Below are 41,030 nucleotides of genomic sequence, written 5' to 3' on the forward strand. Positions count from 1 at the left end.
ACCGCTATCGCAGGCAAGCCAGCTCCCACATTTTTCGATCTGCGGTGCTCAGCGCAGCTCGAGCAGGCCTTGGACCAAGGGTTCCAGGTCCAGTTGGTTAACCTGCTTGACCTGTTCGATCATCGCCTCAGGCCAGCACTGCATCCCCAGGCACGCACCGAGCATCGCGCCGAGAATCGCGGCGATGGTGTCGGTGTCGCCGCCGAGGCTGGCGGCCATGCACAGGGCTTCGATGGCGTTCATTTCACCCACCGCGACTTGCTGCGCGAGGGCAAACGACACGACCACCGATTCCTGGGACGCAACGGAGGTGCCGATCAATTCGTAAAGCAGGTCGGTAAACAGCGCCTTGTCGCCGCTGTCGACACTCAAGGTGCGCGCCCAACTGATGCGGGTGGCGATGCGCCCGCCGGCAATCCAGTGGCCGTGGTTTTCCGCCTGCTGGGCGATCTGCGTGCCGATGTTCAGCGCTTCGCCCAGATCGACGCCGTTGATCCCGGCGGAAACCACCGCCGCCACCGCCGCCGCGCTGGAGATGCCCAGGTTGGTGTTATGGGTGACCTGGCACGCCTGGATCACCGCCTGGATAAACTGCGCCGGGTCGTTGACGTCCGCCGCGATGCCCACCGGGGTGATACGCATGGCGGCGCCGTTGGTGGTGCCGTAGCGCCCGGACTCTTCCGGGGTATGGCCCGCCAGGATCATGTCGATCGCCCGTTTGGTCGAGGGGCCCAGCAAATCCTGGGAACCCTTGGCGCGCATCACCGCTTCCCAGTCGATCAAACGTTGGGCGAGTTCGGTGGGTTCAATCCTGCCCTGCCCGTCCACCAGCAACTGGCCGACGAGGATCGCCTGTTCGGTGTCATCGGTGATCGAGCCCTTGGGCATGTTCGGCGCGATCGGCTGATCGGCGTCGGCATCTTCCAGGCCGGTGATCGCGCCGAAACGCGCCTTGACCTGCTCGCGGCTCAGGGACTGGGTGGGCATGCCCAACGCATCGCCCAGGGCCAGGCCGTAGAAGGCGCCGAGGGCGCGGGTGGTGGCGGTCATGTCGGTGTTCCAAATTGAAGGTGCAAGCGGAAATGCAGAGGGTCGAGCAAGCTTTCGACGGACTCCATGAAGCGGTCCTGGCGGTCGTAGGTGGTGCGCAGGGCCTTGAGGAACACCGTGCCCACCGGGCGCCCCAGAAGCTGGGCGTCTTCTTCGTTCAGAGGCTCGGCACCGATCCATTGGTTGCCGGTGGCGCCGACATAGCCATAGGCCGCCAGGGTGATGGTCAGGGAATTATCGATCAGGCCGACTTGCGGCAGGCTTTCGAGGCCACCCGAGGCCGGCATCAGCGAGCGCTCCAGGGACACGAACGTGCCGTCGGCAGCGCGACGGCGGCGGTCGAGGGCGATGAATTGGTCGCTGCCGTGACGGCTGAGCAGGTCCGGGCGGGTGACCGCTTCCAGGCGCAGGATTTCGGAGGTCACCACCGCGCCGGTGTCGGCCAGGGCTTGGGCCCAGCCGCTGCGCTGGTCGAGCACCATGCCGTCGAAGGTGACGATGGAGCCGACACCGCTTTGGGTGGCGATGTAACTGCGGCGCTTGAGTTCGGCCAGGGCTTCACGCAGGGTGCCGCGGCTGACGGAAAACTCTTCGGCCAGTTGGTGCTCGCCCGGCAGCAGCACACCGTCAGCCATCACTCCACCCTCGATACGGCGGATCAGCTCGTCGACGACGCGTTTTTTCTTATCAAATCGGACATGTCTAATCATGTACAAATTGATAACCGAAAGCGCCCGGCTACAGCAAGCGAATTATTTCAGGGAGAGCGAGAAATCAGCCTCAGGGCTCCAGGCCGATGGGGAAAAATACCCCGCCGCTCCAGACGCCAAGCCAGTTCTTACCGTTGATCGGACGGGTCACCGCCAGCTCCACCAGCTGGTAGAACGCATTGCGGTGAACCAGGGCTTCGAGGTTGGTGCGCACCCGCAGGTATGGCGAGGGTTCCTGGGTATCCGGGTCGATCACCACCCGCAGCGGATGCTCGATACCGGCCTCGACCTGCTCATCCACGTTGGTGGTAAAGCGCAGGACCTGGCTTTCGCCCTGCCCTTCGACTTCCAGGGTCACGGCGACGAAGGGCGCGTCATCGACCTTGATCCCGACCTTTTCCACCGGGGTGATCAGGAAATAATCATCGCCATCGCGGCGAATGATATTGGAGAACAGCTTGACCATCGGCTTGCGGCCAATCGGCGTGCCCATGTAGAACCAGGTGCCGTCGCGGGCGATGCGCATGTCGATATCGCCGCAAAACGCCGGGTTCCACAGATGCACCGGCGCGGGCCCCTTGCCCTTGGGCAATTGCGCCAACAACTCATTGGCCTTGGCCGAATCGGTCATGCTGCTCTCCTTGTGTCTTACTGATCGCTCATGCCCAACAGGCTGCGCGCGTAGTGCGCCAGGGGCTTGCCGATCAGATCATCAGGCTTGTTGTCGTGGAACGTCAGTAAACCGCCACGGCTGTGAATGCGCACAGTATCAATCAAATACTGGGTGCTGGTCTCGATCAACATGACCTGAATGGTGCCGGTGTCGATGCCCAGGCGATCCACCGCCTCCTGGTCAGACCATTCATCGGCGTTACCGATCCGGTCATCCGCCTGGGCAAAGCGGCAGTACAGCAGGTAATGCGCACCGGCCGCGCGGGCTTCAGACATCGCCTGTTCCAGGCCTTCGGGTTTGCGGGCGCGGCGGACCATCGGAAAATATTCGACAAAGCCGTTGAAGGCTTCCTCGGCCACCACGTTAGGCCGCGGATAAGCACTGCCCGGCGGGGTGAAGGCGCCCTGGGCGATGAAGACGAAGGAGTCCGGCTGTATGCGGACCGAATTGACGCGGCGGGTATCGCTGTGGTCCAGCAGCCCGGCATCGCTCATCTGATAGCGCGTGCCTTCGGCCATATCACTGACGGTCATGCAGCCACCCAGCGCGAGTGACGCCAGCACCAAAACCAGACTACGCATCCTAATTCTCCAGAGGCCGGTGACGGAAAACCGGCGAATGGGCACGAGATGCAGATTTTGCGCCAGCTTGCGGGACTAGCCGCCGATGATCTTCATGATGGTGGCGCCGCCGGAGAAGGCCACTTCCTGCTTGTCACCCAAGGCCTTGACCAACAAGCGCTGCAAGGCCGGCAGGGCCTGGTGGCGGGGTTTGTCCAGCAGGTCGCCGACGTAGTGGCGGTTGCTCGACGACAGGCAGCCATGCAGCCAGCCAGTGGACGACAGGCGCAAACGCGAACAGGTCCGGCAGAACGGCACGCTTTCGTTGGCAATGACACCGAAGAAACCTTTGCCGGGCACTTCGTAGCGCACGGCAGTGGCGTCCACCGGGGCGTTGGCTTGCAGGTATTCGTACTGTTCGCCGATCAGGCTGAGCAATTGCTGAAGGCTGACGAATTGCTGCAGGAACGCGTTGGAATCGTTGGCGAGGTGGCCCATGCGCATCAATTCGATAAAGCGCAACTCGTAGCCACGCTCCAGGCAGTAGTCGAGCAGCGGCATCACCTGGTCGAGGTTCTGGCCGCGCAGCGGCACCATGTTGACCTTGATCTTGATTCCGGCGGCGCTCGCCTGGTCCATGCCATCGAGCACGGTGGCCAGGTCGCCACCGCGAGCGATGCTGCGGAAGGCGTCGGCGTCCAGGGTGTCGAGGGACACGTTGATCCGGCGAATCCCGGCGTCCACCAGCAGCGGCAGTTTGCGCGCCAGCAGTTGGCCGTTGGTGGTCAGGCTGATATCACTGAGCCCCATCTGCCCCACCGCGCCCATGAAGGCTTCCAGCTTGGGGCTGACCAACGGTTCACCGCCGGTAATCCGCAGGCGCTCGATGCCGGCGGCCTCGATCAGGTACTCGACACCCCGCGCCATCGCCTCGGCCGACAGTTCGTCCTGCGCAGCCACCAGCCGCTTGCCGTTGGGCACGCAGTAGGTACAGGCGTAATTGCAGGCTGAGGTCAGGCTGATCCGCAAATTGCGGAATCGCCTGCCTTGACGATCAACGATCATGGATCACTCCGGCAGAGGATAATTCGGGCGCACTAAAACCTGACTGAAAAATCAAGTTTTAGCAAGGTCCTTGCCTGAGTATATTCCTGGGTTACTGCGCTGGGCAGGAAATCATATCGCCATCACGCTGGCGAATGATTCAAGTGGCCGGCGTTTCGGCGTTCGGCAAATCGGTGCTGTGCTTGCGCTTATTGCCCATGCGCACGCCGATGTCCATCAGGAACTGGAAGAAACCTTCCTGGTCTTCCAGCACATTGCTCCAGAACGGCGAGTGGTACAACGCCACGGCGCCGTGCACCAACGCCCAGGCGGCGCAGTAGTGGAAATACGGTGGCACGTCTTCGAGCTTGCCTTCGCTGATACGGCCCTTGATCAGCAGGGTCAGGCGTTCGAAGTTCGAGGCACGGATCTTGTGCAGCTCCTCGACCATTTCCGGCACCTGATGGCCCTTCACCACTTTTTCTTCCAGGCGATCAAACAAGCGGTAGCGCTGCGGGTCACGCATGCGGAACTCGAAGTAGGCGCGGGACAGCGCTTCCTTGTCCTTGTCGACATCGGCCGAGTGCAGCAGCTCGTTCAGGTCGCGCTCGTAGTCGAGCATCAGGCGCAGGTAGATCTCGGCCTTGGACTTGAAGTGCTTGTAGATGGTGCCTTTGCCGATACCCACGGCATCCGCAATCATCTCGACGGTGACGCTGTCTTCACCCTGGTCGAGGAACAGCTTGAGTGCGGTGTCGAGAATTTCCTGCTCGCGGCGGCGAAACTCACGGACCTTGCGGGGTTCTTTGTGCATAAGAAAAAGGTCTGCAGAGATGGATATTGGAAGGGCGTTCGCTCCCCAAGCCGTGCTTGTCGGAACGTTTTACCCGGTGCGCGGGATTATCCCGACTGAACGGTCGTTGGGCAACGCCTATATGAACAACCTTTGCACTTAACTTACAACACGCCAACGAATGTGCCGATTCGAGTCAGAAATAAAACAGGTGATTGGCGCGTGTGCATCGCATCCAATGAGAACTCAACCGAAGCGGGCGTATTCCAAATCTGTTTAAAAAACGATCAGATGTGGCTGGACTGAATCGGATACTGATCAATACTTGAAATGTCGGCGTGGCATCTCCCCCAAGTGACGCGTCGACCTGGGTACCGACGGATTGCGTACCCTTGTTTTACTCCTAATGGTCTTAGCCCGGATTCACCCCCCAGAACCCGGGTTTTTTTTGCCTGCGATTCAGTGGCCGACGTGGGCCAGCGGGAACAGGCGCTTGAAGTTTTCGGTGGTCTGTTCGGCAAAGCGCTCGTAGGACTCGCCCCGCAGCATCGCCAGGTAATCCGCCACATCCCGTACGTATTCCGGCAGGTTGGGTTTGCCGCGATGGGGAATTGGCGCCAGGTACGGCGAATCGGTTTCCACCAGCAGGCGGTCTGCCGGGACCTGGCGCGCGACATCGCGCAGGGCATCGGCGTTGCGGAAGGTCACGATGCCCGACAAGGAAATGTAGAAACCAAGGTCCAGCGCGGCCTTGGCCATGTCCCAGTCTTCAGTGAAGCAATGCAGCACACCAGCCTGGGGCAGCGCGGCTTCGCGCAGCAGGGTCAGGGTGTCGGCACGGGCGCCACGGGTGTGGACGATCACCGGCTTGCCAGTCTGCTGGGCGGCTTGCAGGTGCAGACGGAACGACGCCTGCTGCAACTCGGCAGCTTCCGGTTCGTAGTGGTAATCCAGGCCGGTCTCACCGATGGCCACCACGCGCGGGTGATTGAGTTCACCGAGCAGCCAGTCGAGGGCCGGTGCTTCGCCGGGCTTGAGGTCCAGCGGGTGAATGCCCACCGAGCAGTCGACATCGGCATAACGATCGGCCAGGGCTTTGACGTCGGCGGCGTTTTCCGCGCTGACGCCGATGCACAGGAAGTGCCCTACCCCGCGCTGGCGCGCAGCTTCAAGGGCGGCGTCGAGGGAGCCGCCGTGCTGGGCTAGGTCGAGGCGATCAAGGTGGCAATGGGAATCTACGAGCATAGGGATCTACAACTTGAGTCACGGAAAGTGTCTGGCCAACGATACACCCGTCGGCCACTGAAATTAACGGCGGCCGAGCAAACCGACCCACTGCACCAGCAAGGCCTCAAGCAACAGCACGCGATTGAGGTTGGCCTTGCCGAGGACCTTCTGGCGTTGGGCGAGGATCCAGTCCTGGATGTTCAGCACCTTGTCCTGGGCGCTCTTCTGCGCCAGGTATTGCACGACTTTGCGCATGTCCGGCAGCCCAAGGCCGTTTTCGTCCTGGGTCAGCTGGTAGCGCAGGATCAGGCTCGACCAGTCGCAAAACCAGTCGAACAGCAGCAGCAAGGGAATGTCTTTCCAGGCGCTTTCGGCCAGTTGCGTGGCCGACACTTCCTGCTTGAGCAGTTTCTTCACCCCGTCCACCACCAGCGCACGCTGTTCACGCACGCCCTGGGCCTGGAGCTTGACCGCCGCCAGGGGCGAACCGGCCGCCAGGGTCAGCAACTCGACGCGCTCCGCCTCGCCACAGTCCGGCAACGCCTGGGCCAGCCACTGCAGGCTCATGGCTTCGCTCGGCAACGGGCAGGCCTGCTGCACGCAGCGACTGCGAATGGTCGGCAGCAGGCGGCTGGACTGGTGGCTGACCAGCAGCAGCACGGTATCGCCGGACGGTTCTTCCAGGCTCTTGAGCAAGGCATTGGCGGCGTTGATGTTCATCGACTCCACCGGTTCGATCAGCACCACCTTGCGCCCGCCCATCTGCGCGGTCTGCACCACGAAGCTGACCAGATCACGCACCTGGTCGACCTTGATCGCCTTGTCGGCCTCTTCCGGTTCCAGCAGATAGTTGTCCGGGTGGCTGCCGGCCTTGAGCAGCATGCAGGATTTACATTCGCCGCAGGCTTCCAGGCCGTTGGGCCGCTGGCACAACAAGCTGGCCATCAGCCGCTCGGCCAGGGCGCGCTTTCCGATGCCCACCGGGCCGTGGAGCAGGTAGGCGTGGGCGTGCTGGGCACGGCCCGCCAGTTGCTGCCAGAGGCTGTCCTGCCATGGATAGGCTTCAGCCACGGACACGCTCCACAAGCTTCGGCAACAGGGCGTCAATGCACTGCTGAACCTGAGTCAACGGTTGTGCGGCGTCCAACAGGTAGTAACGAGCGGGGTCGGCTTCGGCGCGCTTGAGAAACGCGCCGCGCACAGCTTCAAAAAAGACTCGGGTTTCCAGTTCGAAACGATCGAGGCGACCCCGGGCGGTGGCACGGGCCATGCCGACTTCCACCGGGAGATCGAACACCAGGGTCAGGTCGGGCCGCAAATCGCCCTGGACGAAGGTCTCCAAGGCCGCAATGCGCTCCAGGGACAAGCCACGACCGCCGCCCTGATAGGCATAGGTGGAATCGGTAAACCGGTCACAAATCACCACGGCGCCCCGGGCCAGTGCCGGGCGAATGACTTCGGCCAGGTGCTGGGCGCGGGCGGCGAACACCAGCAACAGCTCGGTGTCGGGGTTCATCTGTTCGTCGCCCGGGGTCAGCAGCACTTCACGGATACGCTCGGCCAGTGGCGTGCCGCCAGGCTCACGGGTCAGCAGCACCTCGATACCTTCGGCGCGCAGGCGCTCGGCCAGGTATTCACGATTGGTGCTCTTGCCGGCGCCTTCCGGGCCTTCCAGGGTAATAAACAAGCCAGTCACAGGCAGTCCTTAGTCAGAGTCATTGCGGGCTTTGCGGTGCGGCGTCATCGGGTGCCGGAGCCGGCTCGGCGGGCGTATCCAGCGGCGCGTCCGCAGGCTTTGCCGCCGGCGCCGGGCTGGAACGGTAATCGGCGCGACGCTTCATCTGGAACTCACGCACTGCTGCGTTATGCGCATCCAGGTTATCCGAGAAAATATGGCTGCCATCGCCTCGGGCAACGAAATACAGGCTGCTGCCCGCCACCGGGTTCAGCGCAGCATGAATCGCCTCCCGCCCGACCATGGCGATCGGCGTCGGCGGCAGGCCGGCGATCACGTAGGTGTTGTAGGGCGTGGCTTCCTTGAGGTGCGCGCGGGTCAACTTGCCGGTGTAGCGCTCGCCGAGGCCGTAGATCACCGTCGGGTCGGTTTGCAGCAGCATGCCGATCTGCATGCGCCGCACGAATACCCCGGCGATCTGGCCGCGCTCTTCCGGCACGCCGGTTTCTTTCTCCACCAGCGAGGCCATGATCAGCGCTTGATAGGGGTCGGTGTACGGCGCATCGGCCGCGCGCTTGCTCCACTCCTGGGCGAGGACATCGTCCAGACGGTTGTAGGATTTTTTCAGCAGTTCGACGTCGCTCATGCCGCGCACGAAGCGGTAGGTGTCCGGGAAGAAGCGCCCTTCAGGAAATACGCCCGGGTGGCCGAGTTTTTCCATCACCTCGCTGTCACTCAGGCCGGACAGGGTCTGCTCGATCTTTTCATGCTTGGCGAGGGCCGCGCGCACCTGGCGGAAGTTCCAGCCTTCCACCAGCGTAATGCTGTACTGCACCACTTCGCCACGCTGCCACAAGCCGATCAGGCCCTCGGCGGTGAGGCCCGGGGTCATGCGGTATTCGCCGCTGTGCAGCGGCTGGCCGTCGAGGTTGAAGCGCCAGTAGAGACGCAACCAGAACGCATCCTTGAGCACGCCGTCATTTTCCAGGCGATTGAAGGTGCCGGTGGGCGTCGCGCCAGCCGGTACGTCCAGCAATTGCTCCTGGGTCAGATTCAAGGGCTGCTCAAGGGCCGAGTTCAGCTTCCAGGCCGAAGCGCCCAGCAGCAAACCCGCCAGGACCAGACCGATCTCCAGCAACAATACAAATTTACGTCTCAAATCAAATATCCAATAGTGCGCGAACAATGCCCTGCAGTTTACGGGTGAGCGGCCCAACCGGCCAGCTCATCGCAGCACATCCGCGCACCGGCCAAATGCCATATACGCTGTTGCACACCAAGACTTCATCGGCCTGTTGCAGCTGCTCAAGGCTGATATCGGCCACGCTCGTCGGAATGCCCAACGCCTGCGCCTGGGCCAACACCTCGGCCCGCATGACGCCGGCGACGCCGCAGCGTTTCAGATCAGCGGTCAGCAACACGCCGTTACGCACCAGAAACAGGTTGCTGAAGACGCCTTCGATGACTCGACCGGACATATCCAGCATCAAACCTTCGGCGTGATCGGCATCCTGCCACTCGGCGCGGGCGAATACCTGTTCCAGGCGATTGAGGTGCTTGAGGCCGGCAAGCAACGGTTGCTCGGACAAACGCGTGGTACACGCAAACAGGCGAATGCCTGACGCTGCATGTTCCGGGGGATAAGTGGCAGGTGGACTGCCTTGCAGAATGCGCCGCGCGGGAGCGCCAGCACTGATGCCATAACCGCGCTGGCTGTCGCCACGGGTCAGGATCAACTTGAGTACACCGTCACCGAGGGCAGCGGCGTAGGCCAGCAATTCGCTGCGGATCAGGGGTTGATCCGCAACAATCGCCAACCGCCTGCAACCTTCTTCAAGGCGCTGCAGGTGGCGGTCAAGCAGCACGGGCTGCCCGGCCTTGACGGCAATGGTCTCGAACAGCCCATCACCGTATGCCAGGCCACGGTCTTTCAGGGGCACTGCGCCCGCCGGCTGACCGTCGACCCAGCTCTCCATCACTCGGCGAACCGGCGGAACACCAGGGAACCGTTGGTACCACCAAAACCGAACGAGTTGGACAGCACCACGTCGATCGGCATCTTCTGCGGCTCGTGAGGCACGAAGTTCAGGTCGCAGCCCTCATCCGGTTCATCGAGGTTGATGGTCGGCGGAGCGACCTGATCCTTGATGGCCAGCACGCTGAAGATTGCCTCGACCGCGCCCGCCGCACCCAACAGATGACCGGTCATGGACTTGGTGGAACTGACCGCCAGCTTGTAGGCATGCTCGCCGAACACCGACTTGATGGCCTCGGCTTCCGCCAGGTCGCCGGTCGGGGTCGAAGTGCCATGGGCATTGATGTACTGCACCTGGTCAACGTTGACCTTGGCATCACGCAACGCATTGGTGATGCAGCGTGCAGCACCCGCGCCGTCCGACGGAGGCGAGGTCATGTGGTACGCATCACCGCTCATGCCGAAACCAATCAGCTCGGCGTAGATGGTGGCGCCACGGGCCTTCGCGTGCTCCAGCTCTTCGAGTACCAGCGCACCGGCACCGTCGGCCAGAACAAAACCGTCGCGGCCCTTGTCCCACGGACGGCTGGCACGGGTCGGCTCGTCATTGCGGGTCGACAACGCACGGGACGCGCCGAAGCCGCCCATGCCCAAACCGCAGGCGGCCATCTCGGCACCGCCGGCGATCATCACGTCGGCCTCGTCATAGGCGATATTGCGCGCCGCCATGCCGATGCAGTGAGTGCCCGTGGTGCACGCCGTGGAAATGGCGTAGTTGGGCCCCTGGGCACCCAAGTGGATGGACAGGAAACCGGAAATCATGTTGATGATCGAGCCAGGCACGAAGAACGGTGAAATTCTGCGAGGGCCGGACTCATGCAGGGTGCGGCTGGTTTCTTCGATATTGGTCAGACCGCCAATACCCGAACCCATGGCCACGCCGATGCGCTCACGGTTGGCGTCGGTGACTTCCAGGCCGGCATTACGCACCGCCTGAAAACCGGCTGCCAGGCCGTATTGAATGAACAGGTCGAGTTTGCGGGACTCTTTGACCGAGAGATATTCCTCGACATTGAAGTCCTTTACCGAGCCGCCAAAACGGGTGGAATAGGCAGAAAGGTCCGTGTGTTCGATCAGACCAATACCACTGCGGCCAGCCAGAATGCCCTGCCAACTGCTCGGCACATCCGTACCCAGTGGCGACAACATACCCATACCGGTGACTACGACGCGTCTACGCGACACAGCACTCTCCTTTTTCTAATGACGACACTTTGCATCAGGCTTAAAGGAAAAAACCGCACGCCATAGGGCAGTGCGGTTTTTCCATCACAGCAAGCGACGATTACAAACTATTACGCCTGGTGGCTAGTAACGTAGTCGATAGCAGCTTGAACGGTAGTGATTTTTTCAGCTTCTTCGTCCGGGATTTCGGTCTCGAATTCCTCTTCCAGAGCCATCACCAGCTCAACGGTGTCAAGGGAGTCGGCACCCAGGTCTTCAACGAAGGAAGCGCTGTTGGTCACTTCTTCTTCTTTAACGCCCAGTTGCTCGGCAACGATTTTCTTGACGCGCTCTTCGATGGTGCTCATACCTTGTTTTCACTCCTAATGGACAAATTCAGGCAGCTGGCCAGTGGGTAAGTGTATAGAAAGACTTTTCAGCTTTTCAACTGAAAGCTTCACCCTCGTACCCTATTGGCCATCTGCCTATAAATAGATTGCAGCTTTATAACGGATTTTAGACAGCTCGTATGACATTTTTTTGAAGCGATCCGTCACAATTTAACTCATGTACATCCCGCCGTTCACCGGGATTGTAGCCCCAGTCACGTATGCCGCACCGTCGGATGCCAGGAAAGCGACCACATTCGCGATCTCTTGAGCCTGGCCCAGACGGCCCAGCGGAATCTGCGTCAGCAACGCTTCACGCTGCGCTTCAGGCAATTCGCGGGTCATATCGGTGTCGATGAACCCTGGGGCCACCGAGTTGACCGTAATCGACCGCGAGCCTACTTCACGCGCCAATGCACGGCTGAAACCTTCCAGACCGGCCTTGGCGGCTGCGTAGTTTACTTGGCCTGCGTTGCCCATGGCACCCACAACAGAGCCAATATTGATAATTCGACCCCAACGAGCCTTGGTCATGCCGCGCAAAACACCCTTGGACAGGCGAAACAGACTGTTCAGGTTGGTATCAACGACGTCATGCCACTCGTCGTCTTTCATACGCATCATCAGGTTATCGCGGGTAATACCGGCATTGTTCACCAGAATAGCCGGTGCACCGAATTGCGCCGTGATTTCAGCCAATACGGCCGCCACGGACTCATCGCTGGTCACGTTAAGCTCAAGACCGGTGCCCTGGACGCCGTTTTCCTTCAGCGTCGCGGCAATACGTTCAGCGCCGGCGGCGGAGGTTGCGGTACCGATGACCACAGCGCCCAGACGGCCCAGTTCCAGGGCGATCGCCTGGCCAATGCCACGGCTTGCGCCGGTGACCAGTGCAACTTTACCTTGCAGACTCATGCAGGCTTCTCCTAGGTTCGGAAATTAACGTCAGGCCAGGGCTGCGCGAGCGGCAGCGAAGGCATCCGGGGTATTGAGGTTGGAAGTCGACACGCCCTCGGCGCAACGCTTGTTCAGGCCGGCGAGGACTTTGCCCGGGCCGCACTCTACCAATTGGGTGGCGCCGTTGGCGGCCAGGGTCTGCACCGACTCAACCCAGCGAACCGGCTTGTACAGCTGTTCCAGCAGATCGCGCTTGAGGGTTTCCAGGTCAGAGGCCACGGCGGCACTGACGTTCTGCACCAACGGAATCTGCGGCGCCTGCCAGTTGATCGCAGCGATCGACTCGGCGAAACGCTCGGCAGCCGGGCGCATCAGTTCGCAGTGGGACGGCACGCTGACCGGCAACGGCAACGCACGCTTGGCGCCACGAGCCTTGCAGCCTTCGATGGCGCGCTCTACCGCCGCCTTGGCGCCGGCGATCACCACCTGGCCAGGGGAGTTGAAGTTCACGGCGCTGACCACTTCGCCCTGGGCCGCTTCGGCGCAGGCGGCAATCACGTCAGCATCTTCCAGGCCGAGAATGGCAGCCATGCCGCCCTGCCCGGCAGGAACCGCTTCCTGCATCAACTGGCCACGACGCTCCACCAGCTTGACCGCTTCACCGAGGGTCAGGCTGCCGGCAGCCACCAGGGCGCTGTATTCGCCCAGGCTATGACCGGCAACGTAGGCCGGACGTGCACCACCTTCAGCCAGCCACAGGCGCCACAGGGCGATGGAGGCGGTGAGGATGGCGGGTTGGGTCTTGTCGGTTTGATTGAGCAGCTCTTCCGGCCCTTGCTGGGTCAGTGCCCACAGGTCGTAACCCAAGGCATCGGAGGCTTCCTTGAAAGTGTCCAGGACCAACTGATGTTCCGCGCCCAGCTCGGCCAACATGCCGAGGGACTGCGAACCCTGCCCTGGAAAGACGAATGCGAGGGATGTAGACATGTAACAAGCCCCTAATGATCTGGTCGTCGGAAATTGGCGCCCCACACGTGGGAGCGCAAGAAACTGACAGATTGGATGGTCAATTGAACTGGCCGGTCACATTTAAGCATTTCCGGCCCGATTCGCCTAAGGCAACAGATCCTCAAGGCGGCCGTGCAAGCGTTGCGGCAGGTTTTCCTGGATCTCGATCAAGGCGCGCTGGATGGCACTTTGAAAACCCTGCACCCCCGCCGAACCATGACTTTTCACCACGATGCCCTGCAACCCGAGGAAACTCGCACCATTGTGCCGCGCCGGAGCCAGGTCAGCCTGCAAGCGCCGCATCAAGGGCAGCGCCAGGGCGCCCACCAGGCGTGACGCCAGGTTGCGCTTGAACAAGGCCTCAATGCGCGCAGCAATCATCGTCGCCAGGCCCTCGCTGGACTTGAGCAGGATATTGCCGACAAAACCGTCGCACACCACCACGTCGGCTTCGCCGCGGTATAGACCGTCACCCTCGACAAAGCCGATGTAGTTCAAGCCTCGCGCGCTTTGCAACAGCGTCGCCGCCAGCTTGACCTGCTGGTTGCCCTTGATGTCTTCGGTGCCGATATTCAGCAGCGCCACCCGAGGCCGGGCCACGCCCAGCGCTTCGGCCGCCACCGAGCCCATCAGGGCAAAGTGCAGCAGATGCTCGGCACTGCAATCGACGTTCGCCCCCAGGTCCAGCAACTGGCAATAGCCCTGCTGGGTCGGAATAGCCGCAACCATCGCCGGCCGGTCAATGCCCGGCAGGGTTTTCAGCACATGCCGGGACAACGCCATCAACGCCCCGGTATTGCCGGCACTGACACAGGCCTGGGCCTTGCCGTCGCGTACCAGCTCAAGCGCCACCCGCATCGAAGAATCAGGCTTGCCGCGCAAGGCCTGCGCAGGCTTTTCATCCATGGTGATGGTTTCGCTGGCCGGTGTAATAGTCAGCCGCGCGCGATCCACCGCCGGATGGCTGGCAATCAGTTCTTCAAGTAAGGAGGGTTGACCGACGAGGGTCAGGTGCAGCGAGGGCGTGGCAGACAGGCAAGCAATGCAGGCCTGAACAATGCTGCGGGGACCGAAGTCCCCGCCCATTGCGTCAATCGCGATGACTTGAGCAGACAAGTGATTACTCGTCAGCGCCCTTGTCGATCACTTTACGGCCACGGTATACGCCTTCTGGCGATACGTGGTGACGCAGGTGAACTTCACCGGTGGTTTTTTCTACAGACAGAGTGCTTGCCGTCAGGGCGTCGTGCGAACGACGCATGTCACGGGCAGAGCGGGATTTTTTGTTCTGCTGAACAGCCATAATTGATTAACTCCTAAACGTTTGGGTCACGCTTTAACTGCGCCAATACACTGAACGGGTTGGACCGCGTTACCTCGTCCTCGCTCGGTTCGGGCTCATCGAGACCCGCCGGCTGCTGGCATTCTTCCGGATGATGAGCAGGCACAATGGGCAAGGCGAGCAAAAGCTCCTCCTCGATCAGTGACTGCAGATCCAAAGGATCTTCGCCCAGTTCCAGCACGTCATAACCTTTCGGCAACGACTGGGTATTCGCACCCTCTTTCACCACAGCATAACTGCATTCGCTGTGGATCGGCAGGGTGACCAGCTCAAGACAACGCTGGCAAACCATTTTGACTTCGGTGTCGATAAAGCTGTGGATTACCACAGACTTACGTTCATCTCGTTCAAAAACGAATTTAGCCTGCACCGTACCGACAGTGTCGGAAAGCGGGTCGCAGAGTCTCTCCAAATCGGCCAGGAGCAGCTCACCTTGAAGGGTGGTGCCACGATCAGCCAATTTGCGCGGGTCAACGTGAGGTGGAATCGGGTCATTCAACATAGGCGCAGCATTATAGGGATGCACCCGGCCATGTCAAAGGAAATTCAGCCCTGTCCGTCACCGGGCCTCCCCGCTAGAATCCGCGACTGCCTTGAGGAGACGCCCATGCTGCCTTTATTACTCGCTTCCAGCTCGGTTTATCGCCGGGAATTGTTGAACCGCCTGCACCTGCCGTTCATCTGCAGCTCGCCGGATATCGACGAAAGCCACCGCCGGGACGAGTCCGCCGTGGAGCTGGTCAAGCGCCTGGCCGAGGAAAAGGCCCGCGCCCTGGCTGACAGCCATCCGGGCCACCTGATCATCGGCTCGGACCAGGTCGCCGCGCTCGACGGCCAGATCATCGGCAAGCCCCACACCTTCGAGAAAGCCCGTGAGCAACTGCTGGCGGCCAGCGGCAAGCGAGTCAGCTTCCTCACCGGCCTGGCTGTACTGAACAGCGCCACCGGCCATTGCCAGGTCGACTGCATCCCCTTCACCGTACACATGCGCACGCTGGACGCCGCACGCATCGAACGCTACCTGCGCATCGAGCAGCCCTACGACTGCGCTGGCAGCTTCAAGGCCGAAGGCCTGGGGGTGAGCCTGTTTCAAAGCACCGAAGGGCCAGACGCCACCAGCCTGGTCGGACTGCCGCTGATCCGACTGGTGGACATGCTACTGGCCGAAGGCGTACAGATTCCCTGAGAACATCACAAACAAATGTGGGAGCTGGCTTGCCTGCGATGCAGACACCTCGGTACATCAGTCGCACCGAGGTGATGCTATCGCAGGCAAGCCAGCTCCCACATTTCGAGCCATGTCGCGCTCAAGCTCTCAGCGCAGGGTCGGACCCTGGAAGCCCATGTATAGCGCCAGCTTCTCAGCCACGCTGGCACCCAGCTTCTTGGAGAAACGGTCAAACGGCGATTCCTGAACAGTGAAGTCCACCAGTTCTTTCTCGCCAATCACGTCCCGCGCCACCGAACTGGCACTGCCCAGGCCATCGATCAAGCCCAATGGCAGCGCTTGCTCGCCAGACCAGACCAGACCGGAGAACAGCTCCGGATGCTCCTTATCCTTGAGCCGGTCACCGCGCCCCTGCTTCACACTGGCGATGAACTGCCGATGAGTGGTATCCAGCACACCCTGCCAGAACTGGGTTTCATCCGCCTTTTGCGGCTGGAACGGGTCCAGGAACGACTTGTGCTCACCTGACGTGTAGGTACGACGCTCAACCCCGAGCTTCTCCATGGTGCCGACAAAGCCATAACCGGCCGCCGTCACACCAATCGAACCCACCAGACTGGCCTTGTCGGCATAGATCTGGTCGGCAGCACTGGCGATGTAGTAGGCACCCGAGGCACCCAGGTCGGAAATCACTGCATACAGCTTGATGTCCGGGTGCAAGGCGCGCAGGCGACGAATCTCGTCGTACACGTAACCCGACTGCACCGGACTGCCGCCCGGGCTGTTGATGCGCAGGATTACAGCCTTGACCTTGGAGTCCTCGAAGGCCGCCCGCAGGCTGCTGACGATGTTGTCTGCACTGGCAGACTCCTTGTCGGCAATCACTCCGCGCACTTCGATCAACGCCGTGTAATTACCGCTTCGGGTGGCGCTCTTTTCCATGTCCATCAGCGGACTGAACAGCACCAGCATGCCCAACAGATAAATAAAGGTCAGAAGCTTGAAAAAGATCCCCCAACGCCGGGAGCGACGCTGCTCCTGGACACTGGCCAGCAGCGTCTTCTCCAGCAACTTCCAGCTTCTGTCATCGCCATTGTTATCGGCATTGGCCTTATCAGGCGCTTTCCACTCATCGGTCATGCCATCTACCCCAGCAAAGACTTAATGGGCCCGGCTGAGCCAGGCCTGCAATTCAGAAAAACGGTCAATTGTCAGGCGCGGCTCGTAGGCCTGCAACGCCTGGGCAGATTGGGCGCCGTAGCTGACCGCCACGGAGTCCATGCCAGCATTACGCGCCATCATCAGGTCGAACGACGCATCACCCACCATCAACGCCTGCCGAGGCGACACGCCACATTGAGCGAGGATCTGCTCGAGCATCAGAGGGTGGGGCTTGCTAGCAGTTTCGTCCGCCGCACGGGTGGCGTCGAAATAATCTTCCCAGCCATGAGCCTTGAGCACCCGGTCCAGGCCGCGACGGGCCTTGCCGGTCGCGACCGCAAGGTGATAACCGTCGGCGCGAAATGCTTCCATGGCCTGCGCCACGCCTTCAAATAGCGGCGAAGGCTGGGCGTCGAGCGCCATGTAGTGATCGGCGTAGTGCTGACGAAACGCTATCAGCTCGTCATCACCAATCTCCGGGTACAGGGTGCGGATCGCTTCCGGCAGGCCCAGGCCAATAATGCCCTTGACCGCCAGTTCGTCGCACAGCGCATAACCGGAACGGGTCGACGCAGCGTGCATCGACTCGACAATCCGACCAATGGAATTACACAACGTGCCATCCCAGTCAAAGATCAACAGCTTGTAGTCAGGGTGCGACACTCAGGCGCTCCACGGTCTTGGCCCACATTTCATCGACAGGCGCTTGCAGCTTCAATTCGCCACCATCGGGCAGCGGCACGGTCAGCATGTAGGCGTGCAGGAACAGGCGTTTGCCACCCAGGTCGCGGATTTCCTTGGAGAAATCTTCATCGCCGTATTTGGTATCGCCGGCAATGCAGTGCCCCGCATGCAGGGTGTGCACACGAATCTGGTGGGTACGGCCAGTGACCGGCTTGGCCTCGACCATGGTGGCAAAGTCACCAAAGCGGCGCAGCACCTTGAACAGGGTCAGCGCCTCCTTGCCCTCCTCGTCCACCTCGACCATGCGCTCGCCGGAACGCAGGTTGCTCTTCTGCAACGGCGCGCGCACGCTCTTGATCGAGGTGGCCCAGTTGCCACGCACCAGCGCCATGTAGCGCTTGTCCACGCCATCACCGCGCAGGGCGGCATGCAGGTGGCGCAACATGCTGCGTTTCTTGGCGATCATCAACAGGCCGGAGGTGTCACGGTCCAGACGGTGGACCAGCTCCAGCTCCTTGGCATCCGGGCGCAACTGACGAAAGGCTTCGATCACCCCGTAGTTGAGGCCGCTGCCACCGTGGACCGCGATGCCACACGGTTTGTTGATCACGATCAGTGCCTTGTCTTCGAAGACAATCGACGCTTCAAGGCGCTGCAACAGGCCCTGGGCCAGTGGGACCGGTTCGTCACGCTCAGGCACCCGCACCGGCGGCACGCGGACGATGTCGCCCGCCTGCAGCTTGTACTCGGGCTTGATCCGGCCTTTGTTCACGCGCACTTCGCCTTTACGCAAAATGCGGTAAATCAAGGTCTTGGGCACGCCTTTGAGCCTGGCAAGAAGAAAGTTGTCGATGCGTTGGCCGGCATATTCCGGCGAGACCTCGAGCAGCTGGACGCTGGGGGTCTGGGGGGCGGTAGTCGTCATGGCGGCGATGATAACAATTTTTTATGGAATTGAAGCACTTAATCATTGCTGCTATAGTCGCGAACGCCGCCAAAAGCGGCCTGGACAGAGGACTAGCGGCAAACTGCCGGCCCTGACCATCGCAATTCATCAGGACGCGAGGCCGTCCTACGGGGCTTTCGCCACCCTGGAAGGCTCGAGATTGTAACAAGCGCAGGTGACATGAGGCCTGAAGCGAGTGCAAAAAGCAGAGTGATTACTCGCCTTTTGCGCCGATATTTACGGCCAGTTCACAAAGTGCAGTCAGTCTGGAGCCAGACCACGGCGAATGCTTCGGAAACAACGCCTGTTACGAGCTGAGTGAGAGCACAATCGCCCACACCCGGTCTTGTTTAGCCATGAGCGTGGACTCCCCATTGGAGAACACGGTAAATGCCAACCCGCTGCGGATTCTGCGCGCGGCAGCACCCGAATTATCAGGGATACGTGTAGGGTGGAGATGCACAACCGTCGGACTGTGTAGCACTAGGCTTATATTTAGACGCTTCATCTCGTCCACAGTCGCCGGTTGATTCCTCCTCCTGACTGAGTGCTTAAGTCACCACAGCAAGCAGGAAGCGTACGTCGCGATACCGCCCATTTTGGCGGGTATTGCTGGACACTGGAGTGGCCAACCACTCTTGACGCACCTGACACCGACCGTGAGAAGTCGTGTGTGCCGAACGCCGTTTCCGGCAGCCCGGAAACCGACGGTACAACATGAAAAGAATGCTGATTAACGCAACTCAACCCGAAGAGTTGCGTGTTGCACTGGTAGACGGCCAACGCCTCTACGACCTGGACATCGAGTCCGGTGCACGCGAGCAAAAGAAGGCCAACATCTATAAAGGCCGGATTACTCGCATCGAACCAAGCCTTGAGGCTGCCTTTGTCGATTTCGGCTCCGAGCGCCATGGCTTCCTGCCCCTCAAAGAAATCTCCCGCGAATACTTCAAGAAATCCCCTGAAGGCCGCGTGAACATCAAGGACGTCCTGAGCGAAGGCCAGGAAGTCATCGTTCAGGTAGAAAAAGAAGAACGTGGCAACAAGGGCGCCGCCCTGACCACCTTCATCAGCCTGGCTGGCCGCTATCTGGTCCTGATGCCGAACAACCCGCGTGCCGGCGGTATCTCCCGTCGCATCGAAGGCGAAGAGCGCAACGAACTGCGTGAAGCGCTGAACGGCTTGATCGCTCCTGCCGACATGGGCCTGATCGTGCGCACTGCCGGCCTGGGCCGCAGCAGCGAAGAAATGCAGTGGGACCTCGACTACCTGCTGCAGCTGTGGACCGCTATCAAGGAAGCGTCCCTGGATCGTTCCGCGCCGTTCCTGATCTACCAGGAAAGCAACGTGATCATCCGCGCCATCCGCGATTACCTGCGCCAGGACATCGGCGAAGTGCTGATCGACAGCGTCGAAGCCCAGGACGAAGCCCTGACCTTCATCCGCCAGGTGATGCCGCAGTACGCCAGCAAGATCAAGCTGTACGAAGACAGCGTTCCGCTGTTCAACCGTTTCCAGATCGAAAGCCAGATCGAAACCGCTTTCCAGCGCGTCGTCGAACTGCCTTCCGGCGGCTCCATCGTGATCGACCCGACCGAAGCCCTGGTGTCCATCGACATCAACTCGGCGCGTGCCACCAAGGGTAGCGACATCGAAGAAACCGCCCTGCAGACCAACCTGGAAGCGGCTGAAGAAATCGCCCGCCAGCTGCGCCTGCGTGACATCGGCGGCCTGATCGTGATCGACTTCATCGACATGACCCCAGCCAAGAACCAGCGCGCCGTGGAAGAGAAAGTCCGCGAATGCCTGGAAGCTGACCGTGCCCGCGTACAGGTCGGCCGCATTTCGCGCTTCGGCCTGCTGGAAATGTCCCGTCAGCGCCTGCGTCCATCCCTGGGTGAAAGTAGCGGCATCGTCTGCCCGCGTTGCAACGGCACCGGCATCATCCGTGACGTTGAATCGCTGTCGCTGGCGATCCTGCGCCTGATCGAAGAAGAAGCCCTGAAAGACCGCACTGCCGAAGTGCGCGCCCAGGTGCCGATCCCGGTCGCTGCGTTCCTGCTCAACGAAAAACGCAACTCGATCACCAAGATCGAACTGCGCACCCGTGCCCGCATCGTCATCCTGCCGAACGATCACCTCGAGACGCCGCACTTCGAAGTGCAGCGCCTGCGTGATGACAGCCCGGAAGCCCACGTCAACCAGTCCAGCTACGAAATCGCTGCTGCCGCTGCCGAAGTGGAAGAAGTCCAGCCAGCCGCTGCGACCCGCACCTTGGTTCGCCAGGAAGCCGCCGTCAAGACCGCGCCAGCCCGTGCCAACGCACCGGTTCCGGTCGAGGCAGCTGCGCCGGTTGCCGCACCAGCTGCCCTGCCTGAGCCAAGCCTGTTCAAGGGTCTGGTGAAGTCGCTGGTCAGCCTGTTCGCCACCAAGGAAGAGCCAGTGGCTCCAGTTGTGGTCGAGAAGCCTGTGACTGAACGCCCTGCACGCAATGAAGAGCGTCGCAACGGTCGCCAGCAGAGCCGCAATCGCAACGGTCGCCGTGACGAAGAGCGCAAGCCTCGTGAAGAACGTGCACCCCGCGAAGAACGCGCTCCACGTGAAGAACGCCAACCGCGCGAAGCCCGTGAAGAAACACCAACCGTAGCCCGTGAAGAGCGTGCACCACGCGAAGAACGTGCACCGCGTGCTCCACGCGCTCCACGTGAAGACCGCAAGCCACGTGGCGAGCGTGAAGAACGCGTGCGTGAATTGCGCGAGCCGCTGGATGCCGCTCCAGCCGTAGCCGCTGCTGCTGCCACTACTGCCGTTGCTGAAGAGCGTCCAGCTCGTCAGCCGCGTGAAGAACGTGCGCCACGCCCTCCTCGTGAAGAGCGTCAACCACGTGCCGAGCAAGCGGCTCCAGCCGGTGAAGAAGAAGAGCTGCTGTCCAACGAAGATCAGCAACAGGAAGACGGCCAGGACAACGCCGAAGGCGATCGTCCACGCCGCCGCTCCCGTGGCCAGCGTCGTCGCAGCAACCGTCGTGAGCGTCAACGTGATGCCAACGGCAACGAAATCGAAGGTTCGGAAGAGACCGGCGAAGCCAACGCAGCCGCTACCGGCGAACCGACTGGCGCCGAACTGGCTGCCGGCCTGGCCGTTACCGCTGCTGTCGCCAGCTCGGTCATCAGCGCACCTGCTGAAGCCCAGGCCAACGAGCAAGCTGAAGCAGCCACCGCTGCCATCCAGGAAAACACTGTTGTAGAGACGCCAGCCGTCGAAGCACCTGTGGTTGAAGCGACGACGCCAGTCGAAGCCCCGGTTGTTCCGGAAGTGGAAGTAGCGCCAGCTCGTCACGTKCGTGAAGTTCGTGAAGTTCGCGAGTCTAAGCCTGAAGCTGAAGTGGTTGCCGAGCCTGCCGCTGTTGTTGAACAACCGCCCGTGGTTGAAGCTGCCGTTGAAGCACCGGTAGCCGAGCCAACCCCTGAAGTGCGTGAAGTTCGCGAAGAACAGACCGCCTTCCAGTGGGCTGCCGAACCTGCCCCAGTGGTCGAAGCGGTTGAAGCACCAGCGCCTGCGCCAGTGGTCGAAGAAGCTCCAGCGCCAGTCGCTGAAGTAGTGGTCGCCCCTGAACCTGTAGCCGTGGTTGCCGAGCCTGCTCCAGTGGTTGAAGCACCAGTGGTTGCCGAAGTGGCAGCACCGGTGGTTGAAGCCGCTCCGGCCAGCGCCCTGACCGAAAATGGCCGTGCGCCGAACGACCCACGCGAAGTGCGTCGTCGTCGCAAGGAAGCCGAAGCGGCCGCCGCTGCTGCCAAGGCCGCTGCCGAAGCTGCTCCAGCCGTCGCTGAAGTTGCCCAAGCAACCCCTGCTCCGGTCACCGAAGCCGTGGTTGAGCACACTGCCCCTGCCATCGACGAGAACGTACGTTCCGTCGAGGAAGTGGTAGAGCACCACCCTAAGGCCCTGGAAGAAGAGCACGAGCCTAAACCCCTCGTCTGATTCCATCGGCCACTAAAAAGCCCCGCCTGAGTGATCAGGCGGGGCTTTTTTATGCCCGTTACATCAGTTAGCGGTAGTCCAACAACCCTGGCACATCGACGTCCCACAACACACCGGGATCATCGACTACGACTTCCTGCACCGAAGCCTTGGCAAATAACGGTTTTGCCCCGCGGTCTCCGGTCAGCGCGATCAAGGCCGGGCCGAATGAACGGCCAAACCCCACGGGGTGCCCGTACTGACCTGCATGCACCGGGGCGCTGATACCGTCTTCCTCCAGGCCTGCCATCACTTGCTCGATACTTGCCGGCAGGATAAACGGCATATCCCCCAACACCACCAGCCAACCAGCCGACGGCCCACTGGCCGCCACCGCTGCGGCGATGCTGTCACCCATGCCCGGCGAGCGCAAAAGCAATACTTCGCAACCGTGCACCTTAGCCAACCGAATCACTTCGGTGCGATCCGGTGACGTCACCAGCCAACGTCTCGTAGCCACAGGCGGCAAATTCACCAATACCTGCTCGATCACCGACCGCGTGATGCCATCCCGGCCCACGCAGGGCGCCAGCAACTTGTCCTGATCGGCACCCGCCTCGGCCCGAAAACGACTGCCCTGCCCCGCCGCCAGGATGATTACGGCGATGCCCGTCAACTGACCGCTGCCTGCAACGGCTTTTTCTGCAGCAGATCGATCCCGTTCTTGATGGCGACGATTTCAGCCATCAACGACAAGGCGATTTCCGCCGGCGTATGGCTGCCGATATGCAGGCCAATCGGCCCATGCAGCCGCGCAATGGCGTCCGCACTGAGCCCCAGTGCCGCGAGGTTTTCCCGGCGTTTCTGGCTGTTGACCCGCGAACCCAGCGCGCCTATGTAGAACGCCCGGGAATTGAGGGCCGTCAGCAACGCCATGTCATCCAGGCGCGGGTCATGGGTGAGCGCGACAATGGCGGTGCGTTCATCGGTCTGGATATTCAACACCGCTTCATCCGGCATACCCGGCACAAAGCGCCCGTGCTGCTCCTCCCAGCCATAAACAAACTCCTGGCGCGGGTCGCAGATCAGCACTTCGAAATCCAGCAACCGAGCCATTTCCGCCACATAACGTGACAGCTGGCCCGCGCCGATCAGCAGCAGGCGCCAGCGCGGACCGTAGATCGCGCGCAAACGCTCGCCGTTGAAGCTGACCACATCGGTCTTGCTCGCACCGCTCAACACCACCTCGCCGGTGGCCAGGTCCAACTCACGGGCGACAATCTCGTGGGCCTCACAGCGCGCCAGCAGTTCAGCTACCCAACCCGGATCACTCACCCGCTCTTCGGTGAGACGCAGGGTGCCGCCACACGGCAGGCCAAAACGCGCCGCTTCGTCCCGGGTGACACCGTAGGTGACAAGCTGCACCGGCGGCCCGTCGTCAGGCAGCCGACCGTCCTGCAACCGGGCGATCAAGTCGTCCTCGATGCAGCCGCCGGACACCGAGCCAATCACCACCCCGTCGCCGCGCAAGGCCAGCATCGCCCCCGGCGGACGCGGGGCGCTGCCCCAGGTCTGGACCACGCTGTATAGCACCACTCGCTGCCCGGCGAGGCGCCATTCCAGCACGCTGCGTAATACATTCAGATCAACACTGTCCATCAGGCTTTCGCCTCCCGCCAACCTTGCAACTGATTTTGATAAACAGCATCTATGGGTTGATCAAAAATATCGGTAGTCAGCTAAGTTAACTCACCGGCAATAAAAAAGCCCTGCAATGCAGGGCTTGGTGCGTCAAAAAACAAGCTTAGTTCAATAGCGATTCGGCTCCATTTCCAGCACCACTTTGAAGCGCTTTTCGATGTCCTGCTGGATACGCAGCGCGAGCCCGGCAATGTCCTGGCCGCTGGCCGCGCCGTAGTTCACCAATACCAGCGCCTGCAATCGATGCACGCCGGCATCGCCATCGCGAAAGCCTTTCCAGCCGGCCTTGTCGATCAGCCAGCCGGCGGCCAGTTTCATCTGCCCGTCGGCCTGGGGGTAAGCCACCAGGTCCGGGTATTGACGCTGCAACTCGGCAGCCAGTGCCTGGGACACCAGCGGGTTCTTGAAGAAACTCCCCGCATTGCCGAGCACCGCCGGGTCGGGCAGTTTCTCGCTACGAATGCTGCAAATCGCGCGGCTGACATCGCTGGGCGTGGCCTGCGCGATGCCTTGCTCGGTCAGGCGCTGTCGCACCGGCCCGTATTCAAGTTTCAGATGCACGGCGCGGCTCAGGGCAAAACGCACCCGCAGGATCAGCCAGCGCCCCACTTCGTGCTTGAACAGGCTGTCGCGGTAGGCAAAGTTGCACTCGGCCAGGCTGAAATCCCGCAGTTCGCCGGTCTGGCGATCAAGGGCGGTCAGGCCGCTGAATACATCCTTGATCTCTACACCGTAGGCGCCGATGTTCTGCATCGGTGCGGCGCCGACCGTGCCGGGAATCAGGCTGAGGTTTTCCAGGCCGGAAAAGCCCTGGGCCAGGGTCCACAGCACAAACGGATGCCACGCTTCGCCCGCTTCGGCCTCAACCACGACCTGCACGCCATCGTCGTGCAACACCCGGATGCCCTGGCTGGCCATGCGCAGCACCAGTGCGTCAATATCCTGGGTCAACAGCAAGTTGCTGCCACCGCCAATCACCAGCAACGGCAGTTGTTGCTCGGCGGCACAGGCCAGGGCCTCACGCACGTCGGCGTCATTGTGGGCCTCGGCAAACAGCCGGGCACGCACGTCGATGCCAAAGCTGTTGAACGGCTTGAGCGAAACCTGTGCCCGTACCTGCAAAGTCATAACCGGCCCTTCAATTCAATCACCAACAGGTCACAGGCGCGCTCGATCAGGTCGAGGACAGTTTCAAAGCCCTGGTCACCTTCGTAGTACGGGTCCGGCACTTCATCCACCACCGAGTCGTAGCGGCGCAGGAACAGGTCCAGGTCCGCCTTGCCCTGAGCCGGCTGCATGGCCTTGAGGTTGCGCAGGTTGCTCTGGTCCATGGCGAGGATCAGGTCGTAGCGGGAAAAGTCGGCACGCGACACCTGTTGTGCACGCTGGGCCGACAGGTCGTAGCCGCGTTGCAGCGCGGCACGCTGGCTGCGCTTGTCCGGTGGGTTGCCGACGTGCCAATCACCGGTACCGGCAGAGGCCACTTCAACCTGATCGGCCAGGCCGGCTTCGCGCAATTTGTGGCGCAGAACGCCTTCTGCCGTGGGCGAACGGCAGATGTTGCCCAGGCAGACGAACAGAACCTGCATCAGGCCCCCAGCAGGCGACGGACGCGCTCGAGGTCTTCAGGGGTGTCGACGCCCGCCGGCGGCGCTTCCAGGGCATCGCCCACATGAATGCGCACGCCGTGCCACAGGGCACGCAGTTGTTCCAGGGATTCGGTATTTTCCAGCCAGCACGGGCCCCAGCTCACGAAGTCGTGCAGGAAACCGGCGCGGTAGGCGTAGATGCCGATGTGGCGACGGTACGGCACGCCAGCCGGCAGCACGTCAGGCTGTTTGGCGAACGCATCCCGCGCCCACGGTAAGGTGGAGCGGCTGAAGGTCAGCGCCAGGCCATTGATGTCGCTGACCACTTTCACCACGTTGGGGTTGAACAGGGTCTCGATGTCTTCAATCGGCTCGGCCAGGGTCGCCATGCGCGCTTCGCCATGGGCTGCCAGGTTGGCCGCCACCTGATCGATCACGCTGGGCGGAATCAACGGCTCGTCACCTTGCACGTTGACCACGATGGCGTCCGCCGCCAGGCCCAGCTTGGTGGCCACTTCGGCCAGGCGGTCGGTACCGGAGTTGTGGTCTTCACGGGTCAGCACCGCTTCGGCACCAAAGCCTTTGCAGGCCTCGATGATGCGCGGATCGTCGGTGGCCACCACTACCCTTTCGGCGCTGCTTTTGCAGGCCTGTTCCCACACCAGCTGGATCATCGGCTTGTTGCCGATCAGTTGCAGCGGCTTGCCGGGCAGGCGGGTGGAGGCGTAGCGGGACGGGATGACAACGGTGAAGGCGGTGGTCATTTATCCAGGCGCTCGTCGGTGGTCAGGGTGCGGGCTTCGCTTTCGAGCATTACCGGAATGCCATCACGAATCGGGTACGCCAGGCCGGCGCCCTTGCTGATCAGCTCGGTTTTGTCGGCGCTGAGCTTGAGCGGCCCCTTGCAGATCGGGCAAGCGAGGATATCGAGCAGTTTGGTGTCCATGAGTATGTCCTGGAGAGCAGCGTTTTAAGGCAAAAGGCGAGCGGGCAGCAAGCGCATCAACTGCGTGTCGAACCAGGCGATAAACGCCGGTGACGGTGCCGCGTCCACCGCAAGGTACCACCAGTCGGGCCTGGCAAAGGCGCGGCACTTCACCGCGTCCTTTTCAGTCATGACCAACGGCAGTGCCGGTGTGAAATTCAAGACCTCGGCGCTGTACGGCGCGTGGTCGGCAAAAGCATGGGGTATTGGGCGCCAGTGTAGCGTTTCAAGGGTATTGAAGAAACGTTGCGGGTTGCCGATGCCGGCCACCGCATGTACCTGCTGCCCCACCGGGAAGTGTTCGACGGGTTTACGCTCGCCGGTATGCAGGTTGACCAGCGCGGCAGGCAACAGACGGAAGGCATAGCCGTCGTCACGGTCAGAACCTGCGCCGTTGTAAAGCAGCGCATCGACGCTCTGCAAACGCTCGACCGGCTCACGCAACGGCCCCGCCGGCAGGCAGCGACGGTTACCCAGCCCGCGGGCGGCGTCAATCAGCACCAGTTCCAGGTCACGGGCCAGGCGGTAATGTTGCAGGCCGTCGTCGGAGAGGATCAGGTCGAGGGTTTCGCTGGCCAACAGCGCCTTCACGGCGCGGCTGCGGTCGGGGTCGATCATCAGCGGCACGCCGCTGCGCTGCACGATCAGCAAGGGTTCGTCCCCCGCCACCGCAGCGGTTTGATCGGCCTCTACGCGCCATGGAAACTGTGGCGGCTTGGCGCCATAACCGCGGCTGACCACACCGACGCGCAAACCACTGCGCTGGCAATGGTCGATCAGCCAGAGAATCATGGGCGTCTTGCCGGTGCCACCCACCGTGATATTGCCTACCACCACGACCGGCACCGGCGACTGATAGATCTCGCCCTCGCCCGCCAGGAACCGTGCGCGCTTGCGCTGCACCACCCGGCGATAGAGGGATTCCAGCGGCTGCAATAACGCAAGTGCAGGATGGCCTTCGTACCAGGCCTTGAGCAAACGATCAGTCATGGCCATCAGGGTTGGCTCGCCGCCTCGACGGTGGTCATGCGCAAATGGCTGAAGCCGAGCTTGCCGGCAGCGTCCATCGCCGTGATCACGGCCTGGTGCTTGGTGTTGCCATCGGCGCTGATGGACAGTGGCAAGTTAGTGTCCCCACCAGACTCTTTTTGCAGCGCTTCCATCAGGCTGGCCAGGTCGTTTTTCTCCAGCAACTGGTTATTCACCGAGAACACGCCATCGGCGCTGATGGCGATGTCCAGTTGCTTGGCCTGCTGGTCTTCCGCCGGCGAACCGCTGACGGCTTCCGGCAGGTCGACGCGCAGCTGGGTTTCCCGGGTAAAGGTGGTGGTGACGACAAAAAACAGCAGCAGGATAAACACCACGTCGATCAACGACGCCAGGTTGATATCGACGTTTTCCCGTTGCTTGCGACGAAATTTCACGCGTTGCCCTCAACCAGGTCCACGTCACGGTCGCCCTGTACCACTTCCACCAGCTTGATGGCTTCCTGCTCCATGCCCACCACCAGTTCGTCGATGCGCCGTTGCAGGAAACGGTGGAAGAACACCGAAGGAATACCGACCATCAGGCCCGCCGCCGTGGTGATCAAGGCCTTGGAAATACCACCGGCCAGCACTGCGGCGTTGGTGGTCATGCCCGACCCCATGAATGAGCTAAAAATATCGATCATGCCCAGCACCGTACCGAGCAGGCCGAGCAACGGTGCCATGGCGGCGATGGTGCCCAGGGCATTGATGTAGCGCTCCAGCTCATGGATGACCCGGGCGGCGGCCTCTTCGATGCACTCCTTCATGATCTCGCGACCGTGCTTGGAGTTGGCGAGGCCGGCGGCGAGGATTTCACCCAGGGGCGAGTTGGCGCGCAGTTCCTTGAGCTTTGTCTTGTCGAGCTGCTTGTTCTTGATCCAGCCCCAGACCTGGCCCAGCAGGTGGTCAGGCGTTACACGGCTGGCACGCAGGGTCCATAGGCGTTCGGCGATGATGCCGAGTGCGGCGATGGAACTCAAAATGATCGGCAACATCATCCAGCCGCCGGATTTGACCAATTCCCACACAGTGAATGTCCCCTCGAAAAAGTGCGCCACTTTACCATAAGGGTCCGGTGGAAGGGCTGGCCTGCCCCAGAGCATCCTGTCGCAGGGGCCGCTCTTTGGTAACGCTGTTTTGCGGTGGACGCTCGCGCCAGAAACGCCGCTGGCTGCGCGCGGCCATCGGCGGCTGGAAGGTGCCCAGTTGCAGGCGGAGTGCGCCTTGCTCGGCACTGTCATAAATCGCGCTGCCCATGGCCTGGTAACGCTCCAGCACCTGTGGATGCGGGTGGCCAAATCCATTGCTGCGCCCCCGGGAAATCAACACGGCCTTGGGTGCCAGGCGCTGTAGAAAGGCCCATGACGACGAGCTGCGGCTGCCGTGGTGCGGCGCTTGCAGCCAATCGACAGGAGCGCCCATGGGAGTGGCCAGCAATGCCCGCTCGGCGTCATGGTCAATATCCCCGGTCAGCAACAAGCGCTCGCCATTGGCCTGCACCCGCAACACGCAGGACATCTGGTTACCGTCCGTCGCATCAGGCCATTGCCATAGCTCGAACCTCACGCCGTCCCACTCCCACTGCTCGCCGCTGACACACGCCTGGGTACCGAGCGAGGCCGGCAGCCGTGCCGTCTCACCGCCCACCACACGCTTGACCGGCAACCCATGGGCGACGGCCAACGCGCCGCCAGCATGATCGGCATCGGCATGACTGAGCAGCATCACGTCCAGCTCTGCGACCCCCAGCTTGCGCAACGCAGGCAATACGACACGCGCGCCAAGATCGAACTCACCGGAGCGCGGCCCGGCGTCATACAGCAGTACATGGTTGCGGGTACGCAGGATGATCGCCAACCCCTGGCCGACATCCAGTTGCACCACCTCGACCAGCCCATGAGGTATCGACTCCCGCGGCGGGAACACTGCCAGCAGCAACATCGGCCAGCCCAGCAGCCGAAACGGGACGCCCTTGGGCAGCAATAACAGCACCGCCCCCAGCAGGCTCACCAGCCAATAGCCAATGGGCACTTGCGCCGGTATCCAGGCCGGCAAGTACTGCGCCAGCAGCGCCAAGGCCTTGAACAGCCCGTCCAGTGTGCCGCCCGCCAGCCATAACAACCCCTCTCCTATATAAGGCAGCGGCAATAACACCGTACCCAGCAAGGCCAGGGGCAGCACCACCAGGCTGATCCACGGCACCGCAACCAGGTTGGCCAGCGGCCCGCTCAGGCTGATAGGCAGGCCGAGCACCAGCAGCAGCGGAAACAGGCCGATGGCAATCATCCATTGGGCGCGGGTCCAGGCTTGCCACAAGGGCCAGGGGCCCAATCGGCCACTGAACGCCAAAATCAGCACCGCAACAGCCGCAAAAGACAGCCAGAACCCCGGCTGCAGGCTGGCCAACGGTTCGAGGATCAGCACCGCGTCCAGCGCCAGCAACAGCGGCCACCAGATTCCCAGGTGACGAAACCGCAGACGCCACAGCAATACCAGGCCCACCATCACACAGGCCCGTTGCACCGGCACCTCGAAACCTGCCAGCAGGCCGTAGCCCAGCGCTGCAGCAAACGCCAGGCCGCAGGCCCAGGGCAGCCACGGCAAAGGTTTCGGCCAACCCCCGTAGCGCGCAAGACCGGCGACCAGGCCATAGATCAACCCCGCCAGCAGGCCGATGTGCTGCCCGGATATCACCAGTAAATGCACGGTGCCAGTGGCTTGCAGGACCCGCCAATCCTCGGCGGCCAACCCGGAACCATCGCCGAGCACCAGCGCCGCCAGGCCCGCCTCTCGCCCCTGGGCATCCACTGCCAGCAGCCGCTGGCGAATCCCGTCGCGCCAGGCATGTCGTGGCGGTGCCAGCAGTTGGCCGTCCTTGACCGAGCCGGTGGCGCCAATCCGCTGGGCCAGCAGCCAGGCTTCATAGTCAAAGCCATCGGCATTGAGCAATCCGGAAGGACGCTTGAGAGTCACCGCCAGTCGCCAGCGCTCACCGCTCTTAACCGGTGGGCCGCCGCGCCAGGACACGCGAATGCGCTTGGGAAGCAGGTCCTTGCGTGACCGGCTGTCGGTCAGTTCGAAGCGCACACCGTCGCCCATCTGCTGCGGTAACCCGCTGACACGCCCTTCCACCCAGCGGGTCTGGCCATCCAGATGCGGGGCCAACCGGTCATCCAGCGCCCACTGCGCGCTGAGGCATGCCCAGCCCAGGCCAAGCAGGAAAAACCCCAGCGGATAGGTACGAAAAGGCAACAGCATCAGGGCCAGCACCGGCATCAGCAACAGCCAGCCGCCGGACGGCAACGCGGGTAAAAAACGCAAGGCGAGCAGCCCCAGCGCGAGTGCGAACATCCCTGTTCTCATGGATCTTTCCTTGAAAGCGACCCATTGAGTCTTAGCCGGGCTAGCGGTGTGGCCTATTATTATTTGTCACAAAGTCTGAATTTCACGTTCGTGGAATGCGGGCATACTTGCCCCTCGAACTGACCTGGACCCCTTATGCCACGGCGCTTATTCAAACGGTACATGCCCGATCCGACCAGCATTCGGGAACACAAATCCTTACGCTTTCTCGGCAAGTTGCTGCATGACCCGAATCTCTGGCACCTCAATCGGCACTCGGTCGCGCGGGCCATGGCCGTTGGCCTGTTCGCGGCATTCATCCCCATTCCCTTGCAGATGCTGCTGGCAGCGGTCCTCGCCATCAGCGTGCGCGGCAACATGCCGATTGCCGTGAGCCTGGTCTGGCTGACCAACCCGATTACCATGCCGCCGGTGTTTTTCTGCACCTACATGACCGGGGCCTGGCTGATGAATGTGCCACCCCGCAGCATGCCCGACGAGCTGACCTGGGAATGGATCAGCGGGCAGTTGTCGACGCTGTGGCAACCGTTCCTGCTGGGCTCGGTAGTACTGGGGCTGGTGATGGCGGTGCTGGGTTATTGCCTGACCATGGGCTATTGGCGCTGGTGGGTGGCCCGCCAGTGGAAAAAACGCAAACAGCGCAGGTTGTAACCGTTAGCGCGCCAGCAAGCGCATGTGCACACGTAAACCCTGGCCGGTATTTTCCGCCCACAGGCTGCCGTCCTGACGCTGCACGGCGTTGCGCGCAATACTCAAGCCCAGGCCAAAGCCGCCGTCGCCGGGCCTTGAACCGTCCAGCCGGGTGAATGGCGCAAAGATTCGCTCCAACTCCACCTCATCGATCCCGCCGCCCTGGTCTTCCAGCCACAAGTGCCAGTGATCCCCCTCACGCTGCCCGCCCAATTGCACCGTTCCGTCTTGCGCAGAGTGCCGGATGGCATTGCGCAGGATGTTCTCCAATGCCTGGGCCAGCAGGTTCAGATGACCGCGCACCCAGCAGTCGGCCCCCAGCTCGCACTGCAAGCGTGAGGCCGGCCAGCCACTTTCAAAACAGGCGTTTTCCCGGAGCATGTCCCACAGCGCCTGCACCTGGATGTCTTCCTTGGGCAACGGCGCGCGTTCGGTGTCGAGCCAGGCCAGTTGCAGGGTGTCGTCCACCAGGCGCTGCATGCCGTCGATTTCCCTCCCCAGGCGCTCGCGCAGCTGGGTCAGGTCCTGCTCGCTGTCACTGGCCACACGCAGGCGGCTCAACGGTGTGCGCAACTCATGGGACAAATCCCGCAGCAGTTGCTGTTGCAGGGCCACGGTGCCTTGCAGGCGTTCAGACATCTGGTCAAACGCGCGGCCCAATTCCCCCAGTTCATCCTGGCGGCTGGTGGTGTCGCGGGAAAGCCGGGTGCCCAGTTGATCGGCACGCCAGGCGTTGGCCTGCTCTCGCAGGTGGTTGAGGGGCATGATCAACAGCCGGTAGAGGCCGATGCACAGCAGCAGGGTGAACAGGCCGGGAATCACGCCATTGGTGACGATCCGCCAGAACAGCTGGTTTTGACCGGGCATGAAACGCCGCGGCAACTCGATCACCAGGGAGCCCGCACCCGGGTCGAGCGGGAACGGAATTTTCAACCACGGCAGGCCCTTGGCATGCCGGCTGACGGGCCAGTCCAGGCCGCGCAGGAAGGTCAGGCGCTGGCTCTCCTTGTCCGTCAGTGGGTAGCTGCTCAGGGATTGCAGGTCGTTGCCGATGACCCCCACCCAGGTGCGCTCGCGCTGGCCCAGGGTGTGCAACCATTCGTCCACACCGGCGTTGCCGCCCTTGTTCCAGGCCAGTTCCGCGCCAGCGGCATAACCGCTCAGGGTGGCGCGGGCCTCGCTGGACAGAAAGGCATTCTGCTCTTCCATATACCGGCCCCATGACCAACTGAGCCAGATCATCAGCAAGCAGAATGCGATCAGCAGGCAGGCCAGTTTCCAGAATAACGAATGCTTGCCCGGCAGCCGTTTGAACGCGGCTTTAAAGCCCGTCATCGTGACCGCTCAACACATAGCCCTTGCCCCACACCGTGCGCACTTCCCGCTCGCTGTAGCCGACAGCCTTGAGCTTGCGACGAATCTGGCTGATGTGCATGTCCAGGCTGCGGTCATGGGGCGCATAGCCGCGCTGGAACACATGCTGGTAGAGGAAGGCTTTGCTGAGGACTTCTTCGGCGTTGCGGTGCAGTGTTTCCAACAGGCGATATTCGCTGCGGGTCAGGCCGGCCCACTGCTCCCGGTGAAACACATCACACAGCTCGTCATCGAAACGCAGGCTGCGGGCATCGCCGCGCACCGCCGCCAGGGCCGGCAACGGCCGCCGGTCCAGGGCGACCCGGCGCAGGATCGCTTCGATGCGCACCCGCAACTCGGCCATGCTGAACGGCTTGGGCAGGTAATCGTCGGCCCCCAGGCGAAAACCGCTGATGCGATCGGCTTCGGCCCCCAGGGCCGACATCAGGATCACCGGCATCGAATGGCTCTGGCGCAAATGCGTGAGCACCGACAAACCGTCCATGCCCGGCAGCAGGATGTCCATCAACACCACGTCGAAGCGCTGATCGCGGGCCATTTGCAGGCCCTGCTGGCCATTCTGGCACCAGGTCACCTGGAAGCCACAGAGGCCCAATTGCTCATGGACATAGGCGCCAAGCACAGGATCGTCTTCAATCGCCAGGATACTGGGTAAGCCAAGTGCTGCGGGATTCATTAGCGTCTGCAAGTCATTCTCAATGACTGATTATTCAAGATTGCCCCCCCATGAGCAACCGCCGCCGGGCGTCCGGCGGCCCAAGGTTTGCCTCAGGTCATTAATTTTGCAAGATTCCCCGCCGCGCAAATGGCTACACTGCGCAGGTGGCGCGGGCCGGATGCCTGCGTGGAATTCGACAACAGTGTGGTAGCAGGAGAGTGGCGTGCTTAAAAGAATGGGGATAAAAGGCCGCGTACTGTTGCTGACCTTATTGCCTACCAGCCTGATGGCGTTGCTGCTGGGCGGGTACTTCACCTGGATGCAGCTTTCGGAGTTGCAGTCGCAGTTGCTGCAACGCGGCGAGATGATCGCCGAGCAACTGGCGCCGCTGGTGGCCCCGGCCCTCGGCACCAGGAACACCGACCTGCTGGAACGCATCGCCACCCAGTCCCTGGAACAAACCGATGTGCGCGCCGTATCGTTCCTCGGGCCCGACCGCACGCCCCTGGCCCACGCCGGGCCGACCATGCTCAACCAGCCGCCCATCGGCAACAGTTCGCACCTGTTGCAGCGCACCGGCAATGACGCCACCCGTTATCTGCTGCCGGTGTTCGGCCGCCATCGCAACCTCGCCGGTGAACTGATCCCGGATGAATCCGACCGCCTGCTGGGCTGGGTCGAGCTGGAACTGTCCCACAACGGCATGTTGCTGCGTGGCTACCGCAGCCTGTTCGCCAGCCTGTTGCTGATCGCCATCGGCCTGATCTGTACCGCTGCCCTCGCCTTGCGCATCAGCCGTACGATCAACTCACCGATCGGCCTGATCAAACAGGCCGTCGCGCAACTCAAGGACGGCAATCTCGAAACCCGGTTGCCACCCCTGGGCAGCCAGGAGCTGGATCACCTGGCCTCGGGCATCAACCGCATGGCCGAGACCCTGCAAAACGCCCAGGAAGAATTGCAACACAGCATCGACCAGGCCACCGAAGACGTGCGGCAAAACCTGGAAACCATCGAGATCCAGAACATCGAGTTAGACCTGGCCCGCAAGGAAGCCCTGGAAGCCAGCCGCATCAAGTCGGAGTTTCTGGCCAACATGAGCCATGAGATCCGCACGCCGTTGAACGGCATCCTTGGTTTCACCCATTTGTTGCAGAAAAGCGAACTGTCACCGCGCCAGCTGGATTACCTGGGCACCATCGAAAAATCCGCCGACAACCTGCTGGGCATCATCAACGAAATCCTCGACTTCTCGAAAATCGAGGCCGGCAAGCTGGTGCTCGACAGCATCCCGTTCAACCTGCGGGACTTGCTGCAAGACACCCTGACCATCCTCGCCCCGGCCGCCCACGCCAAACAGCTGGAGCTGGTGAGCCTGGTCTACCGCGACACGCCGCTCGCCTTGGTGGGTGACCCGCTGCGGCTCAAGCAGATCCTCACGAACCTGGTGAGCAACGCGATCAAGTTCACCCGCGAAGGCACCATCGTTGCCCGCGCCATGATTGAAGACGAACAGGAAGACAGCGTACAACTGCGCATCAGCGTGCAGGACACCGGCATCGGCCTGTCGAACCAGGATGTGCGGGCGCTGTTCCAGGCGTTCAGCCAGGCGGACAATTCGCTGTCACGCCAACCCGGCGGGACCGGCCTTGGCCTGGTGATTTCCAAGCGCCTGATCGAACAGATGGGCGGTGAGATCGGCGTCGACAGCACGCCGGGAGAAGGCTCGGAATTCTGGATCAGCCTGAACCTGCCGAAAACCCGTGACGATATCGAAGACCTGCCCTCCGCGCCGCTGCTGGGCCGGCGCGTGGCGGTGCTGGAAAACCACGAGCTGGCGCGCCAGGCCCTGCAACATCAGCTGGAAGACTGCGGCCTGGAAGTCACCCCGTTCAACAGCCTGGAAAGCCTGACCAACGGCATCACCAGCGCCCACCAGACCGAACAGGCGATTGACCTGGCCGTGCTGGGCATCACCGCCAACGACATTCCGCCGGAGCGTTTGAACCAGCACCTGTGGGACCTCGAACACCTGGGCTGCAAGGTACTGGTGTTGTGCCCGACCACCGAACAGCTGCTGTTCAACCCCTCGGTGCCCAACCCCAACAGCCAGTTGCAGGCCAAGCCCGCGTGCACCCGCAAACTGCGTCGCGCCCTGGCCGACCTGATCAGCCCGCGCCCGCTGCGCAGCGAACCCGGCGAGCCCCTGTCCAGCCGCGCGCCGCGGGTGCTGTGTGTCGACGACAACCCGGCCAACCTGCTGCTGGTGCAAACCCTGCTGGAAGACATGGGCGCCAAGGTCCAGGCGGTGGAAAGCGGTTACTCGGCCATCGAGGCAGTGAAGCAGGAAGCCTTCGACCTGGTGCTGATGGACGTGCAGATGCCGGGGATGGACGGTCGCCAGAGCACCGAGGCAATCCGCACGTGGGAAAGCGAACGCCATGGCACACCGCTGCCCATCGTCGCGCTGACGGCCCATGCGATGGCCAACGAAAAACGCGCCCTGCTGCAAAGCGGCATGGATGATTACCTGACCAAACCCATCAGCGAACGGCAACTGGCCCAGGTGGTGTTGAAATGGACCGGGCTGGCCCTGCGCAACCAGGGCCCGGACCGTGGCACCGAAAGTTTCGGGCATGCCGCGCAATTGCCGGTGCTGGACCATGAAGAAGGTTTGCGCCTGGCGGCCGGCAAGGCGGATCTGGCGGCAGACATGCTCGCGATGCTGCTGGCCTCGCTGGAAGCGGACCGTGAAGCGATTCGCGTCGCCCGTGACGCCAATGACCGCAACGCCCTGATCGAACGGGTGCACCGCCTGCACGGCGCCACCCGGTATTGCGGCGTGCCGCAATTGCGTGCGGCCTGCCAGCGGGCCGAGACCCTGCTCAAGCAGGACGACGCCAAGGCCATGCCGGCCCTGGATGAACTGGACATGGCGATTGCCCGGCTGGCCAGCGAGGCGCGAGTCAGCGCGTAAACTTTCGGGGCAATGCGGACAGGGAGGCTTGCTGTGGCGAGGGAGCTTGCTCCCGCTGGAGTGCGAAGCGCTCCCAGGATTTTGGGGCCGCTGCGCAGCCCAGCGGGAGCAAGCTCCCTCGCCACAACAAGCTCCTCACCACAGCAAGCTCACTCACCACAGACAAGCCCCCTCGCCACAAAAGCAGCTTTCCATCATCAAGAAGGAATATTTGATGCGCATCATCCTCTTCAGCAGCCAGACCTACGACCGCGACAGCTTTCTCGCCCAACCGCTGCCCGAAGGCATGCAGTTGCAATTCCAGCCGGCCCGGCTGAACCTCGACACCGTGGCCCTGGCCGAACACCACGAAGTGGTCTGCGCCTTTATCAACGATGACCTCAGCGCTCCGGTGCTGGAGCAGTTGGCCAGCGGCGGCACCCGCCTGATCGCCCTGCGTTCCGCCGGCTACAACCATGTCGACCTGCCCGCCGCCAAGCGCCTGGGCCTGACCATCGTGCGGGTGCCGGCCTACTCGCCCCATGCGGTGGCCGAACATGCGGTCGCGTTGATCCTGGCCCTCAATCGCCGCCTGCACCGCGCCTACAACCGCACCCGCGACGGTGACTTCAGCCTGCACGGCCTGACCGGGTTCGACCTGGTGGGCAAGACCGTCGGCGTGGTCGGCACCGGGCAGATCGGCGCCACATTCGCCAAGATCATGGCCGGGTTCGGCTGCCGGCTGCTGGCGTACGATCCCTACCCCAATCCGCAGGTCGAGGCCCTTGGCGCCCGGTATGTGAGCCTGCCGCAGTTGCTGGGCGAATCGCAGATCATCAGCCTGCATTGCCCGCTGACGGCGGACAGCAAACACCTGATCAACGCCCAAAGCCTCGCCCATATGCAGCCCGGCGCGATGCTCATCAACACCGGGCGCGGCGGCCTGGTGGACACCCCGGCGCTGATCGACGCACTCAAGGATGGCCAGCTCGGCTATCTGGGGCTGGATGTGTATGAAGAAGAGGCCCAGCTGTTTTTCGAAGACCGCTCGGACCTGCCCCTGCAAGACGACGTATTGGCGCGCCTGCTGACCTTCCCCAATGTGATCATCACCGCGCACCAGGCCTTCCTGACCCGCGAGGCGCTGGGGGCGATTGCCGGCACCACCCTGGCCAACATCGCGGCGTGGGCTGGCGGGCAGGCGCAAAACCTCGTCGAAGGATGATCAGCGGTCACATAGCCGCGCCATGATGGGTAGCGGCGCATGATAGGATGCCGCGCCTATTTGGAGGATCCATGGCCGAACACGATTTCCGCTTCAGCTTGCTGAGCCCGCAACACACCCTGATCGAATGCCGGGCCCTGGTGCCGGGCCGTTATCAAGTCACCGGCAACGGTGGCTCGATCAAGAACGGCGACGTTCTGATCGTCACCCTGCGCGGCAGCAAAACCCTGTCGATGCGCCTGACCGTCGAAGGCGATGCGCGCTACTCCATCCGCCCGGCGGGCCAGTGGGTCGCCATGGCCCAGGGGCCGAAATTCGGCGAACTGGAGATTCACACCTGGAAGGTCAACTGCGACAGCTGCGACAACGTGCTGGAGTTTGAATTCGCGGTGGAAACCAAGCTGACCAAGGAGCCGCTGCAACCGGCCGCCACTGCACGGGTTACCGAGTTGGGCTGGGCCACCCTGGGTGACAAGCACCGCTGCCCGAAATGCCAGCAGGCCGCGCAATGAAAGCCTTGCTGATGCTGGCCGTGCTGGGTGCAGGCCTTGCGGGCTGCGCCAGCGACGAGGTCAAGCTCAAGCAGGATCACAGCTACGTGGTGGAATGGATCGGTGAGCGGCCGCTGATGGATTACGCCCACCTGACCGTGACCCTCGGCGCCGATGGCCGGGCCTATGGCAATGGTGGCTGCAACCATTGGTTCGCGCCCTACACCCTGGATGGCGACAAGCTGAGCTTCGGCAAGGTCGGCAGCACCCGCAAACTCTGCGCCGAAGCGCTGATGGAGCAGGAGCACCGCTTCTTCCAGGCCCTGCAAGGCGTGCAGCGCTGGGACATCTCGCCGATCGAACAGACCCGTTTCTGGCCGGCGGATGGCAAGCCGTTGCGGTTGTGGCTGGAAGAAGGCTGATCTGAAGGCGCAACAAATCTAAATGTGGGAGCGGGCTTGCTCGCGAAAGCGGTGGATCAGTCGATGTATCCGGTGACTGTCACACCGCATTCGCGAGCAAGCCCGCTCCCACATTTTTTATCCGCGCAACGCCTTGAGCTTGGCCAACACCCCTTCCGCCGTCTGCTCACCCATCAGTTGCTCGCGCACCTTGCCCTTGTCATCAATGATGTAGGTCACCGGCAGGGCTTCACTGCGGGGAATTTCGAAGATCCCGTCCGGGTTCTGCGCCAGTACGGTGAACTTGATGCCCAGCTTCTCGCTGGCGCTCTTGAGCTCTTCACCCTGGACGTTGTCGAAATTCACCCCGAACACCCCCACCGACTGGCCCTTGAGCTGTTCGGCCAAGGCGTTGAGTTCCGGGATTTCGGTACGGCACGGGCCACACCATTCGGCCCAGTAGTTAACCACCAGCCATTGCTTGTCCAGGCGTTCGGCGGCCACTTTCTGACCATATTGGTCAACGCCATAATCATTGCCACAGCCGCTGAGCAGCAGTGTGCCGATGATTGCCAATGCGCCTAACAGTCGCCTCGTCATGGGGTAATCCTTCGTAAAAATGAACGTTGGCTGCGGCCTATCGCCTCTCATGGTTTAAGGACGCGGCGCAGCGCGGGTAGAATACCCGCCACCTTACGCAAGATGCGACCCGCACATGACCGATCTGACGCTTTATCACAACCCGCGCTGCTCGAAATCCCGCGGTGCGCTCGAACTGCTGGAAGCCCGTGGCCTCACACCGACGGTGGTGCGCTACCTGGAAACCCCGCTCGACGCCGCGCAATTGCAGGCCCTGCTGGGCAAGCTGAACATCAGCGCGCGGCAACTGCTGCGTACCGGCGAGGACGAATATAAAACCCTCAACCTGGCTGACACCAGCCTCAGCGAAGCACAGTTGATCGCTGCTATCGCCGCTCATCCGAAACTGATGGAGCGTCCGATCCTCGCCACCGCCGACAAGGCCGTGATCGGCCGCCCACCGGAGAACATCCTGGAGCTGGTTTCGTGAGTGCGCCGTATGTGCTGGTGTTGTATTACAGCCGCAACGGTTCAGTCAGCGAAATGGCCCGGCAGATTGCCCGGGGCATCGAGCAAGCCGGGCTTGAGGCGCGGCTGCGCACCGTGCCGGCCATCTCCAGTGAATGCGAGGCCGTGGCGCCGGACATTCCGGTCGACGGCCCGCTGTACTGCAGCCTCGATGACCTGAAGAACTGCGCAGGCCTGGCGCTGGGCAGCCCGACCCGTTTCGGCAACATGGCCGCGCCGCTCAAGTACTTTCTCGACGGCACCAGCAACCTGTGGCTGACCGGCGCCCTGGTCGGCAAGCCGGCGGGCGTGTTCACCTCCACCGCCAGCCTGCACGGCGGCCAGGAGACCACGCTGATGTCGATGCTGCTGCCGCTGCTGCACCACGGCATGCTGATCACCGGACTGCCCTACAGTGAACAGGCGCTGCTCGACACCAAGGGCGGCGGTACGCCTTATGGCGCCAGCCACCATTCCGGTGCCGACGGCAAGCGTGCGCTGGATCAACACGAGATCGCCCTGTGCCGCGCACTCGGCCTGCGCCTAGCGAAGACCGCTGCGCTACTGGAGAACGGCCGTGGCCAGGAAGCCTAAGCTACTGCCGCCCCAGGCCTGGCTGGAGCCACGGGTCAAGGCGATGCGGGCGTTAAGCCTGCTGGCGTTCCTGGGATTGGTGGGGCTGCTGTGTGCCTACTACCTGGCGTTCGCCGATCTGCATGGCGCGCGGCCGTGGGTGATTCTGCTGATCGAGTTGGTGCCGCTGCTGTTGCTGGCGCCGGGGATGATCCTGGGCAGCGCGCGCGGGCATTCATGGATGTGCTTTGTGGTGAACCTGTATTTCATCAAGGGTGCGCTGGCGGCGTATGACCCGAACCGGCAGTGGTTTGGTGTGCTCGAGATGCTGGCGAGCCTGGCGGTGTTCTGCACGGCGTTGATGTATGTGCGGTACCGGCATCAGCTGAATCGGCGGTTGGCGGGGGAAGGATTGCCTGCCTGA

At 62.2% G+C, this 41,030-nt stretch carries 44 protein-coding genes; 10 read left to right on the forward strand and 34 right to left on the reverse strand.

The genetic code is table 11. From position 1 onward, the window contains the following. Window positions 1-48 precede the first annotated feature (48 nt). The 18 genes from JV201_RS21640 to JV201_RS21725 form a co-directional block, all read right to left on the reverse strand. Window positions 49-1,050: an ADP-ribosylglycohydrolase family protein gene (locus JV201_RS21640; RefSeq protein WP_177041386.1), complete on the reverse strand. Its 1,002-nt coding sequence runs from the start codon at window positions 1,048-1,050 to the stop codon at window positions 49-51. Next, the gene (locus JV201_RS21645) at window positions 1,047-1,760 is read right to left on the reverse strand and encodes a GntR family transcriptional regulator (RefSeq protein WP_080673275.1); all 714 of its coding nucleotides are present in this window, start codon (window positions 1,758-1,760) and stop codon (window positions 1,047-1,049) included. Before JV201_RS21645 ends, JV201_RS21640 begins: the two co-directional genes overlap by 4 nt. Before the next feature lie 70 nt (window positions 1,761-1,830). After that, window positions 1,831-2,391: a DUF1285 domain-containing protein gene (locus JV201_RS21650; RefSeq protein ID WP_102369697.1), complete on the reverse strand. Its 561-nt coding sequence runs from the start codon at window positions 2,389-2,391 to the stop codon at window positions 1,831-1,833. Between the two features lie 17 nt (window positions 2,392-2,408). Beyond that, the gene (locus JV201_RS21655; RefSeq protein ID WP_063027950.1) at window positions 2,409-3,014 is read right to left on the reverse strand and encodes a DUF4823 domain-containing protein; all 606 of its coding nucleotides are present in this window, start codon (window positions 3,012-3,014) and stop codon (window positions 2,409-2,411) included. A gap of 75 nt (window positions 3,015-3,089) precedes the next feature. Beyond that, on the reverse strand, window positions 3,090-4,058 hold the full coding sequence (locus tag JV201_RS21660; RefSeq protein ID WP_004371275.1) for a GTP 3',8-cyclase MoaA: 969 nt from the start codon (window positions 4,056-4,058) through the stop codon (window positions 3,090-3,092). A gap of 139 nt (window positions 4,059-4,197) precedes the next feature. Then, complete coding sequence (locus JV201_RS21665) at window positions 4,198-4,851, reverse strand: TetR/AcrR family transcriptional regulator (protein ID WP_004371278.1); 654 nt, start codon at window positions 4,849-4,851, stop codon at window positions 4,198-4,200. A 438-nt stretch (window positions 4,852-5,289) separates the two neighbouring features. Then, window positions 5,290-6,075 (reverse strand): TatD family hydrolase, encoded by a 786-nt coding sequence (locus JV201_RS21670; RefSeq protein ID WP_017475806.1) that lies wholly within the window; start codon window positions 6,073-6,075, stop codon window positions 5,290-5,292. A gap of 63 nt (window positions 6,076-6,138) precedes the next feature. Beyond that, window positions 6,139-7,128 carry a DNA polymerase III subunit delta' gene (locus JV201_RS21675; RefSeq protein WP_004371282.1) on the reverse strand — a complete coding sequence of 330 codons (990 nt, stop codon included), beginning with the start codon at window positions 7,126-7,128 and terminating at the stop codon, window positions 6,139-6,141. Continuing rightward, entirely contained in the window at window positions 7,121-7,753 is a 633-nt protein-coding gene (gene tmk, locus JV201_RS21680) for a dTMP kinase (RefSeq protein WP_008434959.1), read from the reverse strand. Before tmk ends, JV201_RS21675 begins: the two co-directional genes overlap by 8 nt. Window positions 7,754-7,772: 19 nt before the next feature. After that, window positions 7,773-8,891 carry an endolytic transglycosylase MltG gene (gene mltG / locus JV201_RS21685; RefSeq protein ID WP_023659249.1) on the reverse strand — a complete coding sequence of 373 codons (1,119 nt, stop codon included), beginning with the start codon at window positions 8,889-8,891 and terminating at the stop codon, window positions 7,773-7,775. A gap of 1 nt (window position 8,892) precedes the next feature. Beyond that, window positions 8,893-9,708 carry an aminodeoxychorismate lyase gene (gene pabC / locus JV201_RS21690; protein ID WP_219406030.1) on the reverse strand — a complete coding sequence of 272 codons (816 nt, stop codon included), beginning with the start codon at window positions 9,706-9,708 and terminating at the stop codon, window positions 8,893-8,895. Then, a complete protein-coding gene (gene fabF, locus JV201_RS21695; RefSeq protein ID WP_004371291.1) occupies window positions 9,708-10,952 on the reverse strand; it encodes a beta-ketoacyl-ACP synthase II in 1,245 nt (414 codons plus the stop codon). The genes pabC and fabF overlap by 1 nt, the downstream gene beginning before the upstream one ends. Window positions 10,953-11,062: 110 nt before the next feature. Further along, window positions 11,063-11,299: an acyl carrier protein gene (gene acpP / locus JV201_RS21700; protein ID WP_004371293.1), complete on the reverse strand. Its 237-nt coding sequence runs from the start codon at window positions 11,297-11,299 to the stop codon at window positions 11,063-11,065. A 192-nt stretch (window positions 11,300-11,491) separates the two neighbouring features. Continuing rightward, complete coding sequence (gene fabG, locus JV201_RS21705; protein ID WP_004371297.1) at window positions 11,492-12,235, reverse strand: 3-oxoacyl-ACP reductase FabG; 744 nt, start codon at window positions 12,233-12,235, stop codon at window positions 11,492-11,494. 30 nt (window positions 12,236-12,265) lie between these two features. Further along, window positions 12,266-13,204, reverse strand: a complete 939-nt coding sequence (gene fabD / locus JV201_RS21710; protein WP_023659248.1) for an ACP S-malonyltransferase — start codon at window positions 13,202-13,204, stop codon at window positions 12,266-12,268. A gap of 126 nt (window positions 13,205-13,330) precedes the next feature. Continuing rightward, window positions 13,331-14,341, reverse strand: coding sequence for a phosphate acyltransferase PlsX (gene plsX, locus JV201_RS21715; protein ID WP_080673274.1), 1,011 nt, complete (start codon window positions 14,339-14,341; stop codon window positions 13,331-13,333). Between the two features lie 4 nt (window positions 14,342-14,345). After that, a complete protein-coding gene (gene rpmF, locus JV201_RS21720; protein ID WP_004371305.1) occupies window positions 14,346-14,528 on the reverse strand; it encodes a 50S ribosomal protein L32 in 183 nt (60 codons plus the stop codon). 13 nt (window positions 14,529-14,541) lie between these two features. Further along, window positions 14,542-15,069, reverse strand: a complete 528-nt coding sequence (locus JV201_RS21725) for a YceD family protein (protein ID WP_004371317.1) — start codon at window positions 15,067-15,069, stop codon at window positions 14,542-14,544. Between the two features lie 105 nt (window positions 15,070-15,174). Between JV201_RS21725 and JV201_RS21730 the strand changes: the two genes are divergently transcribed. Next, complete coding sequence (locus JV201_RS21730) at window positions 15,175-15,753, forward strand: nucleoside triphosphate pyrophosphatase (RefSeq protein WP_008434969.1); 579 nt, start codon at window positions 15,175-15,177, stop codon at window positions 15,751-15,753. A 129-nt stretch (window positions 15,754-15,882) separates the two neighbouring features. On the opposite strand, the gene JV201_RS21735 is transcribed toward JV201_RS21730, so the two are convergent. The 3 genes from JV201_RS21735 to rluC are packed head-to-tail and all read right to left on the reverse strand — an operon-like array spanning window position 15,883 to window position 18,505. Beyond that, a complete protein-coding gene (locus tag JV201_RS21735; protein ID WP_219406031.1) occupies window positions 15,883-16,875 on the reverse strand; it encodes a S49 family peptidase in 993 nt (330 codons plus the stop codon). Between the two features lie 21 nt (window positions 16,876-16,896). Next, on the reverse strand, window positions 16,897-17,559 hold the full coding sequence (locus JV201_RS21740; RefSeq protein ID WP_214499512.1) for an HAD-IA family hydrolase: 663 nt from the start codon (window positions 17,557-17,559) through the stop codon (window positions 16,897-16,899). Continuing rightward, window positions 17,546-18,505: a 23S rRNA pseudouridine(955/2504/2580) synthase RluC gene (gene rluC / locus JV201_RS21745; RefSeq protein ID WP_004371325.1), complete on the reverse strand. Its 960-nt coding sequence runs from the start codon at window positions 18,503-18,505 to the stop codon at window positions 17,546-17,548. Before rluC ends, JV201_RS21740 begins: the two co-directional genes overlap by 14 nt. 738 nt (window positions 18,506-19,243) lie before the next feature. Here rluC and rne point away from each other — a divergent pair. Then, window positions 19,244-22,507 (forward strand): ribonuclease E, encoded by a 3,264-nt coding sequence (gene rne, locus JV201_RS21750; protein WP_374707352.1) that lies wholly within the window; start codon window positions 19,244-19,246, stop codon window positions 22,505-22,507. Window positions 22,508-22,574: 67 nt separating this feature from the next. Here rne and JV201_RS21755 read toward each other — a convergent pair whose 3' ends face one another. The 10 genes from JV201_RS21755 to JV201_RS21800 all read right to left on the reverse strand — a co-directional run bounded on the left by JV201_RS21755 (window position 22,575) and on the right by JV201_RS21800 (window position 31,140). After that, window positions 22,575-23,162, reverse strand: a complete 588-nt coding sequence (locus JV201_RS21755) for an NTP transferase domain-containing protein (RefSeq protein WP_177045079.1) — start codon at window positions 23,160-23,162, stop codon at window positions 22,575-22,577. After that, window positions 23,159-24,145 (reverse strand): XdhC family protein, encoded by a 987-nt coding sequence (locus JV201_RS21760; protein WP_008434978.1) that lies wholly within the window; start codon window positions 24,143-24,145, stop codon window positions 23,159-23,161. The genes JV201_RS21755 and JV201_RS21760 overlap by 4 nt, the downstream gene beginning before the upstream one ends. 150 nt (window positions 24,146-24,295) lie before the next feature. Further along, window positions 24,296-25,315, reverse strand: coding sequence for a UDP-N-acetylmuramate dehydrogenase (gene murB, locus JV201_RS21765; protein WP_004371335.1), 1,020 nt, complete (start codon window positions 25,313-25,315; stop codon window positions 24,296-24,298). Next, window positions 25,312-25,776 carry a low molecular weight protein-tyrosine-phosphatase gene (locus JV201_RS21770; protein ID WP_004371338.1) on the reverse strand — a complete coding sequence of 155 codons (465 nt, stop codon included), beginning with the start codon at window positions 25,774-25,776 and terminating at the stop codon, window positions 25,312-25,314. The genes murB and JV201_RS21770 overlap by 4 nt, the downstream gene beginning before the upstream one ends. Next, window positions 25,776-26,540 carry a 3-deoxy-manno-octulosonate cytidylyltransferase gene (kdsB, locus tag JV201_RS21775; protein ID WP_008434982.1) on the reverse strand — a complete coding sequence of 255 codons (765 nt, stop codon included), beginning with the start codon at window positions 26,538-26,540 and terminating at the stop codon, window positions 25,776-25,778. Before kdsB ends, JV201_RS21770 begins: the two co-directional genes overlap by 1 nt. Continuing rightward, entirely contained in the window at window positions 26,537-26,722 is a 186-nt protein-coding gene (locus JV201_RS21780; RefSeq protein ID WP_003174668.1) for a Trm112 family protein, read from the reverse strand. Before JV201_RS21780 ends, kdsB begins: the two co-directional genes overlap by 4 nt. 24 nt (window positions 26,723-26,746) lie before the next feature. After that, the gene (lpxK, locus tag JV201_RS21785; protein WP_008434985.1) at window positions 26,747-27,757 is read right to left on the reverse strand and encodes a tetraacyldisaccharide 4'-kinase; all 1,011 of its coding nucleotides are present in this window, start codon (window positions 27,755-27,757) and stop codon (window positions 26,747-26,749) included. Continuing rightward, on the reverse strand, window positions 27,757-28,185 hold the full coding sequence (locus JV201_RS21790) for a biopolymer transporter ExbD (RefSeq protein WP_004371361.1): 429 nt from the start codon (window positions 28,183-28,185) through the stop codon (window positions 27,757-27,759). Before JV201_RS21790 ends, lpxK begins: the two co-directional genes overlap by 1 nt. Beyond that, window positions 28,182-28,817, reverse strand: a complete 636-nt coding sequence (locus JV201_RS21795; RefSeq protein ID WP_004371363.1) for a MotA/TolQ/ExbB proton channel family protein — start codon at window positions 28,815-28,817, stop codon at window positions 28,182-28,184. Before JV201_RS21795 ends, JV201_RS21790 begins: the two co-directional genes overlap by 4 nt. Before the next feature lie 31 nt (window positions 28,818-28,848). Next, entirely contained in the window at window positions 28,849-31,140 is a 2,292-nt protein-coding gene (locus tag JV201_RS21800; protein WP_219407210.1) for a DNA internalization-related competence protein ComEC/Rec2, read from the reverse strand. A 147-nt stretch (window positions 31,141-31,287) separates the two neighbouring features. Here JV201_RS21800 and JV201_RS21805 point away from each other — a divergent pair, with 147 nt between their 5' ends. Then, entirely contained in the window at window positions 31,288-31,803 is a 516-nt protein-coding gene (locus JV201_RS21805) for a DUF2062 domain-containing protein (protein ID WP_004371367.1), read from the forward strand. Window positions 31,804-31,806: 3 nt separating this feature from the next. Here JV201_RS21805 and JV201_RS21810 read toward each other — a convergent pair whose 3' ends face one another. Beyond that, a complete protein-coding gene (locus tag JV201_RS21810; RefSeq protein WP_008434990.1) occupies window positions 31,807-33,177 on the reverse strand; it encodes a sensor histidine kinase in 1,371 nt (456 codons plus the stop codon). Beyond that, window positions 33,164-33,892: a response regulator transcription factor gene (locus JV201_RS21815; protein ID WP_004371371.1), complete on the reverse strand. Its 729-nt coding sequence runs from the start codon at window positions 33,890-33,892 to the stop codon at window positions 33,164-33,166. Before JV201_RS21815 ends, JV201_RS21810 begins: the two co-directional genes overlap by 14 nt. Window positions 33,893-34,097: 205 nt before the next feature. Between JV201_RS21815 and JV201_RS21820 the strand changes: the two genes are divergently transcribed. The 4 genes from JV201_RS21820 (at window position 34,098) to JV201_RS21835 (ending at window position 38,968) form a co-directional block, all read left to right on the forward strand. Further along, window positions 34,098-36,851, forward strand: a complete 2,754-nt coding sequence (locus JV201_RS21820; RefSeq protein ID WP_219406033.1) for a response regulator — start codon at window positions 34,098-34,100, stop codon at window positions 36,849-36,851. 214 nt (window positions 36,852-37,065) lie between these two features. Further along, window positions 37,066-38,055 carry a 2-hydroxyacid dehydrogenase gene (locus JV201_RS21825; protein ID WP_177122872.1) on the forward strand — a complete coding sequence of 330 codons (990 nt, stop codon included), beginning with the start codon at window positions 37,066-37,068 and terminating at the stop codon, window positions 38,053-38,055. A 71-nt stretch (window positions 38,056-38,126) separates the two neighbouring features. Continuing rightward, entirely contained in the window at window positions 38,127-38,567 is a 441-nt protein-coding gene (locus tag JV201_RS21830) for a hypothetical protein (protein ID WP_004371378.1), read from the forward strand. Beyond that, window positions 38,564-38,968 carry an META domain-containing protein gene (locus tag JV201_RS21835; RefSeq protein ID WP_004371380.1) on the forward strand — a complete coding sequence of 135 codons (405 nt, stop codon included), beginning with the start codon at window positions 38,564-38,566 and terminating at the stop codon, window positions 38,966-38,968. Before JV201_RS21830 ends, JV201_RS21835 begins: the two co-directional genes overlap by 4 nt. 117 nt (window positions 38,969-39,085) lie before the next feature. On the opposite strand, the gene JV201_RS21840 is transcribed toward JV201_RS21835, so the two are convergent. After that, window positions 39,086-39,547, reverse strand: a complete 462-nt coding sequence (locus tag JV201_RS21840; protein WP_219406034.1) for a TlpA disulfide reductase family protein — start codon at window positions 39,545-39,547, stop codon at window positions 39,086-39,088. A 115-nt stretch (window positions 39,548-39,662) separates the two neighbouring features. Here JV201_RS21840 and arsC point away from each other — a divergent pair, with 115 nt between their 5' ends. The 3 genes from arsC to JV201_RS21855 are packed head-to-tail and all read left to right on the forward strand — an operon-like array spanning window position 39,663 to window position 41,030. Next, window positions 39,663-40,016: an arsenate reductase (glutaredoxin) gene (gene arsC, locus JV201_RS21845; RefSeq protein WP_004371385.1), complete on the forward strand. Its 354-nt coding sequence runs from the start codon at window positions 39,663-39,665 to the stop codon at window positions 40,014-40,016. Then, window positions 40,013-40,627 carry an NAD(P)H:quinone oxidoreductase gene (gene wrbA / locus JV201_RS21850; RefSeq protein ID WP_004371390.1) on the forward strand — a complete coding sequence of 205 codons (615 nt, stop codon included), beginning with the start codon at window positions 40,013-40,015 and terminating at the stop codon, window positions 40,625-40,627. The genes arsC and wrbA overlap by 4 nt, the downstream gene beginning before the upstream one ends. Continuing rightward, window positions 40,611-41,030, forward strand: a complete 420-nt coding sequence (locus JV201_RS21855; RefSeq protein ID WP_177019556.1) for a DUF2069 domain-containing protein — start codon at window positions 40,611-40,613, stop codon at window positions 41,028-41,030. The genes wrbA and JV201_RS21855 overlap by 17 nt, the downstream gene beginning before the upstream one ends.

Origin of the sequence: Pseudomonas sp. Colony2, from assembly GCF_019382755.1 — a bacterium.
Classification (GTDB): domain Bacteria; phylum Pseudomonadota; class Gammaproteobacteria; order Pseudomonadales; family Pseudomonadaceae; genus Aquipseudomonas.

Excerpts from the sequence above, each read along its gene's own strand:
- JV201_RS21640 (WP_177041386.1), bottom strand. The coding sequence starts at position 1,050 with ATGACCGCCACCACCCGCGCCCTCGGCGCCTTCTACGGCCTGGCCCTG.
- JV201_RS21645 (WP_080673275.1), bottom strand. The coding sequence starts at position 1,760 with ATGATTAGACATGTCCGATTTGATAAGAAAAAACGCGTCGTCGACGAG.
- JV201_RS21650 (WP_102369697.1), bottom strand. The coding sequence starts at position 2,391 with ATGACCGATTCGGCCAAGGCCAATGAGTTGTTGGCGCAATTGCCCAAG.
- JV201_RS21655 (WP_063027950.1), bottom strand. The coding sequence starts at position 3,014 with ATGCGTAGTCTGGTTTTGGTGCTGGCGTCACTCGCGCTGGGTGGCTGC.
- JV201_RS21660 (WP_004371275.1), bottom strand. The coding sequence starts at position 4,058 with ATGATCGTTGATCGTCAAGGCAGGCGATTCCGCAATTTGCGGATCAGC.
- JV201_RS21665 (WP_004371278.1), bottom strand. The coding sequence starts at position 4,851 with ATGCACAAAGAACCCCGCAAGGTCCGTGAGTTTCGCCGCCGCGAGCAG.
- JV201_RS21670 (WP_017475806.1), bottom strand. The coding sequence starts at position 6,075 with ATGCTCGTAGATTCCCATTGCCACCTTGATCGCCTCGACCTAGCCCAG.
- pabC (WP_219406030.1), bottom strand. The coding sequence starts at position 9,708 with ATGGAGAGCTGGGTCGACGGTCAGCCGGCGGGCGCAGTGCCCCTGAAA.
- acpP (WP_004371293.1), bottom strand. The coding sequence starts at position 11,299 with ATGAGCACCATCGAAGAGCGCGTCAAGAAAATCGTTGCCGAGCAACTG.
- fabG (WP_004371297.1), bottom strand. The coding sequence starts at position 12,235 with ATGAGTCTGCAAGGTAAAGTTGCACTGGTCACCGGCGCAAGCCGTGGC.
- fabD (WP_023659248.1), bottom strand. The coding sequence starts at position 13,204 with ATGTCTACATCCCTCGCATTCGTCTTTCCAGGGCAGGGTTCGCAGTCC.
- rpmF (WP_004371305.1), bottom strand. The coding sequence starts at position 14,528 with ATGGCTGTTCAGCAGAACAAAAAATCCCGCTCTGCCCGTGACATGCGT.
- JV201_RS21725 (WP_004371317.1), bottom strand. The coding sequence starts at position 15,069 with ATGTTGAATGACCCGATTCCACCTCACGTTGACCCGCGCAAATTGGCT.
- JV201_RS21730 (WP_008434969.1), top strand. The coding sequence starts at position 15,175 with ATGCTGCCTTTATTACTCGCTTCCAGCTCGGTTTATCGCCGGGAATTG.
- JV201_RS21735 (WP_219406031.1), bottom strand. The coding sequence starts at position 16,875 with ATGACCGATGAGTGGAAAGCGCCTGATAAGGCCAATGCCGATAACAAT.
- rluC (WP_004371325.1), bottom strand. The coding sequence starts at position 18,505 with ATGACGACTACCGCCCCCCAGACCCCCAGCGTCCAGCTGCTCGAGGTC.
- JV201_RS21760 (WP_008434978.1), bottom strand. The coding sequence starts at position 24,145 with ATGGACAGTGTTGATCTGAATGTATTACGCAGCGTGCTGGAATGGCGC.
- murB (WP_004371335.1), bottom strand. The coding sequence starts at position 25,315 with ATGACTTTGCAGGTACGGGCACAGGTTTCGCTCAAGCCGTTCAACAGC.
- JV201_RS21770 (WP_004371338.1), bottom strand. The coding sequence starts at position 25,776 with ATGCAGGTTCTGTTCGTCTGCCTGGGCAACATCTGCCGTTCGCCCACG.
- kdsB (WP_008434982.1), bottom strand. The coding sequence starts at position 26,540 with ATGACCACCGCCTTCACCGTTGTCATCCCGTCCCGCTACGCCTCCACC.
- JV201_RS21780 (WP_003174668.1), bottom strand. The coding sequence starts at position 26,722 with ATGGACACCAAACTGCTCGATATCCTCGCTTGCCCGATCTGCAAGGGG.
- lpxK (WP_008434985.1), bottom strand. The coding sequence starts at position 27,757 with ATGGCCATGACTGATCGTTTGCTCAAGGCCTGGTACGAAGGCCATCCT.
- JV201_RS21800 (WP_219407210.1), bottom strand. The coding sequence starts at position 31,140 with ATGTTCGCACTCGCGCTGGGGCTGCTCGCCTTGCGTTTTTTACCCGCG.
- JV201_RS21805 (WP_004371367.1), top strand. The coding sequence starts at position 31,288 with ATGCCACGGCGCTTATTCAAACGGTACATGCCCGATCCGACCAGCATT.
- JV201_RS21810 (WP_008434990.1), bottom strand. The coding sequence starts at position 33,177 with ATGACGGGCTTTAAAGCCGCGTTCAAACGGCTGCCGGGCAAGCATTCG.
- JV201_RS21815 (WP_004371371.1), bottom strand. The coding sequence starts at position 33,892 with ATGAATCCCGCAGCACTTGGCTTACCCAGTATCCTGGCGATTGAAGAC.
- JV201_RS21825 (WP_177122872.1), top strand. The coding sequence starts at position 37,066 with ATGCGCATCATCCTCTTCAGCAGCCAGACCTACGACCGCGACAGCTTT.
- JV201_RS21830 (WP_004371378.1), top strand. The coding sequence starts at position 38,127 with ATGGCCGAACACGATTTCCGCTTCAGCTTGCTGAGCCCGCAACACACC.
- JV201_RS21835 (WP_004371380.1), top strand. The coding sequence starts at position 38,564 with ATGAAAGCCTTGCTGATGCTGGCCGTGCTGGGTGCAGGCCTTGCGGGC.
- JV201_RS21840 (WP_219406034.1), bottom strand. The coding sequence starts at position 39,547 with ATGACGAGGCGACTGTTAGGCGCATTGGCAATCATCGGCACACTGCTG.
- arsC (WP_004371385.1), top strand. The coding sequence starts at position 39,663 with ATGACCGATCTGACGCTTTATCACAACCCGCGCTGCTCGAAATCCCGC.